General features: G+C 66.8%; 45 protein-coding genes. 19 read left to right on the top strand and 26 right to left on the bottom strand.

All coding sequences use genetic code 11. The features are described 5' to 3' along the window. Positions 1–911, bottom strand: a 911-nt coding sequence (locus Q4F91_RS04240; RefSeq protein ID WP_303334876.1) for an amidohydrolase, incomplete at its 3' end; no start/stop codon positions are given. A gap of 180 nt (positions 912–1,091) precedes the next feature. Between Q4F91_RS04240 and Q4F91_RS04235 the strand changes: the two genes are divergently transcribed. From Q4F91_RS04235 to Q4F91_RS04220, 4 genes are all read left to right on the top strand, one after another. After that, a complete protein-coding gene (locus tag Q4F91_RS04235) occupies positions 1,092–1,541 on the top strand; it encodes a nitrous oxide-stimulated promoter family protein (RefSeq protein WP_303334874.1) in 450 nt (149 codons plus the stop codon). After that, positions 1,541–1,873 (top strand): hypothetical protein, encoded by a 333-nt coding sequence (locus Q4F91_RS04230; RefSeq protein WP_303334873.1) that lies wholly within the window; start codon positions 1,541–1,543, stop codon positions 1,871–1,873. The genes Q4F91_RS04235 and Q4F91_RS04230 overlap by 1 nt, the downstream gene beginning before the upstream one ends. Before the next feature lie 234 nt (positions 1,874–2,107). After that, positions 2,108–3,103 (top strand): amidohydrolase family protein, encoded by a 996-nt coding sequence (locus Q4F91_RS04225; protein ID WP_303334871.1) that lies wholly within the window; start codon positions 2,108–2,110, stop codon positions 3,101–3,103. Between the two features lie 23 nt (positions 3,104–3,126). Further along, on the top strand, positions 3,127–3,801 hold the full coding sequence (locus Q4F91_RS04220) for an orotate phosphoribosyltransferase (protein ID WP_303334869.1): 675 nt from the start codon (positions 3,127–3,129) through the stop codon (positions 3,799–3,801). A gap of 66 nt (positions 3,802–3,867) precedes the next feature. On the opposite strand, the gene Q4F91_RS04215 is transcribed toward Q4F91_RS04220, so the two are convergent. Next, positions 3,868–4,335 (bottom strand): DUF4186 domain-containing protein, encoded by a 468-nt coding sequence (locus Q4F91_RS04215; protein ID WP_303334867.1) that lies wholly within the window; start codon positions 4,333–4,335, stop codon positions 3,868–3,870. 142 nt (positions 4,336–4,477) lie between these two features. On the opposite strand from Q4F91_RS04215, the gene Q4F91_RS04210 reads away from it, so the two are divergent. Further along, positions 4,478–5,143 carry a response regulator transcription factor gene (locus tag Q4F91_RS04210; protein WP_303334865.1) on the top strand — a complete coding sequence of 222 codons (666 nt, stop codon included), beginning with the start codon at positions 4,478–4,480 and terminating at the stop codon, positions 5,141–5,143. 61 nt (positions 5,144–5,204) lie between these two features. Here Q4F91_RS04210 and Q4F91_RS04205 read toward each other — a convergent pair whose 3' ends face one another. Genes Q4F91_RS04205 through tadA form a run of 4 tightly spaced genes read right to left on the bottom strand, consistent with a single transcriptional unit; the run spans position 5,205 to position 9,257 of the window. Then, positions 5,205–7,109: a HAMP domain-containing sensor histidine kinase gene (locus tag Q4F91_RS04205; protein ID WP_303334863.1), complete on the bottom strand. Its 1,905-nt coding sequence runs from the start codon at positions 7,107–7,109 to the stop codon at positions 5,205–5,207. Continuing rightward, positions 7,106–8,062, bottom strand: coding sequence for an LD-carboxypeptidase (locus Q4F91_RS04200; RefSeq protein WP_303334861.1), 957 nt, complete (start codon positions 8,060–8,062; stop codon positions 7,106–7,108). Before Q4F91_RS04200 ends, Q4F91_RS04205 begins: the two co-directional genes overlap by 4 nt. 35 nt (positions 8,063–8,097) lie before the next feature. Beyond that, complete coding sequence (locus Q4F91_RS04195) at positions 8,098–8,334, bottom strand: hypothetical protein (RefSeq protein WP_303334860.1); 237 nt, start codon at positions 8,332–8,334, stop codon at positions 8,098–8,100. Continuing rightward, positions 8,331–9,257, bottom strand: a complete 927-nt coding sequence (gene tadA / locus Q4F91_RS04190) for a tRNA adenosine(34) deaminase TadA (protein WP_303334858.1) — start codon at positions 9,255–9,257, stop codon at positions 8,331–8,333. The genes Q4F91_RS04195 and tadA overlap by 4 nt, the downstream gene beginning before the upstream one ends. Before the next feature lie 175 nt (positions 9,258–9,432). Between tadA and Q4F91_RS04185 the strand changes: the two genes are divergently transcribed. Beyond that, positions 9,433–9,855, top strand: a complete 423-nt coding sequence (locus Q4F91_RS04185; RefSeq protein ID WP_303334856.1) for a hypothetical protein — start codon at positions 9,433–9,435, stop codon at positions 9,853–9,855. Positions 9,856–9,940: 85 nt separating this feature from the next. Here Q4F91_RS04185 and Q4F91_RS04180 read toward each other — a convergent pair whose 3' ends face one another. From Q4F91_RS04180 to Q4F91_RS04135, 10 genes are all read right to left on the bottom strand, one after another. After that, a complete protein-coding gene (locus tag Q4F91_RS04180; RefSeq protein ID WP_303334854.1) occupies positions 9,941–10,240 on the bottom strand; it encodes a hypothetical protein in 300 nt (99 codons plus the stop codon). 21 nt (positions 10,241–10,261) lie between these two features. Further along, entirely contained in the window at positions 10,262–11,428 is a 1,167-nt protein-coding gene (locus tag Q4F91_RS04175) for an iron-containing alcohol dehydrogenase (RefSeq protein WP_303334852.1), read from the bottom strand. Between the two features lie 122 nt (positions 11,429–11,550). Next, positions 11,551–12,384: an RNA methyltransferase gene (locus Q4F91_RS04170; protein ID WP_303334850.1), complete on the bottom strand. Its 834-nt coding sequence runs from the start codon at positions 12,382–12,384 to the stop codon at positions 11,551–11,553. An 87-nt stretch (positions 12,385–12,471) separates the two neighbouring features. After that, positions 12,472–13,161, bottom strand: coding sequence for a ribonuclease HII (rnhB, locus tag Q4F91_RS04165; RefSeq protein WP_303334849.1), 690 nt, complete (start codon positions 13,159–13,161; stop codon positions 12,472–12,474). A 121-nt stretch (positions 13,162–13,282) separates the two neighbouring features. Then, positions 13,283–14,464, bottom strand: coding sequence for a lipid-A-disaccharide synthase (gene lpxB, locus Q4F91_RS04160; RefSeq protein ID WP_303334847.1), 1,182 nt, complete (start codon positions 14,462–14,464; stop codon positions 13,283–13,285). 88 nt (positions 14,465–14,552) lie between these two features. Continuing rightward, the gene (lpxA, locus tag Q4F91_RS04155; RefSeq protein WP_303334845.1) at positions 14,553–15,341 is read right to left on the bottom strand and encodes an acyl-ACP--UDP-N-acetylglucosamine O-acyltransferase; all 789 of its coding nucleotides are present in this window, start codon (positions 15,339–15,341) and stop codon (positions 14,553–14,555) included. Positions 15,342–15,635: 294 nt separating this feature from the next. Next, on the bottom strand, positions 15,636–16,115 hold the full coding sequence (fabZ, locus tag Q4F91_RS04150; protein ID WP_303334842.1) for a 3-hydroxyacyl-ACP dehydratase FabZ: 480 nt from the start codon (positions 16,113–16,115) through the stop codon (positions 15,636–15,638). Positions 16,116–16,260: 145 nt separating this feature from the next. Continuing rightward, positions 16,261–17,358: a UDP-3-O-(3-hydroxymyristoyl)glucosamine N-acyltransferase gene (lpxD, locus tag Q4F91_RS04145; protein ID WP_303334840.1), complete on the bottom strand. Its 1,098-nt coding sequence runs from the start codon at positions 17,356–17,358 to the stop codon at positions 16,261–16,263. Positions 17,359–17,457: 99 nt separating this feature from the next. Beyond that, entirely contained in the window at positions 17,458–17,997 is a 540-nt protein-coding gene (locus Q4F91_RS04140) for an OmpH family outer membrane protein (RefSeq protein ID WP_303334838.1), read from the bottom strand. 182 nt (positions 17,998–18,179) lie between these two features. Beyond that, positions 18,180–19,454 (bottom strand): M20/M25/M40 family metallo-hydrolase, encoded by a 1,275-nt coding sequence (locus Q4F91_RS04135; protein ID WP_303334836.1) that lies wholly within the window; start codon positions 19,452–19,454, stop codon positions 18,180–18,182. 316 nt (positions 19,455–19,770) lie between these two features. Between Q4F91_RS04135 and Q4F91_RS04130 the strand changes: the two genes are divergently transcribed. Then, positions 19,771–21,600 carry an FAD-dependent oxidoreductase gene (locus tag Q4F91_RS04130; RefSeq protein ID WP_303334834.1) on the top strand — a complete coding sequence of 610 codons (1,830 nt, stop codon included), beginning with the start codon at positions 19,771–19,773 and terminating at the stop codon, positions 21,598–21,600. A gap of 291 nt (positions 21,601–21,891) precedes the next feature. Here Q4F91_RS04130 and Q4F91_RS04125 read toward each other — a convergent pair whose 3' ends face one another. Continuing rightward, the gene (locus Q4F91_RS04125) at positions 21,892–22,404 is read right to left on the bottom strand and encodes a DNA-deoxyinosine glycosylase (protein ID WP_303334831.1); all 513 of its coding nucleotides are present in this window, start codon (positions 22,402–22,404) and stop codon (positions 21,892–21,894) included. Between the two features lie 451 nt (positions 22,405–22,855). Here Q4F91_RS04125 and Q4F91_RS04120 point away from each other — a divergent pair, with 451 nt between their 5' ends. Beyond that, the gene (locus Q4F91_RS04120; protein WP_303334829.1) at positions 22,856–23,791 is read left to right on the top strand and encodes a DMT family transporter; all 936 of its coding nucleotides are present in this window, start codon (positions 22,856–22,858) and stop codon (positions 23,789–23,791) included. Here the strand turns inward: Q4F91_RS04120 and Q4F91_RS04115 are convergent. The 4 genes from Q4F91_RS04115 to Q4F91_RS04100 are packed head-to-tail and all read right to left on the bottom strand — an operon-like array spanning position 23,788 to position 25,680. Continuing rightward, complete coding sequence (locus Q4F91_RS04115) at positions 23,788–24,102, bottom strand: hypothetical protein (RefSeq protein ID WP_303334827.1); 315 nt, start codon at positions 24,100–24,102, stop codon at positions 23,788–23,790. The genes Q4F91_RS04120 and Q4F91_RS04115 overlap by 4 nt on opposite strands. Further along, complete coding sequence (locus Q4F91_RS04110) at positions 24,102–24,635, bottom strand: hypothetical protein (RefSeq protein ID WP_303334825.1); 534 nt, start codon at positions 24,633–24,635, stop codon at positions 24,102–24,104. The genes Q4F91_RS04115 and Q4F91_RS04110 overlap by 1 nt, the downstream gene beginning before the upstream one ends. Then, positions 24,632–25,126 carry a hypothetical protein gene (locus Q4F91_RS04105; RefSeq protein ID WP_303334823.1) on the bottom strand — a complete coding sequence of 165 codons (495 nt, stop codon included), beginning with the start codon at positions 25,124–25,126 and terminating at the stop codon, positions 24,632–24,634. Before Q4F91_RS04105 ends, Q4F91_RS04110 begins: the two co-directional genes overlap by 4 nt. Then, entirely contained in the window at positions 25,123–25,680 is a 558-nt protein-coding gene (locus tag Q4F91_RS04100; RefSeq protein ID WP_303334822.1) for a hypothetical protein, read from the bottom strand. The genes Q4F91_RS04105 and Q4F91_RS04100 overlap by 4 nt, the downstream gene beginning before the upstream one ends. A 245-nt stretch (positions 25,681–25,925) precedes the next feature. On the opposite strand from Q4F91_RS04100, the gene Q4F91_RS04095 reads away from it, so the two are divergent. The 3 genes from Q4F91_RS04095 (at position 25,926) to Q4F91_RS04085 (ending at position 29,964) form a co-directional block, all read left to right on the top strand. Further along, positions 25,926–27,263, top strand: a complete 1,338-nt coding sequence (locus tag Q4F91_RS04095; RefSeq protein ID WP_303334820.1) for a phosphatidylserine decarboxylase — start codon at positions 25,926–25,928, stop codon at positions 27,261–27,263. Positions 27,264–27,320: 57 nt separating this feature from the next. Beyond that, complete coding sequence (locus tag Q4F91_RS04090) at positions 27,321–29,174, top strand: sensor histidine kinase (protein ID WP_303334818.1); 1,854 nt, start codon at positions 27,321–27,323, stop codon at positions 29,172–29,174. Between the two features lie 145 nt (positions 29,175–29,319). Further along, positions 29,320–29,964, top strand: a complete 645-nt coding sequence (locus Q4F91_RS04085) for a response regulator transcription factor (RefSeq protein WP_303334816.1) — start codon at positions 29,320–29,322, stop codon at positions 29,962–29,964. Between the two features lie 47 nt (positions 29,965–30,011). Here Q4F91_RS04085 and Q4F91_RS04080 read toward each other — a convergent pair whose 3' ends face one another. Next, the gene (locus Q4F91_RS04080; RefSeq protein ID WP_303334814.1) at positions 30,012–31,619 is read right to left on the bottom strand and encodes a carboxylesterase/lipase family protein; all 1,608 of its coding nucleotides are present in this window, start codon (positions 31,617–31,619) and stop codon (positions 30,012–30,014) included. A gap of 220 nt (positions 31,620–31,839) precedes the next feature. Between Q4F91_RS04080 and Q4F91_RS04075 the strand changes: the two genes are divergently transcribed. The 8 genes from Q4F91_RS04075 to Q4F91_RS04040 all read left to right on the top strand — a co-directional run bounded on the left by Q4F91_RS04075 (position 31,840) and on the right by Q4F91_RS04040 (position 41,764). Continuing rightward, positions 31,840–33,327, top strand: a complete 1,488-nt coding sequence (locus Q4F91_RS04075) for a flavocytochrome c (protein ID WP_303334812.1) — start codon at positions 31,840–31,842, stop codon at positions 33,325–33,327. Between the two features lie 787 nt (positions 33,328–34,114). Next, a complete protein-coding gene (locus Q4F91_RS04070) occupies positions 34,115–35,452 on the top strand; it encodes a circularly permuted type 2 ATP-grasp protein (RefSeq protein ID WP_303334810.1) in 1,338 nt (445 codons plus the stop codon). Between the two features lie 38 nt (positions 35,453–35,490). Beyond that, positions 35,491–36,180 carry an alpha-E domain-containing protein gene (locus Q4F91_RS04065; protein WP_303334808.1) on the top strand — a complete coding sequence of 230 codons (690 nt, stop codon included), beginning with the start codon at positions 35,491–35,493 and terminating at the stop codon, positions 36,178–36,180. 52 nt (positions 36,181–36,232) lie between these two features. Continuing rightward, positions 36,233–37,027 (top strand): transglutaminase family protein, encoded by a 795-nt coding sequence (locus Q4F91_RS04060; protein WP_303334806.1) that lies wholly within the window; start codon positions 36,233–36,235, stop codon positions 37,025–37,027. A 97-nt stretch (positions 37,028–37,124) separates the two neighbouring features. Further along, positions 37,125–38,309 (top strand): M14 family metallopeptidase, encoded by a 1,185-nt coding sequence (locus tag Q4F91_RS04055; RefSeq protein ID WP_303334804.1) that lies wholly within the window; start codon positions 37,125–37,127, stop codon positions 38,307–38,309. Beyond that, positions 38,309–39,250 carry a M14 family metallopeptidase gene (locus Q4F91_RS04050; protein ID WP_303334802.1) on the top strand — a complete coding sequence of 314 codons (942 nt, stop codon included), beginning with the start codon at positions 38,309–38,311 and terminating at the stop codon, positions 39,248–39,250. Before Q4F91_RS04055 ends, Q4F91_RS04050 begins: the two co-directional genes overlap by 1 nt. A gap of 299 nt (positions 39,251–39,549) precedes the next feature. Then, positions 39,550–41,208: a dihydroxy-acid dehydratase gene (gene ilvD / locus Q4F91_RS04045; RefSeq protein ID WP_303334800.1), complete on the top strand. Its 1,659-nt coding sequence runs from the start codon at positions 39,550–39,552 to the stop codon at positions 41,206–41,208. Positions 41,209–41,329: 121 nt separating this feature from the next. Further along, on the top strand, positions 41,330–41,764 hold the full coding sequence (locus tag Q4F91_RS04040) for an MmcQ/YjbR family DNA-binding protein (RefSeq protein WP_303334798.1): 435 nt from the start codon (positions 41,330–41,332) through the stop codon (positions 41,762–41,764). Between the two features lie 5 nt (positions 41,765–41,769). Here the strand turns inward: Q4F91_RS04040 and Q4F91_RS04035 are convergent, their stop codons facing one another. Genes Q4F91_RS04035 through Q4F91_RS04020 form a run of 4 tightly spaced genes read right to left on the bottom strand, consistent with a single transcriptional unit; the run spans position 41,770 to position 46,635 of the window. After that, positions 41,770–42,501: an HAD family phosphatase gene (locus Q4F91_RS04035; protein ID WP_303334796.1), complete on the bottom strand. Its 732-nt coding sequence runs from the start codon at positions 42,499–42,501 to the stop codon at positions 41,770–41,772. Positions 42,502–42,524: 23 nt separating this feature from the next. Further along, complete coding sequence (locus Q4F91_RS04030; RefSeq protein WP_303334794.1) at positions 42,525–43,970, bottom strand: flavocytochrome c; 1,446 nt, start codon at positions 43,968–43,970, stop codon at positions 42,525–42,527. Next, positions 43,967–44,611 carry a response regulator transcription factor gene (locus tag Q4F91_RS04025; RefSeq protein ID WP_303334792.1) on the bottom strand — a complete coding sequence of 215 codons (645 nt, stop codon included), beginning with the start codon at positions 44,609–44,611 and terminating at the stop codon, positions 43,967–43,969. The genes Q4F91_RS04030 and Q4F91_RS04025 overlap by 4 nt, the downstream gene beginning before the upstream one ends. Next, the gene (locus Q4F91_RS04020; protein WP_303334790.1) at positions 44,608–46,635 is read right to left on the bottom strand and encodes a PhnD/SsuA/transferrin family substrate-binding protein; all 2,028 of its coding nucleotides are present in this window, start codon (positions 46,633–46,635) and stop codon (positions 44,608–44,610) included. The genes Q4F91_RS04025 and Q4F91_RS04020 overlap by 4 nt, the downstream gene beginning before the upstream one ends. Positions 46,636–46,752: the final 117 nt, after the last annotated feature.

Below are 46,752 nucleotides of genomic sequence, written 5' to 3'. Positions count from 1 at the left end.
GCGAGATTGTCCGCGCCGGCGGTCTCGCGGATGGCGTCGGCGACCTCGGCCGTGAAGTCGTCGTCGTACCAGCAGGCCGGGCAGATGTCGTTCAGGATCACCTTGCCCTCGGCGCCGTAGGCGGCGGAGACGCCCGCGACGACCTGCTTGATGCGCTCGAGGAGCTCGTCCATCAGATCGTTCGTCTGCGCGCGCACGTCAAAGGTGATGCGGGCCTTGTCGGGAACCGTGTTCGAGGCGCCCGCGTCGGAGTGGATCTGCGTGGCCTTGGCCGACCAGGACATCTTCGGGTCGAGCCAGATCGCCTGGATGCCCTCGATCACCGCGACCGAGACGTCGATCGCGTTGACGCCGAGGTGGGGGCGCGAGGCATGCGCCTGGCGGCCCTGGATCTCGACCCAGAGCGTCGAGCTCGAGGTGTGGCGCACGGCGGCGCAGAGCTTGCCGGCGGGCACATCCTGGATCGGACGGATGTGGGCGCCGAGCGCGTACTCGACGTCGTCGAAGACGCCGGCCTTGAGCATCGCGGGAGCGCCCTTGAGCGTCTCCTCGGCGGGCTGGAAGAGGAGCTTGAGCGTGCCGCGGCGGACCTTGTCCTTCAGGCGGCTCGCCGCGGCGAGGAGCATGGCCGTGTGGGCGTCGTGCCCGCAGGCGTGGATGCAGCAGGGCTTGCCGTCGATGATGAAGGGCAGCGCGTCCATGTCGGCGCGGATCAGGAAGACGGGACCGGGCTCGGCGCCGCGGATGATGCCGAGCACGCCGGTGGTGCCGCCCACCTCGCGCTGGGTCTCAATGCCGAGCGCCTCAAGCTTCTCGGCGACGTACTTCGAGGTCTTCACCTCCTTCAAGCCCAGCTCGGGCATCTCATGGAGTTCACGGCGAAGCGCGACGGGATCGTATATCTGGGTCATCAATACTCACTCCGGGGTATGTGGTGCATCTCTAAGGAACCGCTGTAAAAGTTGCCCTGAAAAGGCATAATTTGTTCTCCCGCGGACTGCCTGAAGGCGGCCGCGCGGGTTACCTGACGTTATACGCCACCGGGAGCGCGACCGCCCGTCCCGGGGTTCCGATCCCAGCAATTCATTCACATGACCGAAGAGAAAGAGACCACCGCCCCCGCCGTCCGGCCGAAGCCGAAGGACAGGATGGCGCGCCTTGAGGAGATTCCGCGCCTGAAGGAGGAGGCGGCCACGATCCGCATCATGACGGGCGACTTCTGCGCGCATTTCCACGGCACGGACGGGAAGAATCTCTGTCCGGCCTGTCAGGAGTTCCTCGCCTATGCGCTCAAACGCCTCGCCTGCTGCCCCTACGGCGGCGAGAAGCCCGTCTGCGGCAAGTGCAAAATCCACTGCTACAAGCCCAGGGAGCGCGAGGTCGCGCGGAAGATGATGCGCTGGGCCGGCCCGAGGCTCATCTGGACGCACCCGAGGCTCGCCGTCCAGCATCTCATCGATCTCAGGCGCGAGGCGCCGGAGAAACCCCGCAACACCGCCCGTCCGGCCCGCCCGGCTCCCGATTCTGAAAGGAAGAACTGATGTTCCGACTGATTTTTCCCGCCCTCGCCCACGTCCTGATGGCCGCGCACCTGCAGTTCAACGGACTCGGCAACTATGCGGCGCTGCCGCTCTGCGCCGCGATGCTGCTCGCCGTCCCGCACCGCCCCATCGCCTGGTTGCAGTCCTTCCTCATGGTCCTCTGGGGCATCGAATGGATCCGCGCCGACTACTTCCTCGTCCTGCGCCGCATGATGTGGGGCGAGCCCTGGTACCTCGCCTGCGCGATCCTCGGCGGCTGCGCGCTCTTCTCGATCCTCTCGGCGCTTGTCTTCCGCTCCGACCGCCTGAAGCAGTTCTACGCACCGAACTGATTTTCCTCGAAAAAGTTTTCGGCCGCGGAAGTGGCTCCGCGGCCTTTTTTGTGTCCGCAGCGCATCGGCCAAGACTGTTACAGAGTGTTTCCGGAATTTGACCCCTAGGTAGTTCATCTATAGAGTGCTGTCAATTTAAGCTGATGAAACGTGATCACACCGCGTTCACGGCTTTTTTTGTGAGGTTTCCTTCCAAACACTCTCAAAACTGCCACTCTGCTAGGAGATTCGTCAATGTCCACGACTGAGAATGCCCCGCTGACGATCCGCGACATGCTCGAGCCCGCGATCCGGGCCGCCGGCGGCTGGGTCAACACCCACGCCCACGCTGACCGCGCCTACACCCTGAGTCCCGATGTGCTTGAGATGCGCCGCACCTGCACGCTCCAGCAGAAGTGGGACGCCCTCGACCGACTCAAGCGCGAGTCGACCGAGGAGGACTTCTACCGTCGCTTCTCGACCTTCTTCGAGAACCAGATCTCCCAGGGCGTCACGGCTCTCGCCACCTTCGTCGACATCGACCCGCAGAGCGAGGACCGCGCAATCAAGGCCGGCCTGCGCGCCCGTGAGCACTACAAGGACCAGCTCACGGTCAAGTTCGCCAACCAGACCCTGAAGGGCGTGATCAACCCCGAGGCCCGCAAGTGGTTCGACATCGGCGCCGAGCTCGTGGACATCATCGGCGCGCTCCCGAAGCGCGACGAGCGTGACTACGGCAAGGGCGACGAGGCCTTCGACATCATCCTCGGCACCGCCAAGCGCCTCGGCAAGATGGTCCACGTCCACGTCGACCAGTTCAACGAGTCGCTCGAGTACGAGACCGAGCAGCTCTGCGAGAAGACGATCGAGCACGGCCTTGAGGGCCGCGTGGTCGCCATCCACGGCATCTCGATCGGCGCTCACTCGAAGGCCTACCGCGAGCGCCTCTACGCGCTCATGAAGCGCGCCAACGTCATGATGATCGCCTGCCCGACCGCCTGGATCGACACGCCGCGCTCCGAGCAGCTCGTCCCGATGCACAACTCCATGACCCCGGTCGACGAGCTCGTGCCCGCGGGCATCACGGTCGCGCTCGGCACCGACAACGTCTGCGATGCCATGGTTCCCTGGAACGCCGGCGACATGTGGCACGAGATGACCACGCTCGCCACGGGCTGCCGCTTCGACTACTTCGACGAGCTCGTGAAGATCGCCACGGTGAACGGCCGCAAGGCGATCGGCATTGACTAACTGACTGAGGAGCATTGAAGAAAATGTACGTCTCTCCCATTGCCAACGACATTCTCGCCGGCCACCTCGTCAAGTACGGCGCCGTCTCCTTCCTGACCGACGATCCGATGCGCCTCAAGAGCGGCCTCGTCACGCCGATCTACGTCGACAACCGCTCGCTCACCGGCCACCCGGACGCCTGGCGCGACATCATCGAGACGACCTGCTCGCGCATCAGCCAGCTCGGCCTTGAGTTCGACATCATCGCCGGCGTCGAGGGCGCGGGCGTCTCGCACGCCGCCGCCCTCGCCTACCGCCTCGGCAAGCCCCACGTGTTCGTGCGCCAGCGCGCCAAGACCTACGGCGACCACAGCCGCGTCGAGGGCACGTCGGTGAAGGGCAAGCGCGTCCTCATCATCGAGGACCACATCTCGACCGGTCTCTCGCTCCTCTCGGCCGTCGAAGGCCTCAAGGAGGAGGGCGCCATCGTCGAGAACTGCCTCGCCATCACCTCCTTCGGCATCGACGAGACCTCGAAGCTCTTCAAGAAGGAGAACGTCGTCTGCCACGAGCTCCTCGACTTCACGCTCGTGCTCGACAAGGCGATCGAGCTCGGCAAGCTCGAGGCCTCGAAGAAAGAGACGCTCATCGACTGGCTCGCCAATCCGTGGACCTGGGCCGCCCGCCACGGTCTCACCCCGACGGGCAACGAGAACTGATAGTTCAGTTTCCCTGAAGCGCCTTTAGCGATGCGCCGGTTTTCCTTCTGGAAGCCGGCGCATTCTTTATTCGAAGAGCGAGTCCATGCCGGAGCCGTCGTCCGCAGGCACGGGCTTCCCGGCCTCCCCGCCGGGAGCTGGGTCCTCGAGTGCCGCGGGGTCGAGCCCCGCGCGCCTCAATTCCCCTTCGATCCAGGCCGAGAGGAGCGCCGTCACGCTCTCGACCTCCGCCTCCGTGAGCGCCCGGTCCTTCGGGATTCCCTGCCACTTGAAGAGGCACCCTCGGCAGCAGCAGGCGCACGCGTGCTGCGCGACGAACACCGGGTAGCCGCGCCAGGGCGTCTGCCGGCCGTCGTTCGGGATCTCCGCCGGCGCGAGGCGTTCCGCGACGATCTCGCGGGCATGACGGCGGACCGTGGCGAGGCCTTTCCTGCGGATCACCTCGATGTCGGCGCGGGAGAGATGGAATCCGGCGCGGAATGAGGAACGGGCGAGCCGTCCGAGCAGACTCTTCAGGTAAAACTGTTGAGACACGACTTAGCGATACCTCTCAGTGTCAGGGGCTTCCGCGGCAATTCCGGCGCGGTAATATGACGGGATGCACTGAACACCCATTGTTGACACCCTCCCTCCGGCGAATAACCTGCGCCCGGGGTGTCGCCCGAAAAGAATTTTCATGAAATATCTCATCGTTGACGATCACGCGCTCATCACCGGCGCCCTGACGCTGATGCTGCAGGACCGGGATCCGGAGGCCGAGGTCCACACAGCGTCCACCGCCACCGAGGCGCTGCAGCTTGTGAACCGCGAGTCCGACGCCGACCTCCTCATTCTCGACCTGTCGCTGCCGGATGTCACGGGCACGGAACTGATGGAGGAGATCGTCCGGGACCAGCCCATGCTCAAGATCCTCGTGATCTCCGGGGTCGCCGATCCCGAGAGCATCATGCGGACGCTGCAGCTCGGCGCCGCCGGGTTCGTCCCGAAGTCGCTCGACACCGAGATGCTCGGCAACGCCATTGACTTTGTGCTCAAGGGCGGCGTCTTCATTCCCTCGAAGCTCCTCACGGATTCGCAGCGCACGGGCTTCATCTCGCGCGCGGCCCAGCAGCTCAGACCCGAGGGCGGCGCCACCGAGACCGTCCACCTCACCGACCGCCAGAAGGAGGTTCTGGGGCTCCTCGCGCAGGGCGCGCCCATCAAGCGCATCTGCCGCGACCTCAACCTTTCCGAGGGCACCGTGAAGACCCACGTCGCCGCGATCTACCGCGCCTTCGGCGCCACGAACCGCACCGAAGCGCTGCTCGCCGCACGCCGCGCCGGATTCGACATCGCGCTCTGAGGCCTCACGTCAGACCTGCCCCTGAAGAACGCCCGTGAGCCTGAAGGCCGCGGGCGTTTCGTCATCCTTCGGTGCGACCCTGAAGCATTGAGACGGGACCCGAGCGGGAGGCGACCCCGGCGATCGCGGCCGAGAGCGCCTTGTCGGACGCGGGCTTCTGCAGGATCACCGGCATCTCGGCCGGCACCGATTCGCCCGCCTCCTTCATGCGGCGCCACTCGGCTTCGATCAGGTCCGTCGCGACGGCCGTGAGGAGCACTGTGGGCACGCGGTCGCCGAGCCCGGCCTCGAGGCGGCCCGCCGCGGCGAGACCCGTGAGCTCGCCGTCGCCGAGGTTGAAGTCGCTGAGGAGCACGAGCCTGCCCTTCTCCGCGCGCGCCTCGCGGGCGCGCTCGAGGAATTCCTCGCTCCAGGCCTCGGCCTTCACGACCGTGGCGCCCCAGCTCGTGAGCGTCGCAGAGAGTGCCTCGCCCACGAAGGGATTGTCCTCGAGGAGCGCGATGGCGCCCTCGAACCGGTCGACCGGGGCGTCGCCCTCGGGCTTGCTCTCAAGCACCTGGACCTGTTCGGTCTCGACCAAGTCGAGCACGAGGCGGAAGACCGAGCCGCGCCCGGGGCGGGAACCCACGGTGAGCTGGATGCCGAGCTGACGGCAGATGCCCTTGACGATCGAGAGACCGAGGCCGAAGCCCTCGCCCGGCTGGCGCTTTCCCGCCTTGCCGCGGTAGAAGGTGTCGAAGATCTTCCCGCGCTCCTCGCCGGTGAGACCAGGGCCGGCGTCATAGACGCCGAGCGTCACCTTGTGGTTGCCCACGCGCCTCGCCGCGAGCACGATCTCCGCGCCCGGGCGGTCGGTGTAGTGGATGGCGTTGCTGATGAGGTTCTGCAGCGCCCGGCGGATCATCAGACGGTCGGTCATGACGGCCGCGGGTATCGGCTGGATGCGGAGCTCAAGCCCCTTCTTCCGCGCGAGCGGCACGAAGTCGCGGGCGAGCCCGGAGAAGAGCTCGGGGATCGTGATCACCTCGGGATGAAGCTCGAGGCGCCCGAACTCCATGCGCGAGACCTCAAGCACCTGCTCGACAAGCGTCGAGATCGTCTTCGAGGTCTGCGAGATCTGCTCGATCACGGGCGCCGTCTGGGGCGTCGCGCGGCGCTTGAGGATGTCGAGGAAGATGCCCATCGCCTGCAGGGGCTGGCGGATGTCATGGTTCGCCGCAGCGAAGAACTGCGCCCGGCGGGCGCTCTCGAGCTCGGTCGCGCGGCGGGCGTTCTCGGTGCGCGTCACCTCGACCTTGAGGCGCTGCACGAGGCGCTGGTTCTGATCGTCCGAGAGGATCGTCGAAAGGAGGATCTCATTCAGGCGCCGGCCCGAGTAGAGCACGAAGCCGAGCAGAATGATGCCGATCAGCGCCATCATCGTCTGGCTCACGCCGTACTGCACGGCCACGGTGATCGTCACCGGGGCGAGCGAGAGGAGCGAGAACGCGGCGAGCGACGGCATCCAGCACGAGTAGACGGGCCAGCTCGCGAAGGTCACCGCCACGATGATGGCGACGACGAGCACCTGCAGCAGACCCGGATGCGGAATGACGAGCATGACGCCCGCCGTGCCCCAGATGATGCCCGCGCAGGAGGCGAGGATCGTCCAGCGACGGATCCAGAGACGGATGCGCTCGGCGCGCCTCGTGTCGCGCCAGAAGCTGCGCACGAAGACAAGCGAGAACCAGAGCTCGACAAGTCCGAAGACGCCCCAGACCACGAGCGCGATGCGCGAGACGCCGCTCGTCCAGAAGGCCGCCGTCATGCTCGCCATGCCGATGAACTGCGCGGCGATCGCGACGGGATAGAGCCTCAGCGACGTGAGAAAGAGCTTCGCGAGCGTGTGCGCGGTGATGCTCCGCGAGGCCGGAAGCGAGAGGAACCTTCTCAGAAAGCGAAAGATCGAGCGGCGCGAGGAACTCATCGGAGACCTCCGAAGGCGAGCGCGGCGTGCGTGCCCGAGAGCTCAAGCTCCGCGGGGACGCCCACGGGAAGAGTGGCCTGCGGCGGAACATGCCCGAAGGGGAAGCCCGTCACCATCGGAATCCGGGCGGGCAGGCGCCTCCTGATGGTCCCGAGCACCGAGGCGACGGTGTAGTCGCCCTCGAAGCGCCACGCGTCGTCGGCGCCCGTGAAGCTGCCGATCAGAATCGCCTTCTGCTTCTCAAGAATTCCGGCTTCGAGGAGCGTGAGCAGCATGCGCTCGACGCGGTACGCGGCCTCGTCCACGTCCTCGAGGAAGAGAATGCCGCCCTCGACCGCGTCGGAAGGGAACCAGCGCGTGCCGACGAGACTCTCGATGAGGCAGAGGTTGCCGCCCCAGAGCGTCCCCGTGAACCTGCCCGCGGTGCCGCTCCCGATGAGTCCGGCCTCGCCCTCCCACTCGAGCGACCCCGGATCGGCGCCGAACACCACGCCGAACCGCTTGACCATGAAGGGATCGAGGCGCTCGAAGCTCATCAGCATCGGGCCGTGCCACGAGGGGCGCCCGGTCTTCGCGAGGAGCGCGAGATTGAAGGCCGTGAAGTCGGAGTACCCCACCATGGGAAGCGTCGCCCGCCCGATCCGCTCCCAGTCAAGGAGCGGCAGCACACGCGTCATGCCGTATCCGCCGCGGAACGCCATCACGAGATCGGCTTCCCTCGAGAGAAGCGCCTGCTCGAAGTCCGCCGCGCGGCGTTCGTCATCGCCGGCGAGCCGCCCCATGCATTCGAAGGCCCCGCCCATCATGACCGGAATCATGCCGAGGCTTCTCAGCCCGCGGAGTCCCCGCTCCCGGCGCGCATGGTCAATTTCACCCGTCCTCGTGATCACCTGGTGTGAGGGCGCGGGAATCACGATCCTGCGGCCGCGGAAAACATCGTCACCGGCATTCATTGTCTTCTCTTCCTCAATGATTCTCTTCGGAAATCTCACTTTCCGTCCGTCTCGCGCAGCGCCTCGAGCCCCTTCGCGCAGGCCCGGAGCGCCCAGGCGCGCAGCGTCGCCTGGGTCTCCCCCGTCGCATCGGCGAGCACGGCAAGCGGAACGCCCCCGAGGAGCATCTTCACGCAGGCCACGCGCCAGCGCCACCGCGCGTCCGGGGTCCCGGTGAGAATCTCCGCGGCATGCTCGCGCAGCCTGCCGACGTCCCGATCCACCTCTGTCATTCGTCCTCCTCCCGGGCCGCCGAGCGGCGCCCCTCGAAAAATGTCTTCACAAGCTTCGCCCCTTCCTCGGCGAGCACGCCGCCCGTGATCACCGGGCGATGGTTGACGCCCGGGATGTCAAAGAGCCTCAGCGCCCCCTCGAGCGCCCCGCGGCGCGCGTCCGGCGCGCCGTAGACGATCCTCGCGCAGCGCGCCTCGGCGATCGCGCCCGCGCACATCGGGCAGGGCTCGAGCGTCACGTAGAGCGTCGTTCCGCCGATCCGGTGGTTGCAGAGCGCCCGGGCGGCACGCCTGATGGCCACCACCTCCGCGTGCGCCGTGGGGTCGCCCGTGCGCAGCGTCTCGTTGGCGCCGCGCGCGACAATCTCGCCCTCCTTCACGACGACGGCGCCGACGGGCACCTCGCCCGCCTCGAAGGCCGCCTGCGCCTCCCGGAGCGCCTCGCGCATGAAGCGGCGGTCGGCCTCGGGGTCGGCCGCGGGCGAGGGGGCCGCGTTCACCGTGCGGTTCCTCGCCTGGAGCGACTCGCGCATCCTCGCGCGCCGCTCGGCGAGGATCGTGCGGGCAGCCTCGAGCTCGTCGAGGAGCCGCCGCATCGTCACGCCGGGGAGCGGCTCAAGATGATTGGCATACCCGCCCCCCGTGCGCTCAAGAAGCCCCTCGGCGAGGCAGATTTCCTTCAATTCATCCGGGGCGCTCACGAGCCAGTCGGCCGCACCCGCGAGAAAATCAGCGAATGCCTGCCGAAGCTCCTCTTCCGTGAGCCGGCGTCCCGCGGTCGGAAGAAGCGCCGCCCCGGCCACGAGCCGCCTGTCGCGGGGCTCGGCCGCGACGAGGTTCGCGAGCGGAATCCCGCGGCGAATCGAGAGCTCGGTGAAGCGCCCGATGTCTGCGAGCGAGTAGTCACACGGGACGTAGGTCATTGAAAAATCCTTGAATTCCTGCTTTTCCGGAAGTCCGTCGGCAAGAGCCGCGGGCCTGATGACGGACCCGTCGAATTGTATCGAAGCGCTTCGCCCGCCTCCTCAGCCGTCCGGTGGCGTTCCTATACTTTCAGAATCGTACTTTCCACACCTTTTCCAAGGAACGATGACTCCAATGACCCGCAAGCTTGCCGCCGCAGCGCTCGCCGCGCTCCTTCTTCCCGCCGCCCTGCCCGTGTCCGCCGCCGAGCCCGCCGAGGCGCTCGCCGACTGTCTCTACAAGAACACCTCGGGCACCGACCGCGACGTGTTCGTGCAGTGGGCGTTCGTGACGATCGGAAAGACCGAGGCCGCGAAGAGCATCACGGCCATCTCCGACAGCAAGCGCAAGAGCGTCGAGCAGAAGGCGCAGTCGACGCTCACGCGCGTCGTGATGAAGAGCTGCCCGAAGGAATCGATGCAGCTCCTGCTCAAGGACCCGAAGAAGGGCCTCGAGAACACGCTCCTCTCGCTCGCGCAGAAGCTTGTCACCGAGGAGCTTTCGCGCCGCTCGTCGCCCATCCTCAACCTGACGATCACCGATCTCCTCAAGCGCTGATCAGGCGCGACCGGGAAACCGTCAAAGGAAAAGAGGGAGGCCTTTCGCGGGGCCTCCCTCTTCTCGTCCGTGCGCCTTCAGGACCTTACTTCGCGGCCTTCGCCGCTCTGCGGGCGGCCTCTGCCGCCTGCCACTCGTCCCAGGCGGACTGCATCTCGATCCACGGCGCGGCGCCCGTGCCGAAGATCGTGCCGGCCGTGGCGGCCATCTCGGGCGTCAAGGGTGCGGCACCGGCGAGCACCTTCCCGAGGGACGCCTCGTCAAGGGCGAACCACTTCGCGGCGAGCGCGGGAGGCGTGTCGGCGAGGATCGCGGCGAGCACCTCGCCGGGATGCTGGGGAGCGGACGGCGCCCGGCGGGCGCCTCTGGCAGGCTTCTGAGGCATGGCGCTTGGTTCCTTCAGCGATCAGCGGGCACCCGTGAGGATCGCCTCGACATCGTCGGCGTCGAGCGCCTTGAGATGACCGACCGTGCCGTTGCGGCAGCAGTGGTGGGCGAGGGACTCGATCGGGCAGTCGGCGGCGCCGAGGGCCTCAAGCGTGGTCGGGAGCTTGAGCGCCTGGATCCAGCCGACGAACTTCGCGATGCCGAGCTCGATCGTGGCCTTCTCGTCAGCCTGCGGGGCGACTCCCATCACGTTGACGGCGAAGGTGACGAAGCGGGCCGGGGCGAACTTCGAGACATAGCGCATCCAAGCCGGGATCACGACGGCGAGACCGCAGCCGTGGGTGATGTTCTCGTTCCAGCCCGAGATCTCGTGCTCGATCGCGTGGCAGGCCCAGTCCTCCTCGCGGCCGAGACCGAAGTAGCCGTTGTGGGCGTAGGAGCCCGCGAGGCCGATCTGGCACCAGGAGTCATAGTCCTTCACGTCGGCAAGCACCTTCGGGCCGAACTCGATGATCGTGCGCAGGGCCGCCTCGGCCTGGCCGTCGGTGTAGGCCGTGTTCGTGGTGTTCGAGAAGTAGCGCTCGAGGATGTGCGAGAACATGTCGAGCACACCCGCGCTCACCTGCACGGGCGGGAGCGTGAAGAAGCGCTCGGGGTTGATGAAGGCGGCCTTCGGGCGGATGCACTCGACGCCGATGCCGGCCTTCGTGCCGTGGTGCGTGATCACGCAGCGGATCGACTGCTCGGAGCCCGCGGCGGGAATCGTGAGGACGGCGAAGACGGGGGCGGCCTTGACGGGCTTGGCCTTGCCTTCGAAGAAGTCCCAGCAGTCACCCTCGTACTCAAGGCCCATGGCGACGGCCTTGGCGGTGTCGATCACGGAACCGCCGCCGACGGCGACGACAGCCTTGACGCCCTGGTCACGGATCCAGTCGATCGTCTCGCGGATGAAGCCCATGCGGGGATTCGGCTGGACGCCGCCCTTGTCGAGGACGGTGAAGCCCGCCTCCTCGAGGCTCTTCTCGACGGCGCCGAGAATGCCGGTGCGGACCGCGGAGCCGCCGCCGTAGATGACGAGCACCTTGCCCGGCGCACCGAGAACATCCAGGGCTGTCTTGCCCACGGAAAGCTCGGCGTCACGGCCGAAGACGAGACGGGTGGAATTCTGATAGGAGAAATTAAGCATGGAGAAATGCCTCTCAGAAAAATTGAGATGTTCCCTCCCCGGCGCATTCCCTTTCGGCTCGTCAGGGAGCCGCAAGTGCGAAAAGGAATCCGCCCGGGAGCCGGGTTTGTGAGTGCGGAAAATTATTCTGCCGCCGGAGACGTCCCTTTGCGCAGCGCGCGGCGGCGGCTCGAGTCAAAGAGACAGACGGCCGCGGCGGCGCCGACGTTGAGCGATTCGACGCCCGGCGAAATCGGTATCCAGTATCGTTCATCGGACACTGCGAGCGCATCAGCCGAAAGACCGGGGCCCTCCGCGCCCATCATCCAGCAGACGGGGCCGGCGGAGGTGTAGTCCGGGGCCTCGAAGAGGTTCGAGCCCCCTCGCGCGTCGGCGGCGAGCAGCCGCCCGCGGTATGCCTCACGGAATTTCCTCAGATTCATCCCCTCGATCAGGTGCACGGAGAAGTGCGCGCCCATGGCCGCGCGCAGCACGCGCGGGGTCCAGAACCCGGCGGTGCCGGGGCCGGCGATGACGGCCTTCACGCCCGACGCGGCGGCCGTGCGGATCATCGTTCCCACGTTGCCCGCGTCCTGGACGCCGTCAAGGTAGAGCGCATCCTCCCAGGCCCAGTCATCCTCGGATGCGGGCACGGGAATCTCGATCTCGCACATCACGCCGACGCCGTTCTCGACGGGCGATATCTGCGAGTAGATCCTGTCGGCGAGGAGGAAGGCCGGCGCCTTGCGCTCGGCCGACACGGTCTCGGCCAGATCCACGGCCTCCTCGGTCACGGCGCCCGAGCAGAGCATGACGGCGTGCACGCGGACCTCCGGATGCTCGGCGACCGTCTGCAGGAGATGAATGCCCTCGAGCAGAGCCGCGCCCTCGCGGCGGACGGCACGGAGTTCGGTCGCAAGCTTCTTCCAGCGCTTCACACGCGGATTGGCGTCGCTTTCAATGTAGAGATGACTCATGAGAACGTCCTGGGATGTGCTGCGGGCACCTTTCTTAGGGCGCCTCGGGGTTCTGTTCTTTCTTCTTGTCCGACGGGTTTCTGAAGCCTAGTGCGTTTTGCCCTCGGACGCAAACATGGACTTCACGGGCTCGAAGCTCCTGCGGTGCACCGGCGAGGGCCCGAGGCGCGCGATGGCCTCGAGATGCGCCTTCGTGCCGTAGCCCGCATGGACCGCGAACCCGTAGCCGGGGTACTCGCCGTCGAGCTCGGCCATGAGCGCGTCTCGCGCGGTCTTCGCGAGAATCGAAGCTGCGGAGATCGCCGGCACGAGCGCGTCGCCCTTCACGATCGTCTCGAAGGGAGCCTTGAGATGATGGGGCGCCCGGTTGCCGTCGATCACGATGAACTCGGGCGCCCTGCCCGACGAGGTCTCGAGCGCCTCGAGCGCCCGCTCCATTGCGAGAAACGTCGCCTCAAGGATGTTGACGCGGTCGATCTCCTCGACCGAGGCCCAGCCGATGCCCCAGGCGAGCGCACGCTCGCGGATCAGAGGCGCGAGTTCCTCGCGGCGCTTCGCCGAGAGCTTCTTCGAGTCGGCGAGGCCCTCGATCGGGCGCTCCGGATCAAGGATCACCGCGGCGGCCGTGACGGGACCGGCGAGAGGACCGCGTCCGGCCTCGTCGACGCCGGCGGTGAGAAGCGGAAACCCGGAGAGGCCGTCGGCGAGGAAGAGACTTCCGGCGAACGGATCGGAGGACGCGGATTTCGTGTGTTTCGGGGACGGGCGGCGCGGCATGGAAAGACGGAAACCGGGGATGCAGAAAATTGAAAGGCGCGGCAGCCCGGGAAAACGGACACCGCGCCTCTTCTCCGCTCACCCGGACCTGAGAGCCCGGGGGACGCGGGGAGGAAAAGGATTACCAGCGGCGGAGCGCACGCGACGCGAGCACCTCGGCGACGAGCGAGGCCGTGTCGGCGCGCAGCGTCTCGTGCAGGGCGGAGAAGCGCTCGGCGAGCTCCTTCTTCTTCGCCTCGTTCGTGAGCGCCTCCTCAAGGGCCCAGGAGATCTGGTCCGCACGGCAGTAGTACTGCAGGAACTCGGGAACGACGTTCTCGCCCATCAGGATGTTGGGGAGCGACACATGGCGCACGAGGCCCTTCTTCTGCATGAGCACGCCGGTGAGGGCGGGCATGCTGTAGCCGACGACCATCGGCTTCTTGTAGAGCGCGGCCTCGAGGGTCGCCGTGCCGGAGGCGACGAGCACCGCGTCGGCGGCCTCGATCATGCGGTGGCTCTCGCCGATGCGCACGATCATGCGCTGCGCGAGGCGGGCGTACTGACCGGCGATGAAGATGATCCTCTCGCGGGCCTGCTCGTCGGCGGCGGGGATGAGGACGTGCATGTCGCCCATGCGGTGCAGGAGCTTCTCGACGGCGCCGAAGAAGGCCGGGGCGCAGCCCTTGACCTCGTCAAGACGGGAGCCCGGCATCACGGTGACGACCGGGAGCGAGTCCTCGCCGAGGCCGTAGTCGCGGCGGGCGGCCTCGCGGTCCGGCTCCATCGGAATGACGCTCGCGAGCGGGTGACCGACGTAGGTCGCGTCAATGCCGGCGCGACGGTAGATCGCCTGCTCGAACGGGAAGACGAGGAGCATGTGATCGACGGAGCGGCGGATCTGGTGGATGCGCTCGGGGCGCCAGGCCCAGATCGAGGGGCTCACGTAGTGAACGGTCGGGATGCCGCGGCGGCGCAGCTGCTGCTCGATGCCGAGGTTGAAGTCCGGGGCGTCGACGCCGACGAACACGCGGGGGCTCGAGGCGGCGAAGCGCTGCACGAGATCGTTGCGCAGGCGGATGAGGCGCGGCAGGTGCGCGATCACCTCGACGTAGCCGCGCACGGAAAGCTCGCGGATGTCGTGCCAGGCGTGGAAACCCTTCTCGCGCATGCGCGAGCCGCCCACGCCGTACTGCGGGGCGCCGTCGAAGCGCTTTGAAACCTCGTCGAGCGCGAGGCTCGCGATGTAGTCGCCGCTCGCCTCGCCGGCGAGCCAGATGACGCCGTGATTCTCGAGCGCGGAATTCTGTTGATGCGTGCCCATAGTGGTTCGGTCTCCAGTCGGGTCAGTTTTTTGTCAGTTCTCTGTTCGGGGTCTCGCCGCGGGACGCGCAGCAGTTTCGGAAAAGCGCTCAGCGGATGATGCCGCGGGCGCTCGAACGAACGAATTCGAGGAAGACGGTGAGCTCGTGCTCGGCCGTGGGATGCTCGGCGATGAGCGCCTCCATGCGCTCGACCGCCTCCTTCACCGTGAGGTTCTCGCGGTAGAGGTGGCCGTAGGCCTTGCGCAGCGCGCGGATCTGCTCGTCGCTCCAGCCTGCGCGGCGCAGGCCGATCAGATTGAGGCCGGCGACCTTGCAGGGGTTCAGGTGGCAGATCACATAGGGCGGAACGTCCTGGACGACGCCCGAGGCACCGCCCACCATCGCGTACTCGCCGATGCGGACGAACTGGTGGATGCCGGCCTGGCCGCCGATGATCGCGTGGCTGCCCACCTGGACATGGCCCGCGAGGGCGACGTTGTTGGCGACGACGATGTCGTCGCCCACCTGGCAGTCATGCGCGACGTGCGCATTGGCCATCAGCAGATTGCGGCTGCCGACGCGGGTGATGCCGTGGTCCTGGATGGTGCCGATCGCGAGCGTGCAGTTCTCGCGGATCACGTTGTCGTCACCGACGACGAGCTCCGTGTCCTCGCCCTTGTACTTCTTGTCCTGCGGCGCGCAGCCGATGCAGGCGCCTGCGTAGACGAGGTTGCGTTCGCCGAGCACGGTGCGGCCTTCCACGACGACGTGGCTGCGCAGCACCGTTCCCCTTCCGATGCGGACGTTCGGTCCGACGATGCAGAACGGCCCGATCACGACATCATCGGCGATCTGGGCTTCGGGGGAGACGATGGAGCTCGAATGAATCTGGGACATGGGATGGTCTTCTCAGGATGATCTGCCGCCATTTTTTCAGACGGAGCTTCGGGGCGGCTTAAGCCGTGAGGGGCGGCAGCCGCTTTCCGGGACCTTCTGCGCCCGGGGGATTTCCTCTTCAAGGAGCCTCCGGCGCGGTGTCCATCCGATTAATTATAAAGAGCGCACCGCGGTACTCCAAAAAAGGAGATTTCAAGATGCAAAAAAGGCGGGGCGCCGTCCTCATTTCAGACAGCGTCTCCGCCTATTTCAAGCGGCGCCCGGGGAAACCCTCCCGGGCCCGGAGGAAGGCGATCAGCCCGCGGCCGGCTCGCTCTTCTGCGGGGCCGGACGGTAGGCGCACATCATCTGCGCCTGGGCGGCCACCTTGCCGTCAACGCGGGCGACGGCCTCGAAGATGCCCATGCCGAGCTTGCTCTTGATGAACTTGCCCTCGATCACGAGCTGGTCGCCGGGCTGCACGATGCGCTTGAAGCGCGCGTTGTCGATGCCGGCGAAGTAGAAGAGGCACTTCTTCGGATCCACGTCCTTCGGCAGGCGGGCGAGCGCGATGATCGCGCAGGTCTGGGCCATCGCCTCAATGATGAGCACGCCGGGCATCACGGGCGCCTGCGGGAAGTGGCCGGTGAACTGCGGCTCGTTCATCGTCACGTTCTTGATCGCGACGACACGGTCGAGCTCGTCGGAGAGCTCGAGCACGCGGTCGATCAGAAGGAACGGATACCGGTGAGGAAGCTGCTCCATGATGTCCAGGATGTTGAGGCTCTTCGGCATGGCTCAGGAAATCTCTCTTGTGATTGGTTTTTGCTTGTGTCCGCTGCGCCGGGGCGCCGCCGGAACGGGTCTTCTGAAGTTCGGGGATTCCGCCCCGCGCGGACCGGTCGTGATCCGCGCGAGGGAAGTATCTATTTTCGCGCTTTTAGGCTTCCTTTGCTTCTTCCTTTCGGATTAGCGCACGGAGTTGCTCGACCTCCTTCTCGAGGCGCTTGAGATCCCTGCGCATCTCCGGGAGGCGCGCCGTGATGGAGGCGCTCAGCATGAACTCGCGCTTCGAGAGCGCCGGGAAGAAGCCCATCTGCTCGGCGGGCTCCTTGCCCCAGCCGGTGATGGCGGTGGCGGGACCGACGCCCGAGCCCGACGGAATCGTGATGTGACCGTTGATCATCGCCGCGCCGCCGATCATCACGTGGTCGCCCACGGTGGTCGAGCCGGCGATGCCGACGCAGGAGGCCATCACGCAGTGGCGGCCGATGCGGTCGTTGTGGCCGATCTGGACCTGGTTGTCGAGCTTTGTGCCTTCGCCCACGACGGTGTCCTCGAGCGCGCCGCGGTCCACGGTCGTGTTGGCGCCGATCTCGACCTCATTGCCGAGCACGGTGCGGCCGCGCTGCGGGATCTTCACCCACTCGCCGCGGAAGGGCGCGAAGCCGAAGCCGTCGCCGCCGAGGACCGCGCCCGACTGGATGCAGCCGCCCTCGCCCACGACGGTGCCTTCGTAGAGCACGGCGTTGGGGTAGATGATCGTGTCGGCGCCCACCTCGCAGTTCTCGCCCACGACGACGCCCGAGCTGATGAGGGCGCGGGGCCCGATCTTCGCGCCGCGGCGCACGACCGCGAACACGTCCACGGTGGCGGTCGGGTCAACCTCGGCGCCATCCTCGACGTAGGCGCGCGGGTGGATGCCGGGATTGCGCTTCACGGGGTAGAAGACCTGGCTCGCGAAGGCAAAGAAGGCGTAGGGGTTGTCGCAGATGAGGATCGTGCGGGCGGGAAGCGTCTCGCCGAAGACGCCGGCGGCGTCCTTCTCACGGAGCACGAGGGCGGCCGCGCGGCTCGCCTTCATAGCCTCCGCGTAGCGCGGATCCGTGAGGAAGCTCAGATCGCCCTCGCCCGCCTGATCGGGCGGCATGAAACGGCCGACGGGCACGTCCTCGCCCGAGATGCGCATGGAGAGGCGCCCCTTGGCGCGCTCGTTCACGGCCTCGACGAGCTTCGAGAGCATGAGGTTCTGAGACATAACTGTTCCTTGGGGAGATAAGTGATTGTTTTCGGGCGGGGGTGCCCGTCGCCGGATTCAGAGGGATGCCGGCAAAAATTTTTAGTCAGAAGACCGCCCTTACTTCTTCCTGGCGGACTTCTGCTGAACGCCGCGGTCGAGTTCCTCGATCACGCGGCTCGTGAGATCGATGCGTGCGCTCGCGAAAAAGTATTCGTCAAGCACCAGGTCGAAGTTTTCCTTCTTCGCGATCTCCTGCACGACGCGACCGGCGCGGTTCTGCAGCAGCAGCACCTCCTCGTTGCGTCGCTGGTTGAATTCCTCGCGCGCCTCGCGGCTGCGGCGGGTGACGTCACGCTCCATCTCGGCGAGCGCACGGCGTTCCTGCACACGCTCGCCCTCGTCCATGTCGGCCGAGTTCTTCTCGAAGCGCTCGAGACGGGACTTGAAGCGGCGGCTGATCGCCTCGATCTCCTCCTGACGGCGCTGGCCTTCGGCGTTGAGCCGCTCGCTCGCCTCGTTGGCGACCTTCGACTCGCGCAGGATGCGCTCCATGTTGACGACGCCGATCTTCAGTTCCGCGGAAACCGCCTGGGGCGTCGTGAAGGCGACGACAGCGGCGAGGAGAGCGGCCGAGCAGCCGAGACCGAATGAGCGCATGAACGTGTACTCCCGGAGTTGCCGGGCCGGCAGGGACTTCGCTCTGCAAAAAATCCGGCCCGTGATGAAGCGTCTTGTCCGTGAGGGCCGCCGGGAGGAGCTTTGCCTTCCGGGGCGGCCCGCGGGATCTTTGATTTTAGCAACCGCCCGCGGACGGGCGGTCTTGTTTTACATCAGAGATATCAGGCGAGCTTCGGCAGCCCCGCCGGGGACACGCCGGCGATGCCCGTGAGCGCGAGCGCGATGAGAATCGCGAGCTGCGGACCTTTCTCCATGTCGGTCGAGTCCCAGTACTCCTTGAGGCTGTGCTCGTTGACGGTGACGCCGCCCGTGCCGATGCAGGCCGAGGGCACGCCGATCGAGATCGGCTTGTTGGCATCGGTCGAGGAGGAGCGGCACTGCTTCACCTCGATGCCCATGCGGTTCATCGCGCAGAGCGCGGCCTGCACGACGGGCGAGTCGGCGGGCTGCTGGCCGGCCGGGCGGTTGCCGATCTGGGTCTTCACGAGGCGCAGCCTGTGATCCTCGTCGGCGGCGGGCCAGCGGGCGTTCTCAAGCTCCACGCCCTTCTCGAAGGCGGCGAGCATGCGCTCCTCGAGGGCCTCTAGTTCCTGAAGATTGACCGAGCGCATGTCGACGTCGACCTCGCAGCGCGCCGCGATCGAGTTGACCGTCGTGCCGCCCTTGATCGTGCCGATCGTGAAGGTGGTCTTGGGGTCCGCGGGAGGATCGAAGTCCGCGATGATATTGCCCGCGCGGCACATCGCATGAATCGCCGAGGGGACCTTGCCGTAGTCGATGTAGGAGTGTCCGCCCTGGCCCTCGATCGCGATGCGCCAGCGGTGCGAGCCCGTCGCGCCGTTCTGCACGGTCGTCACCTCGCACATGTCGAGCGCGAGGAAGCCGTCGATCCTGCGGGAGCCGTCAAAGAGCGCCTTCGCGCCGCGGATGTCGCCGTTGCCTTCCTCGCCGACGGTGCCGACGAAGAGGATGTCGCCCTCGGTCTGGATCCCGGCGCGGTTGAGAGCCCTCAGCGTCTGGAGCATCGAGCGCAGGCCCGAGGCGTTGTCGCCGATGCCGGGGCCGCGGTAGAGCGGGCCGTCCTTCGTCACCGTGAGATCGGTGCCCGCGGGGAAGACCGTGTCGAGATGGGCGGCGATCGCGAGGACGGGGCCGCTGCCGGTGCCGGGGCGGCGACCGACCACGTTGCCCGAGGGATCGATCACGACGTCCGTGAGACCGTATTCACGGAGCAGCGCCGCGACGGCCTCGCCGCGCACGCCCTCGGCGAACGTGGGCGACTCGATCTGCGAGATGCGGATCTGCTCGGCGACGGCGCGCTCCGTCTCCTCTACGCAGACCTCAAGCGCCGTCTTCACGGCGGGGAGCTCACTGAGCGCCTCAATGCGGGTCTTCATTGCAGGCTGAAGCTCGGGAATGCAGTCCTTGGAAGCCATTTGCGGTCTCTCTCCTTCGGGGTGGCGATGCCGCCGACGACGGGTTGCCCCTCTTGCCGGCGGCCTCGAATTGTTCTCTGCCCGGACGTCCCCGTCCGGACCATCTTTCATGATACCGACCCTCGCACACGGGCGACACGCTCGATTGTGTCGAAGGACTTCCTTGCTGACCTGTGCATCTGAATTTCAGTGCCCATTAAGCGCGCTCTGACAATCTTTCGGCCCAAATGCACACCGTGCCGGCCCCCGGGGGAGCTCCCAGGCTTCCCTGACGGCACCGCAGAGAATCCACCGGACAAATTTCGGGAGAAAAGAATTGAAGACCACCAGTTCCCGGCGCCTTGAGCGCACGCTCGTCGCCGCCGCCATCCTCTCGGCCTGCGCCGCCTCGTTCGCCGCCGAGACGGCACCTGCCGAGGCCCCGACCCGTGCACCGCTGCGCGCCGGAACCTACACCGAGACGACGCCGGGCCTGAACGGCATGATGGAGGTCGAGGTGAAGCTCTCCGAGAACCGGATCGAGTCCGTGCGCGTCGTGAAGAGCGCCGAGACGCCCTTCATCGCCGACGAGCCGATGCGTCAGGTGACCGAACAGGTGCTCGCCCGCCAGAACCTCGCGGTGGACACGGTCGCCGGCGCCACGCGCTCGACCGCCTCGCTGCTCCGCGCGATCGGCCAGGCGATCGAGAGCGCCGGGGGCTCAAGCGCCGAGTGGACGCCGGACCCTGTGATCATTGATCCCGCGACGCTCCCGCTCGCCGAGACCCCTGACGCCGACGTCGTGGTCGTGGGCGCCGGCGCCTCCGGCCTCGCCGCGGCCGCCGCGGCCGCAGACGCGGGCGCCCGCGTCGTCGTGCTCGAGAAGGCCCCCGCTGTGGGCGGCTCGGCCGCCCTCTCCCCGGGCCTCCTCACGGCCGCCGGCTCCGACATTCAGAAGGCGAGCGGCCTTCCCGCCGATCCCCAGGGCCTCGTGAAGCTCTGGCTCGAAGATCAGAAGCAGTCCGTGCGCGGCGGCTCGCGCCTCTACCCGGACGCGACCCGCGTCGAAGGCATCGTCGCGCAGAGCGCCGAGACGGTCTCCTGGCTCACGAAGACCGTGGGCCTGCAGTTCTCCGCCAACCCGGCCGCGGCCGACGGCATCGGCGCCTATGCGCTCATCCCCGCCGGCGTCGAGGCGGGCCGCCCGGCCGGCGCCTCGCAGGCCGACGCCCTCGCCGGCTTCGTGACAAAGAAGGGCGGAAAAATTCTCACGGGCACCGGGGCCTGGAAGCTCCTCACCAACGCGGACGGCTCGGTCGCGGGTGTGGCGGCCGCCGACGGCACCAATCGCTTTGAGTTCCGCGCGAAGGCGGTCGTCCTCGCCACGGGCGGCTTCGGCGCCGATCTCGTCAAGATCACCGAGCGCCAGCCGCGCTGGGCGGTCTACGCCGAGCAGAGCGCCGCGGCGGAGGGCAGCACCGGCGACGGTCTCGAGCTCGCCGCCCAGGCCGGCGGCCGCGAGGTCGCCGACAGCTGGCTGATCGGCGTCGGCATCAAGCCCGCCTACAGGCCCATCGCAGAGAACATGCTCGGCCCCCGCGGCTGGGCTGGCATCACGCTCGTCAATGAGAAGGGCGTGCGCTTCGTGCGCGAGGACCAGCCCGTCATCACCGACGCGATGAGCGAGCAGCGCGACACGTGGCTGATCGTCGACAGCGCCGACAAGGAGAAGGCGAACAACCTGCTCGCCTACTTCGGCTACGACACCGTGGTGGTCGGTAACACCTTCGAGGAGCTCGCCCGCCGCATGGGCTCGAACGCGAGCACCTTCGCCGCGACGATGAAGAAGTACAACGAGGACGCGGCCGCCGGAAAGGACACGCTCTTCGGCCGCGCCGCGGAGAACCTCACCCCGATCACCGCCGAGCCCTTCTTCGCCGTGCGCGTGCGTCCGGTGATCGGCGGCACGATCGGCGGCGTCGTCACCGACGCGGGCTGGAAGGTTCTCAATTCAAAAAATGCCCCGGTCCCGGGTCTCTGGGCCGTGGGCGAGATGGCCAACCGTCCGTTCTACAACCGCGTCTATGAACCGGGCACGAGTCTGCTCATCGCCTACACCTCCGGCCTCGCCGCCGGCCGTGCGGCGGCTGCAGCCGCGCTCAAGTAAACGACAGGCTTGAGTCACCTCACGAGCGGCGCTTCCCCGTTGATCGGGAGGCGCCGTTTTCTTCTCTTCAGCGCCTCTCTCCGGGGCATTTTCCTCTTGTGGATAAGCGGTGAATATCTCCTCCGCGAATATGCACACAGAACGTGGGCAAGCTTGTGGATAAGTCGCACTTCCCTACAGCCGCAGGGAAAGACAGGCTGCCTATTTTTTAGGCAATGAAATTTCAGCCTGTGGACAAGCCGTGCAGAACCCCTTCCTGAGAGGTGAACAACCTCCTCGCGGCGAGGCCCGTCAGCGGGTGAGCGCCGGGCCCCAGAGGGCTATCAGGGCGTCAAGCGAAAAGCGCGCGTTCGCGGGTGACGTGGAGGGGAGCGCCACGACCTCGATCGAGGCGGCCTGGGCCGTGGTGAGCGCGGGCGCGCCGAAGCGGCGCCACATCTCGGCGGCCTTCCCGCCGTTCAGAATCACCCTTTTGAGGGTCGGATGGGTTTCAATCAATTCGCCCACGGGGTTGGGAAGGGGGCGAAGAATAGCAGAATCAAGACTCCCCGTGCGTTCGCAGCTTCCGATCGTATCCCAGAGCGCGATGCCGCCCGCGCGGATTCTGTCGAGTCTCTCTTCGTAGGAGAGGAGCGGATCGAAGGAGAGCACCGTCCCGAGCACCGGCCAGAAGCGGTTGCGCGGGTGTGCATAATAAGCCTGCGCCGCAAGCGAGGCCTCGCTCGGCATGCTGCCGAGAATGAGCACACGGGGGGATTCCCCGATGACGGGGGCGAGCCCCTGAAGCCGTCCGTCCGAAGTCATTGGTTTTCGGTTCTTATTCTTTCAGGCGAGTCCGGACGGAGCGGCCGGTCGTGCCGGTCACTTGAGGAGCAGGTCGACGCCCACGTCGCACACGCCGCCGATGCACCAGCCCATGCCCTTGAGGACCATGGCGAGCAGGATGAGGAACAGCAAGAAGAGAAAAAGACGTGCCCATGGCTTGGGAGCGCGGTTCTGATTGTTTGTTGAATTTGTCATCATCTTCTTCGGGAGGAACAGGCCCTTTCGAATGAGATCAAAATCAAGGCGTTCTCCCGACCTCCTTTCAATTTCAATTTATCACAAAGTTCAAACAGTGTGATATCCGAAGACTCTCACCGAGCCTGCGGCTGATGCTCCGGCGCATCACTTCCGACCATGGAGCGGGGCTATCATTGACCCCGTCCGCCCGGCCGGACTCCTCAATAAAAGTGTCCCTGTTTTCCCAATTCAAATGAAGAAAGCCTTCCTGGAGCTCCATCTCTCCGTCCTCCTCGCCGGATGGACGGGCATCTTCGGCAAGCTCCTCTCGCTCTCGCCCGGCCTCATCGTCTTCTGGCGCATCGTCTTCGCCGGCGCCCTCCTCTGGGCGTTCCTGGCGCTGCGCCGCTCGATCGAGCCCGTCGTGAGGCGCGACCGCATCGGCATCGCGCTCGTCGGCGCGCTGCTCATGCTGCAGTGGACGCTCTTCTACGCCTCGATCAAGGCATCGAACGTATCCATCGCGATCGTCGCCTTCTCCTCGATCGGCTTCTTCACCGCGATCTTCGAGCCGCTGATGACCCATGGACGGATCAGCCTGAAGGAGATCGCGTTCTCGGTGCTCACCCTGATCGGCATCTCCTTCATCTTCCACTTCGACACGCAGTACCGCACGGGCATCATCCTCGGCCTCGTGAGCGCGGCGGGCGCCGCGGTGCTCGCCATTCTCTTCCGTCACTACAAGGCGAAGTACCGCGCGACCACCGTGATGAGCTGGCAGTTGGTCGGCGGCTTCGTCGCCGCCTGCGCGCTCATGCCCCTCTACCGCTGGCTCGCCCCGCCCGAGCCCTTCACGCCGCAGGGAATCGACTGGCTCTACATGCTCATCTTCTCGTCCTTCTGCACGATCGGCATGTACCTGCTGCAGATCCAGTCGCTCGAGAAGATCTCGGCCTTCACGGTGAACCTCACCTACAACCTCGAGCCCGTCTACTCGATCATCCTCGCGATGATCATCTTCGGCGAGGCCCGTGACCTCGGCTATTCCTTCTACCTCGGCCTCTGCTGCATCGGCGCCTCGGTGCTGCTGCAGACCTGGTCCGTGGTGAGGCTGCAGAGAAAAGCCACGGCCGCGCAGAAGCGCAGGGCCGCGGCCGAATTGCAGAAATCAGGCGGGGAGACGGCCTAGCCGTCCCCGTGGCTGCGGTTCCAGTCGCGCACGAACCTGCGCGCGGTGCCGCAGAGGAAGCCGAGCTGGTAGAAGCGCCCGGCCATGGTGCGGATGATGCCCTCGATGTCCACGGGCGGGAGCTTCTCGAGGATGTAGCCCTGGAGCTCCTCGCGGAGCACCTCCTCGGGCGGGCGGTTTCTCATCTCGGAAACCGCATGGAGCGCACGCATCGCCTCGGGCGAGAGCCCGCGGTAGATGCGTGCGATCGCCTCCTCGCGCAGCTTCGCCTCAACCGCGGCGCGGGCGCGGTCCTCAATCTCGCCGGCCATCAGTCGTCACCTCCGAAGTCCTCGTCGTCGGGCGCGCCGGCGAAGAGGTTCGCCCAGCGTCCGGCGAGGATCACCGCGGGCTCGCTCTCCGCGGCGCCGGCGGCGGGCCAGCCCGCGTCGAGCGCGGCGAGGATGAGTCCGCTCGCCTCGCGCGTGAAGAGGCGCCCCGCCTCGGCGATGATCACCTCGTCGCCGACGGGAAGCTGCAGCGCCAGGCGCGTGCCGAAGGTGCGGAGCAGTTCGTTCGCGAGTCCCTCGGGATGCCAGTGCTCGAGAATCTCGAAGTGACGGCTTCTCCCGGAGAACGTGGCGCCGAGCCAGTCGGCGAGCTTTTCGTTCGCGGCCTCGAGCTCCTCGGCGCTCATGTCGCCGGCGCGGAAGGCCTCGAGGCGCTTGGCGAGATTGCGGATCGCCTGACGGAAGATCCCGTCTACGATGTCAATGGCGCCGAGGCTCGGCTTCTGCTCCGCCTCGGAGCTGAAATCATGGCAGCCGCCCCCGCAGCGCGGCCTGCATCCTGTGCTGCATCTCATGAGAGCTCTCCACGGGCGGTGAGCCTCGCGGCCCACTTCGTTCCGAATTCAGCGATGGTGCTGTCCATCAGGTCGTTGGTGAGACTGGGGCTGCGCCAGAGCGCGCGCAGCGTCGAGTAGGTGTCGGAGAGGAAGCTCCTTGCCGCCTCGACCATGAGCGCACGCGGATTGCCTCCGCGGGTGGAGCCCGCCGGAAGGTGCGCGAAGAGCCCGGGCTCGCGCTCGACGAGCGCTTCGAGCAATTCCGGGCCGGGCTTCGGCATCCCGGGCGAGGTCTCGAGCCTGATGCGCTCGTGCTCTCCCATCAGGATCTGCGCGAGCATGCGCACGGTCGCGTCATCGCGGTCCGCGGCTTCCTCGGGCCTGATCTTCTTCTCGCGGACGTCGCGCACGTTGGCGACGACGCCGAGGCAGATGCCGGCGAGAAAGCCCGGCAGGTTCTCGTCATTGAGAACGCAGTTCTCAGGCGCCTTTTCCGTCGCTTCGGTCATTCCCCGTCCTCCGCGTCGCCGTCGCAGCCGAGAATCCGCTCCGCCCACTCGGTGAGCCAGTCGTAGGTCTCGTCGCTCACGAGGAAGACGTGGATCGCGTCGTCGTCAACCACGGCGTACTTCCCCAGATGCTCAGGGTTCTCGAACCACAGGTCCGCGCGCTCGAGCAGTTCCTCGAAAAACACGTTCACCGCGAGCGTGAGGAGCGCCGAGGGCTCGCGGAACATGGTCTGCTCCTCGGCGGTCATAACCGAGATGCGGCGCTCGAGATCCGGACGGAGGCGCTCCGCGGCGCCGGCGACGGTGAAGCCCTCGGGCAGATCAACGATGTCGCTCGTCTCCTCGAAGAGCGCCGCGAGGCCGAAGACGATCTCGGCGACGGCGTTCTCCGCCTCGTCACCGTGCTCGGCGGGATTGAGATAGATGATGCGCAGGAAGTCCGAGGCGGCGCAGCTGAAGAGCTCAGCGGCGGCGCCGGGATCGGCGAGGCTCGGACGCACGGCGAGCGCGCCCTCGGCGGCTCCGTCGGGAGCCATGGAACGGGAGTCAGTCATCGGAATTCTTCGATCCGGAAGGCTTGGTGTCTGTGCGCCTCTCCACAAGCGGCGGAACCACGGCCGGAGAGGTCAACCGATAAATTATACGGAGCGGGCGCAGGCGCCCCATTGAGCTTTTCCGGAGCGATGTCCCGCGGCCCGGCCTCCTCCTTTTCGGGGCCCGCTGCGCTCATTAAAATTTCATCTCTATGCTCCTTTCCCCGGGAGCCCCGCTTCAACCTGCAGCCCGGAAATCCCTCGTCATGAACCTCCGCCTTCCCGCCCGTTCCCTCACGCTCGTCGCCTCCCTCGTTGCGAGTGCGTTCCTCGCCGGATGCGCCGCTCCCGCCGCCGACTACCTCGCCCCTCCGGTCACGGGCGTCTCCTCGGACACGCGGCTCACGGACCGGGCGCATGAGGAGGTGACGCGGGACCTGATCGCCATCACGGCGCACAGCCTGGAGCTTCGCGTCGCGCTCGCGGCCTCGATCGAGGCCGCGAAGGCCGAGAACCCCGATCCGGAGACGAATCCGGTGCAGTCGCTCGAGGCGTACTGGGACTACATCGACTGGGCCGCGAAGGCCATGCCGTGGTCGATCCTGCCCGGCGTCGAGAAGCGCCATCCGAAGCTCTACGACCGCATCGACCAGAGCCTCAACTATTTCTACTACCTCAACGACCGGCCGCTCAAGATGTACGAGGGCCGCGGCCTCTACCGCCCGACCGTGCAGTACGCCGAGCCCTACCGCTCCTGGCTCATCAGCTTCACGACGCGCTGGGGCGAGTTCCTCAACACGACCGGCTCGTGGAGCGACGCGAACCTCGCGGTCGCGCGCGAGGACGCCCGCTTCCGCCTCGACACGGGCGACTACGAGGATCCGAAGAACTGGAAGACCTTCAACCAGTTCTTCGCGCGCTACCTCGCCGACCCGTCGAAGCGCCCCATTGCCTCGCCCGAGGACGACAGCGTCCTCACATCGCCCGCTGACTCCACGCCGCAGGGCATCTGGCGCATCGACGAGAAGAGCAACATCGTCCCGCGCAAGGAGAACGAGGCTGACCTGCGCATCAAGTCGGGCGTCTTCAGCTCCGTCTCCGCGCTTCTCGAGGGCAGCGAATACGCCGACGCCTTCGCGGGCGGCACGCTCACGCACACGTTCCTCGACGTCTACGACTATCACCGCTATCACTTCCCCGTCTCGGGCACGGTGCGCGAGGTGGTCGTGATCCCCGGTGACGACGCCGTGGGCGGCTGGATCGAGTGGGATCCGAAGGAAGGCCGCTACCTCCTCGAGGCCGACACCCCGGGCTGGCAGATGATCGAGACGCGCGCCGCAGTGATCGTCGAGACCGAGAGCCACGGACTCGTGGCGATCCTGCCGATCGCGATGAGCCAGGTGTCATCCGTCTGCTTCGAGGACACGGTGAAGCCGGGCGCGAAGGTGAAGAAGGGCGACATGCTCGGCACGTTCCTCTTCGGCGGCAGCGACATCGTGATGATCTTCCAGAAGGGCGTCTCGTTTGAGCTCGCCGGGAAACCCGATGCCGAGGGCGGCTATCCGCACATCTTCATGGGCGAGCACTTCGGCACGCTGCGCTGAGAGCGCCCGCCGGGGGGCGTGCTCACCGTGAACACGCCCTCTCCTCCCTGAACGCCCATGCGTCTTCAGCTGATCCGCACGATCCTCCTCACACTCCTCGCGGCATGCGCCGCGGGGAGCCCGGCCGCGGATGACGTCGTCCGCTTCGGGCTCCTCGACATCGAGCGCGAGGCCACCTACGGCGACCGTCGCGACAATGTCCAGGCCTCGACCGTGGACTACCTGCGCGGCGCCTGCCCGACGCTTCAGTTCGAGGTGAAGACCTACGACATCATCGGGCTGCGCGAGGCGATTCACGCGGGCGAGGTCGACGCCTTCCTCTCGAGCTCCGGGTTCTTCGTCGAGTTCTGGCAGCACGGCGCGAAGGACCTCGCCACGCTCGTCTCCACGGACTTTCCCGATCCCAACCAGTGCGTGGGCGGGAGCTTCATCGTGAGCGCCGACAAGCCCGGCCGCCTCACGATCGATGACCTCCAGGGCCTGCGGGCGACGGCCCCGAACCCGCAGAACTTCATGGCGTTCCAGATCGGCATGGCCGAGATCGCCCGGCGCGGCTACGACCCGCGGAAGTTCTTCTCCTCGGTCAGTTACACGGGCAACGACCTCCGCGAGGTTCTGAGACGCGTCGCCTCGGGCGAGGCAGACGTGGGACTCGTGCGCGCCTGCATCCTCGAGAGTCTCGAGCAGCGCATGCCGGAGCTTCAGGGGAAGCTCCGCGTAGTCGAGCCCGCGGCCGCGGGGAGCCTGCGCTGCGCCGTCTCGACGCGCCTCTATCCGGGCTGGACCGTGGCGGTCACCGCCGGCATCCGCCCGCAGACGGCGGAGCTCATCGCCCGGGCGCTCCTCAACCAGCCCGCGACGGCCGAGGGCGGCTATCACTGGTCGGTCGCGACCGACTTCAAGAGCGTGAACGAGGTCTTCCGGCTGCTGAAGACCGGCCCCTACGCCTACCTCTCGGAATGGACTTTGAAGGGCTTCCTCGTCCGGTACTGGCCGTGGTTCGCCGTGCTCGCGCTTGGTCTCCTCTTCTGGATCCTGCACTGGCTTCGCGCCGAGTCGCTCGTGAAGAAACGCACGGCGGAACTGAACGCCGCGCTCGAGCGCGAGGAGGCGCTCCACCGCCAGGCGATCGGCGCCGCGGAGGAGTCGGAGCGGCTCCTGCAGCTCGGCGTCGTGAACGAACTCTCCTGCATCTATGCGCACGAGATGGCGCAGCCGCTCACGAGCATCGGCTACCTCGCCCGGACGCTGAGGACGCTCTGCGGCCGCGAGCCCGTCAACCGCGAGCTCATCGGCCGGTGCGCCAAGAAGATCACCGCGGACCTCGCGGCCGCCCAGGCGATCCTCGCCCGCGTGCGCCGCTACGCCAAGGCGCCGATCCGCCGCAGCGACCCCGTGGACCTCACGGCGCTCACGTGCGAAGTGGCCGAGAGCGTGCGCCGGCTCAATCCGGGGACGCCCCTCACCGTCGAGGCCGCGGAGAACGTCACCGTCCGGGGCGACGCGCTCGAGCTCTCGATCCTCGTCCTCAACCTCCTCAAGAACGCCGCCTCCGCCGCTTCGGCCCTGAAGGGCGACGTGTCCGTCACGCTTGGAACGGTCGAGAGCGACGGGAAGCCCTTTGCGCGTCTTGTCATCCGCAACATCGGCACGAAGCTCTCCGTGACGCCCTTCGCCGAAAGGATGCTGATCCGCAGCGACCCGGACGCCGCCGCATCCGCGGACGCGAAGCCGAGGAGCGGCCTCGGCCTGGGGCTCCTCATCGTGCAGTCGATCGTGCGCGCGCACGGCGGAACCTTCGAGACCTCGAGCGTGCCGATCGCCGAGGGGGAGACGCCCGAGCGCATCACAATCACCGTGACGCTCCCGCTCGCCAAACCCGACGAGAGTGTGGAAGCCGAAGAGCACTGAACGGTCTCCGACATGCGCGCGCATGTTGGTCCTGCTCAGAAATGCGTCAATCAGTCCGCCGCCGCCCTGCCCGATTCGCACGGGACGAGCCTTCGGCATGCTTCAATATGTCTCAGGCCAACATTCCACACGGAGCTCAAACGCCATGCCCGAAACCAGCCTCGACACGATCAGGGAGAACGTCCTTGTGCGCATCGTCGACGACGACCCGGAGATCCGCGAGACGCTCTCGCTGATGCTCGAGACCGAGGGCTGGCGGACCGCCGCCCACCCGAGCGCCGAGGCGATGCTCGTCGCCGACCAGCCGAGCATGCCCGGCGTCGTGCTGCTCGACATCCAGATGGACGGCATGTCGGGGCTCGACCTGCAGATCGAGATGACCGAGCGCGGCTATGCGCTGCCGGTGATCTTCGTCACCGGCCACGCCAACGTGGAGGTCGCCGTGGATGCGATGCGCCGCGGCGCCTGGGACTTCCTGCAGAAGCCCGTGGATCCCGAGCGGCTTCTCTCCTCCATCGAGTCCGCCGCGGCCTCGAGCTATGCGGAGTCCTTCCACGAGCTCTCGGATCCCGAGATCCGCTCGGCCCTCTCCGAGCTCACCGAGAGGCAGCGCGAGGTGCTCGTGCATCTGCTCGCCGGCGAGCACGTGCGCGTGATCGCCGACCGCCTCGGCATCAGCCTGAGAACCGTGCAGGGGCACCGCGTGACGATCTACCGCAAGTTCGGCATCCACAGCTTCCACCAGATGGACGCCATGCGCGAGCGCATCCTCGCCGCGGCCGGCTCCTGACGCCCGAGGCCTCCGTCACCGGAGGCCTCTTCCATATTCAATATTGATCAGCGGCGGTCAGGTACGGCGAGCCGCTCGAAAGCCCAGGGATCGGTCACTTCGTGCGACCGGTCGCTGAAGCTCATCGACCGGCGGCTCTGCAGACTGAAGGGCGCCCACGGCGCGCGTCCCGTCTTCGCGAACTCTGCCCAGGCGCCGTGCATGTCGCGCACGAGCGAGGCGGGCGGCTCGGTGCCGACCGAGGCGACGGCGCGCGGCGCCTTCACCGTCCCGAAGACGAAGGGCACGTCCGTCGTGTGCGCGGCGCCGAGCTTCGCACCGCTCTTTCCCGTGACCGGGCTCTCCCAGTCGAAGCTGTAGGCCCAGACATCCGCGCCGCCCGCGGCGAGGCTCTCAAGGAGCCGCACGCAGGGCATGCGGAAGATCACGTCGCTCTGAATCTGCGCGAACCGGTCGCCGGGGGAGGTTCCTCGGCCCGCACGGGCGTAGGACTCGGAAAGCGAGGCGGGGAGCCTCGCGCCGTCAAGGAGCCGTGCGACAGCCCCTTCGTCGATCCGGTCGATCTGACCGTTCGGCACGATGTACCAGCGCCACTCGGAATGCGTGGAGCCGGCGATCACGCGCAGCCCGGCGGCCGCGCCCCTGGCGAGCGCATCCACCGGGCGCTCGGGCATGAGGTCCCCGTCCACCCAGCCCTTGAAGAGCGAGGTGTTGCCGCAGGTGAAGCGCGCCCATTCGCGGTCTCCCGCGAGCTTTCCGGCGAGCGGCCGGAAGTCGGCGAGCTTCTCAATGGGAAGACTCATCAGCGCCTCGCGCGCGGGCTCGACGCCGAGCGCATCGCAGACGTATCTGGCAGCGCGGTCGGCCTGTTCGTCCGAGATCCACTGTGCCACGGCCGACGGGCTCTGGATGATCGCGCCGGCGAGAAGCCCCTTTGCGAGCGGCGAGGCGATGACGTCGACGAGATGCGTGCCCCCCGCGGACTGCCCGAAGGCGGTGATGCGCCGCGGGTCACCGCCGAAGGCGGCGATGTTCTGCTTCACCCACCTGAGGCCCGCGATGATGTCGCGGTTGCCGAGATTCGAATCGCCGCCCTTCACCTTCATGAAGCCGTCCACGTTCACGCGGTAGGCGAGCGTGACGAGAATCACGCCGTCGCGGGCGAAGGCCGTGCCCTCGAAGCGCGCGTCGTTCTGGTCGCAGTTGATGGAGCCCCCGCCCGGCACCCAGACCATCACCGGAAGATTCCCTCCTTCCGCAGGCGCCCAGATGTTGAGGCAGAGCGGACCGTCGCCACCCTTCATCCTCGGCTCGCTGGGCTTCGCCGTGCGCGCAGGCTGGAGCGGAACCGATCCGTACGCCATGCAGTCGACGGTCTCCTCGAACCGCTCGAAAGGCTCGGGGGCGAGGAAGCGCCGCACGGGCTCGTACGGGTTCTTCATGAAGGGGATGCCGAGGAAGACGCGCACGCCCGGCTCCCCGGGACGAATGAACCCGCGGAACCTGCCCGCGGGCGCATCGGCGACAGTGGTCTCAAGCGCGTCCCCGGGGAGCGCCGTCCGTTCCTTTTGAGCTGCGGTGCAGCCCGTGATCGCGGGCACGGCCGCGGCGGCGCCGAGCGCGGCGCAGTCCTTCAGAAGCTCTCTTCTCTGCATCAGTTCTTCTCCTTCACCGGGCTCACGCCCGACTGATGCCGCTGATCGTAAAAGCGCGGCGAAGATGTCGTCATTCTTTCTCGCGCTCCCTTGAGGTCACCCAACATGCGCGCGCATGTTCGCCGACGAGAATGTCGGCATCCGGACGAAAGCCTCGGACCACGGGCTTTCCGACACGAACCGGAACAGAACGAAAGACCATTACGAAGGAGAGACTTCCATGACCGACAAACGCATCAACCGCCGCAGCATGCTCAAGATGGCCGGCGCCGGCACGGCGCTCGCCGCCGCCTCGGGCTTCGCCCGTGCGCAGTGCGCGCCCGGGATCGTCTGGGACGAGACCCACGAGATCATCGTGGTCGGCTCGGGCGGCGCGGGCATGGCCGCCGCCGTCAAGGCCGCCCAGAAGGGCGCGAAGGACGTTGTCGTGCTTGAGAAGCTCGCCTTCACGGGCGGCAACACCCTGGTCTCCCAGGGCTTCATGAACGCCTCCGACCCGGTCCGCCAGCCCCGCCAGGGCATCAAGGACAGCCCCGAGAATCACATGAAGCAGACGCTCGCCGCCGGCGACTTCCGCGGCGACCCCGAGCGCGTGCGCGTGCTCTGCGAGAACGCCTACGGCGCGGTCACGTGGCTCGAGAGCCTCGGCATGAAGTTCAAGGACAACGTGATCCAGATCTTCGGCGCGCTCTACCCGCGCTCGCACATCCCGGCGCTGCCTAAGGGCCAGGGCTACGGCACGATCCTCTCGAAGGCCGCCAAGGACCTCGGCGTCAAGGTTCAGACGGGCGTCTCGGTCACCGAGATCATCCGCGAGCGCCCGTTCGAGGGCGACGTGCTCGGCGTGAAGGTCACGAAATCCGGCAAGAGCCGCTATATCCGCGCCACGCGCGCCGTGGTGCTCGCCGCCGGCGGCTTCGGCGCGAACAAGTACCTGCGCGAACTGCATGATCCGCGCGTCAGGGGCCTCGGCACCGACAACCTCCCGGGCAGCACCGGCGAGGTGGCGATGGCCGCGGTCCGCGTCGGCGGCTACCTCGTCGGCATGGACTTCATCCAGTCCACCCCGGGCGCCCCGGCCGGCAAGAAGATGAAGCTGCTGCTGAACTTCAACGTGAACGGCTCGATCTACGTCGACAAGCGCGGCAACCGCATCGTCAACGAGGGCGAGCGCCGCGACGTGATCCGCGACGCGGTGCTCGGCACCCCTGAGCGCTATGCCTACACGGTCTGCGACAACGAGAACTTCGAGAGCTATGACGAAGTGAACCGCAAGGCCATCCACGAAGGCATCAAGATCAACGAGGCCTGGACGGCCCCGACGATCCGCGAGCTCGCCGAGAAGATGGGCGTTGACCCGGACGGCCTCGAGAAGACGATCGACCGCTACAACAACGTGTTCGTGAAGAACGGCCGCGACGACGACTTCCAGAAGACCGCCGTCAACCTCACCAAGCGCATCGAGAAGGGCCCCTTCTGGGCCTGCTACACCGGCATGACCGTGCACCACACGATGGGCGGCCTCAACACGAACACGCGCGCGCAGTGCCTCGACTGGCAGGGCAATCCTATTCCGCGCCTCTATGCCGCGGGCGAGATCACCGGCGGCATCCACGGCACGAACCGCGTCGGCGGCAACGCGATCCTCGACCTCTTCGTCTTCGGCCAGATCGCGGGCGAGAACGCCGCGGCCGAGAAAATCGCCTGATCATCTCCCTGGCTGACGGCCGGTTCCCTCCTCCCGATTGACCGGGGCCGGCCGTCACCGAAACTTTCACTCTTCTGCACTCTCCTTTGTGGACATGGCATTCCGGCCGCTCCCGGCCGGGATGCCTTTTTTTCGTGTGCAGGCGCCAGGCGCAGATAAAAAATCCCGCAGCAGACCCGAGACGGTGGAGGTTGGGAGGGGCTGCTGCGGGTTAACAAAGCAGAGACTGTTCATCAGTGACGAACTGCAGCCGCGAGCGCCTGGATGCTTCACGCGAGGAGGCTCAGAGAAGCGTGAAGCGCGCTCAAGAAGGGGGAAGCGGCCGTCCGCGCGGGGCGCGGGTCTCTGCTCAACTCCTATTTTATCTGCGATCGCAGCAAATTCCTTCTCCATCAGGGAATTCCCTGCGGCATTACGGGCCCCTATTCCGGCCTTATTTTGCGTCGGCTCAAGTTTTCGTTGGATTTCCTCGGGATGTTCTCGTTTTCACTCTTGCGTCACTTTGGTTTTCTGAAGCATCCTGATAATTCAACGTTCTTCGAAGCGCTCTCGTCAGTCCATGGAGCAGCGCCCCCGCCTCCCGCATTCCCGTTTTCGGGAATCAGCAGACACGCACCGCACATATTTGGTGCACTAAACTGACTGCTGGATTCAAACTGGTGCACACACACCCTCTCTCGCGCCCCGATCTGGATCCTCCTCGTCAACCCGGCAGGAAAATTCAGGCACGCCTATTGCTTGAATTCATCCATCCCCCTCCTGCCTGCACCATCCCGAGGCGAATTTCATGGACTCTCTCATTGAGAACACCGACCGAATCAACGAGCTTCTTTCGCGCTATGGCGTGAAGTTCGGGCTCTACAAGAACGGCGAGTTTCACGAACAGCTTTTTCCCTTCGACTCCATTCCCCGCGTCATCAAGGCCGATGAATGGGCCCGGCTTTCGCGCGGGCTCGAGCAGCGCGTCGCCGCTCTGAATGCGTTCCTCGCGGACATCTACGGTCCGAAGCGCATCATCAAGGACGGCGTGATCCCCGAGGACTTCGTCTACTCCTCGTCCGGATTCCTGCAGCCCTGCGACGGCGTCACGCCTCCGGGCGGCGTCTGGGCGCACATCGCCGGCATTGACCTGGTCCAGGGCAAGGACGGCCACTGGTACGTCCTCGAGGACAACCTGAGGATCCCCTCGGGCGCCTCCTACCCGGTGATCGCCCGCGAGCTCTGCCGCCGCGCCTCGCCCGAGACCTTCCGCCGCGAGCGCGTGCTCGAGAACCGCGTCTATCCGAAGATGCTCGCCGAGATGATGCAGAGCGTCTCCACCGACGGCATCAGCGTCATCATGACGCCGGGCCGCTACAACGCCGCGTTCTTCGAGCACAGCTACCTCGCCGAGAAGACCGGCTTCGCGCTCGCGACGAACGACGACCTCTTCGTCGAGAACAACGAGCTCTGGTTCCGCGACTACGCCCAGGGCGCCGTCAAGGTCGGCGCGATCTACCGCCGCATCTCCGACGAATATCTCGACCCGCTCTGCTTCCTGCCGGAGAGCCTCATCGGCATCCCGGGCATCATGGACGCCTACCGCGCGGGCAACGTCGCCATCATCAACGCGCCGGGCAACGGCGTCGCCGATGACAAGGGCATCTATTACTTCGTGCCGAAGATGGTCAAGTACTACCTCGGCGAGGAGCCGATCCTCGAGAACGCTCCGACCTACCTGCCCTTCTACGAGAAGGACCGCGAGTACGTGCTCGCCAACCTCGAGAAGCTCGTCATCAAGGACGTCTCCGAGGCAGGCGGCTACGGCGTCGTCTTCGGCCGCGACATGGACGAGAAGACGCTCGAGGCCTGGCGCGAGCGCATCAAGAAGGAATCGCGCCGCTTCATCGTCCAGGAGGTGATCGACTTCATCGACCTGCCTGTGGCCGTCGAGAGCGAGTCCGGCACCGAGGTTGTTCCGCGCAAGGCTGACCTGCGCGCCTTCGTCCTCACGGGCGCCGACGGCCCGAAGGTCTGGCCGAGCGGCCTGACGCGCTTCTCGCGCGTCGAGGGCAGCTTCGTCGTCAACTCCTCCCAGGGCGGCGGCTTCAAGGACACCTGGGTCGAAGCGCCCAGGGCGCTCTGAGAACTGCGCGAAGAACCTCCACCGGACGGAATTAGAAAATGAACCACACTCATGCCATTTCAGCCGAACAGGCTGACCGCCTTCGCTGGCTCGGCCGCTACACCGAACGCGTCGGAAGCACGATGCGCATCGTGAACCGCTTCCTTGACGTGATGATCGACGGCGACGGCAGCGCCTACACGGGCTTCTGCGACCGCCTCTCGATCCCGCACGCCATCTACAAGGACGCGGCCGACTTCGAGCAGAGCTACCTCTACGACGCCAAGAACCCCGACTCGATCTACTCGAACCTTTCGCGCGCCTATGACAACGCGCTCGTGCTGCGCAGCTTCATCTCCTCGGAGACGCTCTCCTTCATCCAGATGTCGCTCAACCGCCTCGAGAGCCTGAGGGGCGCCCGCTCGGCCTTCCTCGAGACGCAGCAGATCATCGACTGGATCCTCGCCTTCTGGGGCAGCCTCGAGGAGACGGTGCTCGACCCGCAGCGCCGCGCCCTCATCCTGATCGGCAAGTACATCGAACGCCTCGACCTCGAGCTGCGCCTCGAGATCCCCGTCTCCGAGATGCGCGTCACGCTCCAGCGCCTGCTCATCTACATGGACCGCGTCGGCGGTCTGAGGAAGACCAAGACCCGCGCGGCGCTCGAGCGTCTCGAGGACCTCTTCCTCAAGCCCGACCTCTCAGCCTCCGAGCGCGCCGAGGCGATTGATCTCATCAACGAGATCTGATCCCCCAAGGCCCGAGACCCCCGCAAAGGCTATCCCGACCCCGAGGTGTCCCTTGAAAGTAGCATTCAGTCTGGAAACCACCTACACGTTCGAACCTGCAGCCGAAGGCCATGTCTTCAGGCTGCGGGCCTCGCCGCCCTCCTGCAACCGCCAGCGCGTGATCAGCGCGAGTCTGACGGTGAGCCCGGCCGCGTTCTGCGCGGAGCTCGTCGAGCCTCCGTTCGGCAACCGCGTCTTCACGGGCAGGATCGACGACGAGCACTCGACATTCCACTTCCATTCGAAGGGCCTCGCCCTGGTGCTTCCCGACCGCTATGACACCGTTCACGGGCCGGGATGGCTCGCCTACCCCTCGATGCTCACGAGGCCGGGCGAGACGCTCGAGGCGCTCTCGAAGACCCTCGGGAGCCTCCCCGACGACATCGAGCTTCAGATCGACCGCATCCTCGCCTGCGCCCACGGCGCGCTCACGTACGAATCGGGCAGCACCTCGACGGCGACGACCGCCGAGGAGGCGCTCCGCTCCGGCCGCGGCGTCTGCCAGGACTATGCGCACGTGATGCTCGCGCTCCTGCGCATGCGGCGCATCTCCTGCCGCTACGTGGCCGGGCTCGTCGCCGGCACGGGCGAGACCCACGCCTGGATCGAGGCCTGGACGGGCGAGCGGTGGCTGCCGCTTGACCCGACCGAGGGCAAGGCCTGCGGCGACACGTACCTCGCACTCGCCCGCGGCGCCGACTTCACGCAGGCGGCGATCGAGCGCGGCGTCTTCTCCCGCGTCCGCATGCAGGCGATCCGCACCACGGCCTCGCTCATCCCCGTCGAGTCCGTCTTCTCCAGGCGCTGAACGGCACCAAGACCGAAAAAGCGCTGCAAACTGAACACCCATCAACCCGAACATGCTTGAGAACATCGTTTCCTTTCGCCTCCCGGTAGCCGAGCGGATGCAGATCCGCCGCAACCGCTGGCAGCCCGAGGGCACGACGGCCGAGGAGGCGAAGAAGCTTCCCCGCCTCTGTGTCGTCACCGGCACCCACGGCGACGAGCTTGAGGGCCAGTACGTCTGCTGGCTCATGAACCGCGCGATCGCCGCGCATCCGGAGTACCTCACCGGCATCGTCGACATCTACCCGGCGCTCAACCCGCTCGGCGTTGACACGATCACCCGCGGCATCCCGCGCTTCGATCTCGACATGAACCGCATCTTCCCCGGCGACGCCCGCGGCACCACCGAGGAAGTCATCGCCGCGAAGATCGTCGCGGACATGGCCGGCGCCTCCTGCGTCGTCGACATCCACGCCTCGAACATCTTCCTGCGCGAGATCCCGCAGGTCCGCGTGAACGTGAACACGGCCGAGAAGCTCGTTCCGCTCGCGAAGACCCTCAACTGCGACTTCATCTGGGTGCATGCGGCCGCGACCGTCCTTGAGAGCACGCTCGCCTGGTCGCTCAACTCGATCGGCACGCCCTGCCTCGTCGCTGAGATGGGCGTCGGCATGCGCATCACGAAGGACTACGGCGAGAAGATGCTCGCGGGGCTCCTCAATCTCGCGAAGACCCTCGGCATCTGGAAGGGCCCGGTCGAGAAGGTGACCGAGCCGATCGTCTCCACCGACGGCCGCGTGGGCTTCATCAACGCCAACGCCGCCGGCATCTTCATCCCCGAGATCGAGCACTGGATGAGCCTCAGGAAGGGCGACCTCCTCGGCATCGTCACCGATCCCGTCACCGGCGAGGTTCTCGAGGAGGTGCGCAGCCCCTCGAACGGCCTCGTCTTCACGCTGCGCGAGTACCCGGTCGTGAACCCGGGCTCGCTCCTCGCCCGCATCCTTGACGTCGACAGCGAGGCGGCGAAGAAGGCCGCGGCGAAGTCTGCGAAGGCCGCGGCGGAAAAGGCCGCTCAGAAGAAGGAAACGACGGACAAGGCCGCGGAGCCCGCCGCGCCGAAGCCGAAGCGCGCTCCCTGCCGCCGCAGGGCGAAGGCCGCCGCTCCTGAGGCCGCTGAAGTGAAGCAGGCGCAGGCCCCCGAGGCCGCGAAGGCCCCGGCCGCTCCTGCGGCTGAAGCGAAGCCCGCCAAGGCCGCGCCGAAGCGCGCCGCGAAGCGTCAGACCGTGAAGAAGGAGGCGTGATGAAGAAGATTGAAGTTTTCCGCATGCCGAGCCTTCACCGCGAGCCGCTCGTGATCACGGGCTTTGTGTTCGGCTCGGGCGAGAAGAACACGGTGATCGTGGGCCCGACGCGCGGCAACGAAGTCCAGCAGCTCTACATCTGCTCGAAGCTCGTCAAGATCCTCAAGGAGATCGAGGCCGCCGGCAAGTTCCTGCCCGGCAAGACCGTCGAGGTCGTCCCGGTCCTCAACCCTAGCTCGATCAACATCGGCAAGCGCTTCTGGGCGATGGACGGCACGGACATCAACCGCATGTTCCCGGGCTACAGCGAGGGCGAGACCACGCAGCGCATCGCCGCGGGCATCTTCAAGCACCTCCAGGGCTGGAAGAACGGCATCCAGCTCGGCTCCTACTACCTGAGAGGCGACTTCGTCACGCACGTGCGCATGATGGACACGCCCTACCAGGACGCCTCGACGGGCGACGCCTTCGGGCTGCCGTTCGTGATGAAGCGCATCCCGACGCCGATCGACACGACGACGCTCAACTACAACTGGCAGATCTGGAACACGCGCGCCTTCTCGATGCTCACGCAGTCGACGGGCCACATTGACGAGGCGAGCGCCGAGGAGGCCATCAACGCGATCCTGCGCTACCTGGTCGCCGAGAAGGCGATCAAGCTCGACATCCACCCGGGCTACCAGTCGGTGCACATCGCCGAGCCTGACCTCGCCGCCATCCGCGCGCCGCGCGCGGGCATCTTCCGCCCGCTCGTCAACCCTGCGGACTACGTGGCCAGGGACAGCCTGGTCGGTCTCATCATTGACCCGCTCACGGGCGAGACGCTCCGCGAGGTGCGCTCCGGCCGCGTCGAGGGCACGGTGTTCTTCGCCTACCGCGAGCCCCTCGTGATGGAGAACCAGCTTCTCTACCGCATCGTGAGGAAGCTCTCCGGGGTCTGATCCGATCGCCCCGAAACCCCTGCGGCTCAGGCCGGAAACGGGCATCTCCCATTCAGCGGGAGGTGCCCTTTTTTCGTGCCCGCGGTGCCGCCGGCGGGAACCGCGGATCACGACTGAGACAGACCGCCTAAGCAAAAACCCCGTTAGTCTTTTTCATTATTTCCAAAAATCATTCAGATAGGTACACTTCAATTCCCTTTCTGCAAAAACACGGCCTTTCCCCGGGCCGTCTGCGGCGAAGACACACACAATCAGAGAACTCAAGGAACACCCAAACCCAGACCAAGGAGCACCCGCTCATGCGTAGCGACCCCTTACACAACGGCATCAACGCCGCCCCGCAACGAGCCCTCTTGAAGGCACTCGGCCTCTGTGACGCCGAAATCGGCAAGCCCCTGATCGGCGTCGTCAGCTCGAAGAACGACATCGTCCCCGGCCACATGAACCTCGACAAGATTGTCGAGGCCGTGAAGCAGGGCGTCTCGCTCGCGGGCGGCGTGCCGATTGTCTTCCCGGCGATTGCGGTCTGCGACGGCCTTGCGATGGGCCACGTCGGCATGAAGTACTCGCTCGTCTCGCGCGAACTGATCGCCGACTCGACCGAGGCGATGGCGATCGCGCATCCGTTCGACGGCCTCGTGCTCGTCGCGGCCTGCGACAAGAACGTCCCGGGCCTGCTCATGGCCGCCGCGCGCCTCAACATCCCCTCGATCGTGATCTCGGGCGGCGCGATGCTCGCCGGTCACTTCGAGGGCAAGCGCGTCTCCTACTCCAACATCTCCGAGGCGGTGAGCGCCTTCCGCACGGGCCGCATCACCCCGATCCAGTTCAAGGATCTCGAGGAGAAGGCCTGTCCGTCCTGCGGCTCCTGCTCGGGCATGTTCACGGCGAACTCCATGAACTGCCTCTCCGAGGTGCTCGGCATGGCGCTTCCCGGCAACGGCACGATCCCGGCGGTCTACTCCGCCCGCCTGCGCCTCGCCAAGGAAAGCGGCATGAAGATCATGGATCTCGTGCGCGACGACATCAAGCCGCGCGACATCATGACCGAGGGCGCCTTCATGAACGCGCTCGCGATGGACATGGCGCTCGGCTGCTCGACCAACTCGATGCTCCACCTCCCGGCCATCGCCCACGAGTGCGGCATCGACCTTGACCTCTCGGTCGCCAATGAGATCTCCGCCCGCACGCCGAACCTCTGCCACCTCGCCCCGGCGGGCAACCACTTCATCGAGGACCTCGACCAGGCGGGCGGCATCTGCGCCGTCATGGCCGAGATCGCCAAGCTCGGCCACATCCGCACCGACCTGATGACCGTCACGGGCAAGACCGTCGGCGAGAACATCGCCGGCGCGAAGATCCTCGACACGAACATCATCCACACCGTCGACGCGCCGATCGCCCCCGAGGGCGGCATCGCCGTTCTGAAGGGCAACCTCGCTCCCGAGGGCTCCGTCGTGAAGCGCTCCGCGGTCGCCCCCGAGATGATGAGCCACAAGGGCCGCGCCCGCGTCTTCGACTGCGAGGAGGATGCCTTGAACGCCATCTACGGCGGCAAGATCGTCGCGGGCGACGTGGTCGTCATCCGCTACGAGGGCCCGAAGGGCGGTCCGGGCATGCGCGAGATGCTCAACCCGACCTCGGCCATCATGGGCTCGGGCCTCGGCAGCTCGGTCGCGCTCATCACGGACGGCCGCTTCTCCGGCGCCACCCGCGGCGCCGCGATCGGCCACGTCTCGCCAGAGGCGGCCGTGGGCGGCCCGATCGCGCTCGTCGAGGAAGGCGACACGATCTCGATCGACATCCCGACGGGCTCGATCCGCGTCGAGGTCTCCGACGAGGTGCTTGCCACCCGCCGCGCCGCCTGGAAGCCGCGCGCCCCGCGCGTAACCACGGGCTACCTCGCTCGCTACGCGAAGCTCGTGAGCTCGGGCTGCACCGGAGCTGTTCTGAGCTGATCCGCTCTCAACTGAGACTCTGACGAAAACGGCATCCGCGGTACAGTTCACTTCGGATGCCGTTTCGTTTCCGGCGGGCAGAGACTCGGCCGGAAACTGCTTCACTGAATTTGAACCCGCCATGACCGTCGAGGAACTCCGCCGCTACGCGCTCACGCTCCCGGGCGCCTGGGACGCGATGCCATTCCGCACCCCGCCCTCGGACCAGTACCGGGTCTTCTATGTCGGAAAGAAGTGGTTCGGGCTCCTCGGCCTCGATGACGCGGACCGCCCCTTCCTCAACCTGAAGTGCGACCCGGCGGAGAGCGAGCGTCTGCGGCGCCTCTACGCCGGCATCACGCCGGCGTGGCATATGAACAAGCGCCTCTGGATCACGGTCCGGCTTGACTCGGACGTGAGCGACGAGGCGATCCGGGAGCTCGTGGCCGCCTCGCACGCGCTTGTCCTCGCGAAGCTTCCTCGTCGCGACCGCGAGGCGATCGAGCGCGGCGAGATGAACGCCGAGGCCGAGGCGGAGCTCTCGGCGCTCGTGAAGGAACGGTTCGGGAAGAACTGAAAGACTCAGCGGCCGGCCTCGGACCTGATGGCCGCGAGCAGATCCGCGTGGGTCTCGAAACGCGCGACGGCCGCGCGGTCAAGCTGCTCGCGCATGGGCTCGGCGTAGCGCTCCGAAATCACCACGGAGTCGATGCCGACCGCGCGGGCACCGACGATGCCGGGAAGCGCGTCCTCAATGACGAGGCACTCCTCCGGCTTCGCGCCGAAGTGCGCCATGATCTTCGTGAAGACCTCCGGGTCGGGCTTCACGTGCTCGACATCGTCGCGCGTGAGGATGAGCTCGAAATTTTCGTTGAGGGGCGCCTCGGCCATGAGCCACTCGTTCTCGGTCGCGTAGGTCACGATGTTCCTGCGGCGGGTGGTCGTCGCGATGGCGAGCGTTTTCCCGAGCGACTTGAGCGTCCGGATCACCTCGCCCGCGCCCGGGCGGTACTTCACGCGGGTTCGCAGGAACTCCTGCGCGAGCTCGTAGCGCTGGTGGTGAATCTCCTCGGGCGTGCCGGGGAGGTCGAAGTCGCGCTTCATCTCGACCATGTACTTCAGGTACGCGTCCGAGCCCTCGCCGTGCCGGCGCATCGCGGAGACGCGCAGCTCACCGGCCTCGTCCTCGGTGAGGTGGACGCGGTCGTTCGAGAGCCTGCGGACGAGCTCCTGATCGACCTGGCTCCAGACGCCGAGCGAGTCGATGAGGGTGCCGTCAAGGTCAAAGATGAGAATGCGTCGGTCGAGAAACATGGTGTTGCTGCGATTCGTGGAAATCAGTTTTTGCGGGAGGCGAACGCCGCTGCGTTGGCGCCTGCGATTCTGCCGAAGACGAAGGCGTCGGTGAGGCCGTTGCCGCCTAGGCGGAAACTGCCGTGCACGCCGCCCGTCGTCTCCCCCGCGGCGTAGAGACCGGGAATTATGCCCTCCTCCTCGCGCTTCACCTCGGCCTCGGGCGTGATGGCGATGCCGCCGCAGGTGTAGTGCACTTCGAACCGTTCGCGGCCGAAGTAGAAGGGCGGCTTCGAGAGGTCCTGCAGGAAGCGGGTGCGCCCGAACTCCGGGTCGGTCTGGGTGTTGGCGGCCTCGTTGTAGCGGGCCATCACCTCGCGGAGCTTCACCGGCTTGATCTTCATGCGGGTCGCGAGTTCATCGAGCGTCTCGGCGCTCTCGACGAGCCCCTGCTGGACCTTCGTCGCGAAGGTCGCGCCCTTGCGGCTTCTCGAGTCCGTGATGACCCAGAATTCCGTGCCACCCGTGCGCGCGAGGTCGTCGAAGACCACGTCCCAGGCGGCGGTCTCGTCGGTGAAGCGGTCGCCGTCGAGCGTGAGGAAGATCTCCGCTCCGGGGTAGTCGAGCACGCGGCCGCCCCAGAAGGGAATCGCCATCAGGTGCTCCATGCCTGTGAGCGCGGCGCCTGCAAGGGTGGCCATGCGGATGCCGTCGCCCGTCGAGGGGTCCTCCGCCATGCGTCCCGGGCTGTAGGTTGTGCCGAGCTCGGAGGGCATCTCCGGCGCCCACCGGGTGCGGAGCGGCAGGCTCGCGCCGAAGCCGCCGGTGGCGATGACGACGCTCCTCGCGGGCCAGGTTTCCGTCTTGTTCGTCGCAGTGGAGCGGGCGACGACGCCCTCGACCGCGCCGGTCCGTCCGAGCAGCAGCCGCTCGCCCCGGGTGCGGTAGTGAACCTCTACGCCGAGCGCGCGGGCATGGGCGAGGAGCTTCGTCACGTACTCCGCGCCGCTTCTCGCCCAGATCGTCTTGTGTGCGCGCGGGAAGACGCCCGTGTAGGCCTCGTAGAGCCTCGGGTCAAACTCGACGCCGCAGCTGCGCAGCCACCGGAGCATGTCCTCGCTGCCGTCAATCATCCGGCTGATGAGATCCGGGTCGCCGAGCTGCCCGCCGCCCTCGAAGGTGTCGCGGAAGAACTGCTCGGGCGAGTCGCGACGCGCCATGCGCGCCTGGCCGTACGGGTCGTAGGCGTTCACCATGCCGGAGCTCACGAGCGTGTGGCCGCCCGCGATCGCGGTCTTCTCAAGAATCGCCACGCGCGCGGCGCCGGCCTCGCGGGCCGAGATCGCCGCGGCAAGCCCTGCGGCGCCGCTTCCGAGCACGATCACGTCATAGGGCGTGTCCGTCACCGGCGCTCCGGTCGCGTGGAGCACGGCGGGACCGAGCGCTCCGGCGGCCGCGATGCCGCAGACGAGTGTTCTGCGCGAGGTCATTGCCCGGCTCCCCCGGCCTCGAGGAGACCGGCGAGCTCGAGGGCCTTCGCCATCGCGACGGCCGAGCGGACGCCCAATTTCTTCGCGGCGTTGCCGCGGTGAAGCTTCACAGTGCCGAGCGAGATGGAGAGCCGGTCGGCGATCTGCTTGTTGAGGAGCCCGGCCGCAACGAGCCTCGCCACCTCGATCTCGCGGTCCGTGAGCGTCGCGGCCTTCTGCGCGAGGTCGGACTGACCGGCGTCGGCGGCGAAGTCCTCGAAGCTCTTCTTCACGGCCTTCTCGACGGCGGCGAGGAGCACGTCGGGCTCGGCGGGCTTCACGAGGAAGTCCATCGCGCCGCGGTGCACGGCCTGCATCGCCATCGGAATGTCGCCGTGGGCGGAGAGGAAGATGATCGGCAGGAGGCTGCCGCGCTCAACGAGCTCAGCCTGCAGCTCCATGCCCGTCATCCCCGGCATGCGGTGGTCAAGCACGAGGCACCCCGGGCGCCTCGGATCGTCCATCTCGAGGAGCGACGCGGCGCTCTGGTAGGCCATCACCTCGAAGCCGCCCATGCGGAGCAGGAAGGCGAGGCTCTTCAGCTGTTCATCATCGTCGTCAACGAGGCGCACCAGGGCCCCGGCTTTCATGTCGTCCGTCATTTATCGTTCTCTCCTTTCCGGGCGTCGTCCGCCTCTTCTGTATCAGTTCCGGTGCCGTCACCCTCATAGGCCTCGATCACCACCTCGGCGCAGATGCCCTCCGTAGGCAGCTGGTAGAAGCGGAGCACGCCGCCGTGACGGTCGGCGATGCCGCGGCAGATCGAGAGTCCGATACCGAGCCCCTCCTGCTTCACGGAGTCGCCGTAGCCCGTGAGACGGGCGAATCCCTCGGGAGTGAGCTTCGGGCCGTTGTCGGTCACGTGCAGGACGAAGCCCGAGTCCTCCCGGGCGAGCGAGACGCTCACGAAGCCGTCGCTGCGCTCGCTCGAGGCATGCGCGGCGTTGCGAATGAGGTTGATCGTGAGGAGCTCGAGCTCGAGCGCGTCGCCGAGCACCGTCGACACCCGGTCGTCCGCCTCGTCGGCGGCGAGACAGGCGCCCGGCGCAACGAGGATCGGCACGCGGCGCGTGTCGTGCCGCATGACGATCATCACGGCGCGGCGGATGACCGCCGTCCAGTCGACGGGCTTCAGGGGCTCGGTGCTCCGCTTCGCGTACCCGCGCACGCGGTTCACGATCGAGGTGATGCGCGCCGTCTCCTCGGCCATGGCGTTCAGAGCCCCCGCGGCGAGCTCGCGGTCCGCGTCCGTGGCGTTACGCCGGGAATTCCAGAGCTTGAGTCCGCCGATGTAGTTCGAGAGCGATGAAAGGGGTTGCTTGAGCTCATGAGCGAACATCGAGCTCATCTGCGAGAGCAGGCCCACGCGCTCGACCGCGGAGAGCTGCTCGCGCGAGACGCGGGCCGCCTCCTCCATGCGGTCGCGCTCGGCGAGCGCGGCGACCAAGTCACGCGTCCTCACCCGAACGAGATAGCGCGAGCGCACGGCGTGGAAGGTGACGAAGCAGAAGAGGATCGCGAAGAAGATGAAGAACTGCGCGTGCCGGCGCACGAACCCCATGACCGTCTGCTCGTCGAGATAGGCATAGGGGCCCCAGTGGAGCGCCTCCATGAGGTTCCTCACGGCCGAGAGGTCGACGCGCGTGCCCCAGCGCCAGCCGTCGATCGCCGGCATGCTGAAGGCGACCGCCGCCACGCGGCGCACCGCGCTGCTCTCCGCGGTCGGGAGGTACCCGAGCGTCCAGTCGACGAAGACCGGGGTGCTCGAACGGCATGCGCCGGGAGTGCCCTCGAGCACCGCCGCGGGCCGGAAGGCCGTCGGGTCGATCGAGCCCTCGACGACGAGACGCTCGTAGGTGCAGAGCGAGATGAGACCCGCCTCGGCGCCGCCCGTGTACACGGTGTTCAGAACCTCGGGAAGATCATGCGGACGCCAGACGGCCGATGAGAAGAACTTCTCCGGGTCAAGGCCCTCTGAGAGGAGGCGCCCGGCGAGCCACTGCCAGGGGCCGAAGGAAACGGAGCTCTCGACGGCGATGCGCGCGCCCTTCAGACTCTCGAGACTGCCGAGGTCATCGCGCTCGGCCTTCACCACGAGAAGGCCGCCGGCGGCGCCGGAGGCGTCCTCGTCGGGCCCCTCGCCGTCGCTGCCAAAGCGCTCGCAAGCGGCGAGCGGCAGCGCCGCGGCCTCGTCCATCAGCGTGACCATGGTGCCTGCGGTGGCGACCGCGAAGGGAATCTTCTCGGTCCTCACGACTTCCGCGAATCCGCGCGAGGGGATGCGCCGGACGATCACGCGCCTCTCCGGGAAGGCGATCTTGAGCGCCTCGACGAGCGGCATGAAGGTGCGCAGGTACACCTCATTGCGCCCGGTCTCCTCCATCGCGAAGACGAAGTCGCCGGGCTCGGCCGCCGAGGCGTCCGCCGGCATGAGATCCGGCTCGACGGAGTCCTCGCGGTACTGCATCGAGCGGACGACATTGAGATTGATGCTCGGGCCGGAGACGATGTCGGGCGTCACCCCGGAATCGGCCGAGGCCGGCCCCGCGGTGAGAAGCATCGCGAGGAGCGGCGCGAGCAGGGCCGCGGCGAAGCGCGGCGCCCCGGGTCTTCGTAGATGGAACACAGGTATTCTGAGAGGATGAGATATTTCCGGGGAGAAGCTTATCAGAGCGCCTCTGGAACCGAAATTGCTGGATTTTCCCGAACACCCGGCCCTCACGACCACTGTTTAAAGAGAAGA

This window comes from Sutterella sp. (assembly GCF_030539355.1).
In the GTDB taxonomy this organism is placed as follows: domain Bacteria; phylum Pseudomonadota; class Gammaproteobacteria; order Burkholderiales; family Burkholderiaceae_F; genus Sutterella.
Note: the sequence above shows the minus strand (reverse complement) of the source record. Positions and strands in the feature narration are given on the sequence as shown.

Coding starts and splice junctions, on each gene's coding strand:
- Q4F91_RS04050 (WP_303334802.1), top strand. CDS start 38,309: ATGAAGAAGATTGAAGTTTTCCGCATGCCGAGCCTTCACCGCGAGCCG.
- Q4F91_RS04175 (WP_303334852.1), bottom strand. CDS start 11,428: ATGCTTAATTTCTCCTATCAGAATTCCACCCGTCTCGTCTTCGGCCGT.
- Q4F91_RS04140 (WP_303334838.1), bottom strand. CDS start 17,997: ATGCGCTCATTCGGTCTCGGCTGCTCGGCCGCTCTCCTCGCCGCTGTC.
- Q4F91_RS04210 (WP_303334865.1), top strand. CDS start 4,478: ATGAAATATCTCATCGTTGACGATCACGCGCTCATCACCGGCGCCCTG.
- Q4F91_RS04205 (WP_303334863.1), bottom strand. CDS start 7,109: ATGAGTTCCTCGCGCCGCTCGATCTTTCGCTTTCTGAGAAGGTTCCTC.
- Q4F91_RS04070 (WP_303334810.1), top strand. CDS start 34,115: ATGGACTCTCTCATTGAGAACACCGACCGAATCAACGAGCTTCTTTCG.
- Q4F91_RS04185 (WP_303334856.1), top strand. CDS start 9,433: ATGACCCGCAAGCTTGCCGCCGCAGCGCTCGCCGCGCTCCTTCTTCCC.
- Q4F91_RS04115 (WP_303334827.1), bottom strand. CDS start 24,102: ATGGCCGGCGAGATTGAGGACCGCGCCCGCGCCGCGGTTGAGGCGAAG.
- Q4F91_RS04225 (WP_303334871.1), top strand. CDS start 2,108: ATGTCCACGACTGAGAATGCCCCGCTGACGATCCGCGACATGCTCGAG.
- Q4F91_RS04200 (WP_303334861.1), bottom strand. CDS start 8,062: ATGAATGCCGGTGACGATGTTTTCCGCGGCCGCAGGATCGTGATTCCC.
- Q4F91_RS04065 (WP_303334808.1), top strand. CDS start 35,491: ATGAACCACACTCATGCCATTTCAGCCGAACAGGCTGACCGCCTTCGC.
- lpxD (WP_303334840.1), bottom strand. CDS start 17,358: ATGTCTCAGAACCTCATGCTCTCGAAGCTCGTCGAGGCCGTGAACGAG.
- Q4F91_RS04125 (WP_303334831.1), bottom strand. CDS start 22,404: ATGACTTCGGACGGACGGCTTCAGGGGCTCGCCCCCGTCATCGGGGAA.
- Q4F91_RS04135 (WP_303334836.1), bottom strand. CDS start 19,454: ATGGCTTCCAAGGACTGCATTCCCGAGCTTCAGCCTGCAATGAAGACC.
- Q4F91_RS04105 (WP_303334823.1), bottom strand. CDS start 25,126: ATGACCGAAGCGACGGAAAAGGCGCCTGAGAACTGCGTTCTCAATGAC.
- Q4F91_RS04230 (WP_303334873.1), top strand. CDS start 1,541: ATGTTCCGACTGATTTTTCCCGCCCTCGCCCACGTCCTGATGGCCGCG.
- Q4F91_RS04110 (WP_303334825.1), bottom strand. CDS start 24,635: ATGAGATGCAGCACAGGATGCAGGCCGCGCTGCGGGGGCGGCTGCCAT.
- Q4F91_RS04025 (WP_303334792.1), bottom strand. CDS start 44,611: ATGACGGACGACATGAAAGCCGGGGCCCTGGTGCGCCTCGTTGACGAC.
- tadA (WP_303334858.1), bottom strand. CDS start 9,257: ATGACCTACGTCCCGTGTGACTACTCGCTCGCAGACATCGGGCGCTTC.
- fabZ (WP_303334842.1), bottom strand. CDS start 16,115: ATGCCGAAGAGCCTCAACATCCTGGACATCATGGAGCAGCTTCCTCAC.
- Q4F91_RS04035 (WP_303334796.1), bottom strand. CDS start 42,501: ATGTTTCTCGACCGACGCATTCTCATCTTTGACCTTGACGGCACCCTC.
- rnhB (WP_303334849.1), bottom strand. CDS start 13,161: ATGCCGCGCCGCCCGTCCCCGAAACACACGAAATCCGCGTCCTCCGAT.
- Q4F91_RS04040 (WP_303334798.1), top strand. CDS start 41,330: ATGACCGTCGAGGAACTCCGCCGCTACGCGCTCACGCTCCCGGGCGCC.
- Q4F91_RS04080 (WP_303334814.1), bottom strand. CDS start 31,619: ATGCAGAGAAGAGAGCTTCTGAAGGACTGCGCCGCGCTCGGCGCCGCC.
- Q4F91_RS04120 (WP_303334829.1), top strand. CDS start 22,856: ATGAAGAAAGCCTTCCTGGAGCTCCATCTCTCCGTCCTCCTCGCCGGA.
- Q4F91_RS04075 (WP_303334812.1), top strand. CDS start 31,840: ATGACCGACAAACGCATCAACCGCCGCAGCATGCTCAAGATGGCCGGC.
- ilvD (WP_303334800.1), top strand. CDS start 39,550: ATGCGTAGCGACCCCTTACACAACGGCATCAACGCCGCCCCGCAACGA.
- Q4F91_RS04095 (WP_303334820.1), top strand. CDS start 25,926: ATGAACCTCCGCCTTCCCGCCCGTTCCCTCACGCTCGTCGCCTCCCTC.
- Q4F91_RS04030 (WP_303334794.1), bottom strand. CDS start 43,970: ATGACCTCGCGCAGAACACTCGTCTGCGGCATCGCGGCCGCCGGAGCG.
- lpxB (WP_303334847.1), bottom strand. CDS start 14,464: ATGGGCACGCATCAACAGAATTCCGCGCTCGAGAATCACGGCGTCATC.
- Q4F91_RS04100 (WP_303334822.1), bottom strand. CDS start 25,680: ATGACTGACTCCCGTTCCATGGCTCCCGACGGAGCCGCCGAGGGCGCG.
- Q4F91_RS04180 (WP_303334854.1), bottom strand. CDS start 10,240: ATGCCTCAGAAGCCTGCCAGAGGCGCCCGCCGGGCGCCGTCCGCTCCC.
- Q4F91_RS04085 (WP_303334816.1), top strand. CDS start 29,320: ATGCCCGAAACCAGCCTCGACACGATCAGGGAGAACGTCCTTGTGCGC.
- Q4F91_RS04170 (WP_303334850.1), bottom strand. CDS start 12,384: ATGAGTCATCTCTACATTGAAAGCGACGCCAATCCGCGTGTGAAGCGC.
- Q4F91_RS04090 (WP_303334818.1), top strand. CDS start 27,321: ATGCGTCTTCAGCTGATCCGCACGATCCTCCTCACACTCCTCGCGGCA.
- Q4F91_RS04055 (WP_303334804.1), top strand. CDS start 37,125: ATGCAGATCCGCCGCAACCGCTGGCAGCCCGAGGGCACGACGGCCGAG.
- Q4F91_RS04195 (WP_303334860.1), bottom strand. CDS start 8,334: ATGACAGAGGTGGATCGGGACGTCGGCAGGCTGCGCGAGCATGCCGCG.
- lpxA (WP_303334845.1), bottom strand. CDS start 15,341: ATGTCCCAGATTCATTCGAGCTCCATCGTCTCCCCCGAAGCCCAGATC.
- Q4F91_RS04220 (WP_303334869.1), top strand. CDS start 3,127: ATGTACGTCTCTCCCATTGCCAACGACATTCTCGCCGGCCACCTCGTC.
- Q4F91_RS04235 (WP_303334874.1), top strand. CDS start 1,092: ATGACCGAAGAGAAAGAGACCACCGCCCCCGCCGTCCGGCCGAAGCCG.